General features: G+C 63.9%; 41 protein-coding genes (1 of these 41 running past the window's edge). 26 read left to right on the top strand and 15 right to left on the bottom strand.

The genetic code is table 11. The features are described from left to right. The 7 genes from ileS to BWR02_RS04280 form a co-directional block, all read left to right on the top strand. Positions 1-2,742, top strand: partial view of an isoleucine--tRNA ligase gene (ileS, locus tag BWR02_RS04310; RefSeq protein ID WP_139556530.1) — the 3' portion only. 81 nt of this gene lie to the left of the window's left edge; only the last 2,742 of its 2,823 coding nucleotides appear in the window; its start codon lies off the left edge, out of view; the stop codon is at positions 2,740-2,742. A 17-nt stretch (positions 2,743-2,759) separates the two neighbouring features. Then, the gene (gene lspA / locus BWR02_RS04305; RefSeq protein ID WP_139556529.1) at positions 2,760-3,224 is read left to right on the top strand and encodes a signal peptidase II; all 465 of its coding nucleotides are present in this window, start codon (positions 2,760-2,762) and stop codon (positions 3,222-3,224) included. A 451-nt stretch (positions 3,225-3,675) separates the two neighbouring features. Further along, complete coding sequence (locus tag BWR02_RS04300; RefSeq protein WP_139556528.1) at positions 3,676-5,937, top strand: cytochrome-c peroxidase; 2,262 nt, start codon at positions 3,676-3,678, stop codon at positions 5,935-5,937. 293 nt (positions 5,938-6,230) lie between these two features. After that, entirely contained in the window at positions 6,231-6,899 is a 669-nt protein-coding gene (locus BWR02_RS04295) for a hypothetical protein (RefSeq protein ID WP_139556527.1), read from the top strand. 149 nt (positions 6,900-7,048) lie between these two features. Beyond that, positions 7,049-8,713 (top strand): sulfotransferase, encoded by a 1,665-nt coding sequence (locus BWR02_RS21425; RefSeq protein ID WP_139556526.1) that lies wholly within the window; start codon positions 7,049-7,051, stop codon positions 8,711-8,713. A gap of 450 nt (positions 8,714-9,163) precedes the next feature. Beyond that, complete coding sequence (locus tag BWR02_RS21045) at positions 9,164-13,390, top strand: calcium-binding protein (protein ID WP_201276147.1); 4,227 nt, start codon at positions 9,164-9,166, stop codon at positions 13,388-13,390. A gap of 116 nt (positions 13,391-13,506) precedes the next feature. After that, positions 13,507-14,946, top strand: a complete 1,440-nt coding sequence (locus tag BWR02_RS04280; RefSeq protein ID WP_139556525.1) for a coniferyl aldehyde dehydrogenase — start codon at positions 13,507-13,509, stop codon at positions 14,944-14,946. A 194-nt stretch (positions 14,947-15,140) separates the two neighbouring features. Here the strand turns inward: BWR02_RS04280 and BWR02_RS04275 are convergent, their stop codons facing one another. Beyond that, the gene (locus BWR02_RS04275) at positions 15,141-15,431 is read right to left on the bottom strand and encodes a cupin domain-containing protein (protein ID WP_139556524.1); all 291 of its coding nucleotides are present in this window, start codon (positions 15,429-15,431) and stop codon (positions 15,141-15,143) included. A 267-nt stretch (positions 15,432-15,698) separates the two neighbouring features. Here BWR02_RS04275 and BWR02_RS04270 point away from each other — a divergent pair, with 267 nt between their 5' ends. Continuing rightward, complete coding sequence (locus BWR02_RS04270; RefSeq protein WP_139556523.1) at positions 15,699-16,283, top strand: YceI family protein; 585 nt, start codon at positions 15,699-15,701, stop codon at positions 16,281-16,283. Between the two features lie 198 nt (positions 16,284-16,481). On the opposite strand, the gene BWR02_RS04265 is transcribed toward BWR02_RS04270, so the two are convergent. The 4 genes from BWR02_RS04265 to BWR02_RS04250 all read right to left on the bottom strand — a co-directional run bounded on the left by BWR02_RS04265 (position 16,482) and on the right by BWR02_RS04250 (position 21,919). Beyond that, positions 16,482-18,731 carry an esterase-like activity of phytase family protein gene (locus BWR02_RS04265; RefSeq protein ID WP_139556522.1) on the bottom strand — a complete coding sequence of 750 codons (2,250 nt, stop codon included), beginning with the start codon at positions 18,729-18,731 and terminating at the stop codon, positions 16,482-16,484. Positions 18,732-19,015: 284 nt separating this feature from the next. Beyond that, positions 19,016-20,488, bottom strand: a complete 1,473-nt coding sequence (locus BWR02_RS04260; protein ID WP_139556521.1) for an esterase-like activity of phytase family protein — start codon at positions 20,486-20,488, stop codon at positions 19,016-19,018. A 149-nt stretch (positions 20,489-20,637) separates the two neighbouring features. Then, complete coding sequence (locus BWR02_RS04255) at positions 20,638-20,901, bottom strand: hypothetical protein (protein WP_201276146.1); 264 nt, start codon at positions 20,899-20,901, stop codon at positions 20,638-20,640. Positions 20,902-21,094: 193 nt separating this feature from the next. Next, positions 21,095-21,919, bottom strand: a complete 825-nt coding sequence (locus BWR02_RS04250; RefSeq protein WP_139556520.1) for a UDP-2,3-diacylglucosamine diphosphatase — start codon at positions 21,917-21,919, stop codon at positions 21,095-21,097. A gap of 293 nt (positions 21,920-22,212) precedes the next feature. Here BWR02_RS04250 and BWR02_RS04245 point away from each other — a divergent pair, with 293 nt between their 5' ends. The 3 genes from BWR02_RS04245 (at position 22,213) to BWR02_RS04235 (ending at position 31,140) form a co-directional block, all read left to right on the top strand. Continuing rightward, positions 22,213-29,598 (top strand): Rossmann-fold NAD(P)-binding domain-containing protein, encoded by a 7,386-nt coding sequence (locus tag BWR02_RS04245; RefSeq protein ID WP_139556519.1) that lies wholly within the window; start codon positions 22,213-22,215, stop codon positions 29,596-29,598. After that, a complete protein-coding gene (locus tag BWR02_RS04240; RefSeq protein ID WP_139556518.1) occupies positions 29,582-29,893 on the top strand; it encodes a type IV pilus biogenesis protein PilM in 312 nt (103 codons plus the stop codon). Before BWR02_RS04245 ends, BWR02_RS04240 begins: the two co-directional genes overlap by 17 nt. Before the next feature lie 71 nt (positions 29,894-29,964). Further along, positions 29,965-31,140, top strand: a complete 1,176-nt coding sequence (locus BWR02_RS04235) for a hypothetical protein (protein ID WP_139556517.1) — start codon at positions 29,965-29,967, stop codon at positions 31,138-31,140. A gap of 182 nt (positions 31,141-31,322) precedes the next feature. Here the strand turns inward: BWR02_RS04235 and pssA are convergent, their stop codons facing one another. Beyond that, on the bottom strand, positions 31,323-31,838 hold the full coding sequence (pssA, locus tag BWR02_RS04230) for a CDP-diacylglycerol--serine O-phosphatidyltransferase (RefSeq protein ID WP_236101918.1): 516 nt from the start codon (positions 31,836-31,838) through the stop codon (positions 31,323-31,325). A 1,177-nt stretch (positions 31,839-33,015) separates the two neighbouring features. On the opposite strand from pssA, the gene BWR02_RS04220 reads away from it, so the two are divergent. The 15 genes from BWR02_RS04220 (at position 33,016) to BWR02_RS04150 (ending at position 48,337) form a co-directional block, all read left to right on the top strand. Continuing rightward, complete coding sequence (locus BWR02_RS04220) at positions 33,016-33,237, top strand: DUF2934 domain-containing protein (protein WP_139556515.1); 222 nt, start codon at positions 33,016-33,018, stop codon at positions 33,235-33,237. Between the two features lie 183 nt (positions 33,238-33,420). Beyond that, entirely contained in the window at positions 33,421-34,449 is a 1,029-nt protein-coding gene (gene pstS / locus BWR02_RS04215; RefSeq protein WP_201276145.1) for a phosphate ABC transporter substrate-binding protein PstS, read from the top strand. Between the two features lie 87 nt (positions 34,450-34,536). Then, positions 34,537-35,508: a phosphate ABC transporter permease subunit PstC gene (gene pstC / locus BWR02_RS04210; RefSeq protein WP_139556514.1), complete on the top strand. Its 972-nt coding sequence runs from the start codon at positions 34,537-34,539 to the stop codon at positions 35,506-35,508. After that, a complete protein-coding gene (pstA, locus tag BWR02_RS04205; RefSeq protein WP_139556513.1) occupies positions 35,505-36,416 on the top strand; it encodes a phosphate ABC transporter permease PstA in 912 nt (303 codons plus the stop codon). Before pstC ends, pstA begins: the two co-directional genes overlap by 4 nt. Before the next feature lie 17 nt (positions 36,417-36,433). Then, entirely contained in the window at positions 36,434-37,255 is an 822-nt protein-coding gene (gene pstB, locus BWR02_RS04200; protein WP_139556512.1) for a phosphate ABC transporter ATP-binding protein PstB, read from the top strand. Positions 37,256-37,266: 11 nt separating this feature from the next. Continuing rightward, positions 37,267-38,334: a phosphate ABC transporter substrate-binding protein PstS gene (gene pstS, locus BWR02_RS04195; protein WP_139556511.1), complete on the top strand. Its 1,068-nt coding sequence runs from the start codon at positions 37,267-37,269 to the stop codon at positions 38,332-38,334. Between the two features lie 152 nt (positions 38,335-38,486). Next, positions 38,487-39,530: a cyclic nucleotide-binding domain-containing protein gene (locus BWR02_RS04190; protein WP_139556510.1), complete on the top strand. Its 1,044-nt coding sequence runs from the start codon at positions 38,487-38,489 to the stop codon at positions 39,528-39,530. Then, positions 39,497-40,324, top strand: coding sequence for a cyclic nucleotide-binding domain-containing protein (locus BWR02_RS04185; protein ID WP_236101916.1), 828 nt, complete (start codon positions 39,497-39,499; stop codon positions 40,322-40,324). The genes BWR02_RS04190 and BWR02_RS04185 overlap by 34 nt, the downstream gene beginning before the upstream one ends. A 28-nt stretch (positions 40,325-40,352) precedes the next feature. Next, positions 40,353-41,321, top strand: a complete 969-nt coding sequence (corA, locus tag BWR02_RS04180; RefSeq protein WP_139556508.1) for a magnesium/cobalt transporter CorA — start codon at positions 40,353-40,355, stop codon at positions 41,319-41,321. After that, complete coding sequence (locus BWR02_RS04175; protein WP_139556507.1) at positions 41,318-41,665, top strand: hypothetical protein; 348 nt, start codon at positions 41,318-41,320, stop codon at positions 41,663-41,665. The genes corA and BWR02_RS04175 overlap by 4 nt, the downstream gene beginning before the upstream one ends. A gap of 130 nt (positions 41,666-41,795) precedes the next feature. After that, positions 41,796-42,005 (top strand): hypothetical protein, encoded by a 210-nt coding sequence (locus BWR02_RS04170; protein ID WP_139556506.1) that lies wholly within the window; start codon positions 41,796-41,798, stop codon positions 42,003-42,005. A gap of 120 nt (positions 42,006-42,125) precedes the next feature. Beyond that, on the top strand, positions 42,126-43,586 hold the full coding sequence (pyk, locus tag BWR02_RS04165) for a pyruvate kinase (protein WP_139556505.1): 1,461 nt from the start codon (positions 42,126-42,128) through the stop codon (positions 43,584-43,586). A gap of 113 nt (positions 43,587-43,699) precedes the next feature. After that, a complete protein-coding gene (locus BWR02_RS04160) occupies positions 43,700-45,289 on the top strand; it encodes a glucose-6-phosphate isomerase (RefSeq protein ID WP_139556504.1) in 1,590 nt (529 codons plus the stop codon). Between the two features lie 11 nt (positions 45,290-45,300). Continuing rightward, entirely contained in the window at positions 45,301-47,460 is a 2,160-nt protein-coding gene (gene ppk1, locus BWR02_RS04155; protein ID WP_201276144.1) for a polyphosphate kinase 1, read from the top strand. Positions 47,461-47,581: 121 nt separating this feature from the next. Continuing rightward, on the top strand, positions 47,582-48,337 hold the full coding sequence (locus BWR02_RS04150; protein WP_201276143.1) for a hypothetical protein: 756 nt from the start codon (positions 47,582-47,584) through the stop codon (positions 48,335-48,337). 36 nt (positions 48,338-48,373) lie between these two features. Here BWR02_RS04150 and lplT read toward each other — a convergent pair whose 3' ends face one another. From lplT to BWR02_RS04105, 9 genes are all read right to left on the bottom strand, one after another. Next, entirely contained in the window at positions 48,374-49,603 is a 1,230-nt protein-coding gene (gene lplT, locus BWR02_RS04145) for a lysophospholipid transporter LplT (protein WP_139556502.1), read from the bottom strand. Between the two features lie 104 nt (positions 49,604-49,707). Further along, positions 49,708-50,247 carry a KdsC family phosphatase gene (locus BWR02_RS04140; protein ID WP_139556501.1) on the bottom strand — a complete coding sequence of 180 codons (540 nt, stop codon included), beginning with the start codon at positions 50,245-50,247 and terminating at the stop codon, positions 49,708-49,710. Then, positions 50,247-51,155: an N-acetylneuraminate synthase family protein gene (locus BWR02_RS04135; protein ID WP_139556500.1), complete on the bottom strand. Its 909-nt coding sequence runs from the start codon at positions 51,153-51,155 to the stop codon at positions 50,247-50,249. Before BWR02_RS04135 ends, BWR02_RS04140 begins: the two co-directional genes overlap by 1 nt. A gap of 38 nt (positions 51,156-51,193) precedes the next feature. Continuing rightward, positions 51,194-52,006: an SDR family oxidoreductase gene (locus tag BWR02_RS04130; RefSeq protein WP_139556499.1), complete on the bottom strand. Its 813-nt coding sequence runs from the start codon at positions 52,004-52,006 to the stop codon at positions 51,194-51,196. Next, a complete protein-coding gene (locus BWR02_RS04125) occupies positions 52,003-53,385 on the bottom strand; it encodes an aminotransferase class III-fold pyridoxal phosphate-dependent enzyme (protein WP_139556498.1) in 1,383 nt (460 codons plus the stop codon). Before BWR02_RS04125 ends, BWR02_RS04130 begins: the two co-directional genes overlap by 4 nt. A gap of 15 nt (positions 53,386-53,400) precedes the next feature. Next, positions 53,401-54,366: a transketolase family protein gene (locus tag BWR02_RS04120; protein ID WP_201276142.1), complete on the bottom strand. Its 966-nt coding sequence runs from the start codon at positions 54,364-54,366 to the stop codon at positions 53,401-53,403. Further along, complete coding sequence (locus BWR02_RS04115; RefSeq protein WP_139556496.1) at positions 54,356-55,252, bottom strand: transketolase; 897 nt, start codon at positions 55,250-55,252, stop codon at positions 54,356-54,358. The genes BWR02_RS04120 and BWR02_RS04115 overlap by 11 nt, the downstream gene beginning before the upstream one ends. A gap of 9 nt (positions 55,253-55,261) precedes the next feature. Further along, a complete protein-coding gene (locus tag BWR02_RS04110) occupies positions 55,262-56,074 on the bottom strand; it encodes a cytidylyltransferase domain-containing protein (protein WP_201276141.1) in 813 nt (270 codons plus the stop codon). Next, entirely contained in the window at positions 56,071-57,132 is a 1,062-nt protein-coding gene (locus tag BWR02_RS04105) for a glycosyltransferase family protein (RefSeq protein ID WP_201276140.1), read from the bottom strand. The genes BWR02_RS04110 and BWR02_RS04105 overlap by 4 nt, the downstream gene beginning before the upstream one ends. Between the last annotated feature and the right edge of the window lie 539 nt (positions 57,133-57,671).

Here is a 57,671-nt window from a genome sequence, read left to right as displayed (position 1 = left end):
CTGCAGTTCTGGTCCGACCTGGACCTGTACGCCGCGATTCGGCAGCAGTTCGAAGGGCGCCCGAAGTTCGTGCTGCACGATGGCCCGCCGTACGCAAACGGCGCGATTCATATCGGCCATGCCGTCAACAAGGTGCTCAAGGACATCATCGTCAAGAGCAAAACCCTGAGCGGCTTCGACGCGCCCTACGTCCCCGGCTGGGACTGCCATGGGCTCCCGATCGAACTGCAGGTCGAGAAGAAGATCGGCAAGGCCGGCGTCAAGGTCGAGCCGGCGGCATTCCGCGCCGCCTGCCGCGCCTACGCGGCCGAACAGGTCGACACCCAGCGCACCGACTTCATCCGTCTCGGCGTGTTCGGTGACTGGCAGCGCCCTTACCTGACGATGGACTTCACGTTCGAGGCCAACATCATCCGGGCACTGGGCAAGATCGCCGCACGCGGCCATCTGACCAAAGGCGCCAAGCCGGTCCACTGGTGCACCGACTGCGGTTCGGCGCTGGCCGAAGCCGAGGTCGAATATGAGAACAAGCGCTCCACGGCCATCGACGTCCGCTTTCAGGTGCTCGATCCGGCCGATTTCCTGGCCCGCTTCCACTCCGTCCCCGAGCACCATGGCGATGGCCCGCTGTCGGTGGTGATCTGGACCACGACCCCGTGGACACTGCCGGCCAATCGGGCGGTCGCGATGCATGCAGACTTCGACTACGTGCTGGTCCAGCGTGAGGACGTACCGGAGCGCCTCGTGCTGGCCGAAGCGCTGATGAAGGACACCATGGTGCGCTACGGTTGCGATGCCTACCGCGTCATCGGCTACTGCAAGGGGTCAGCCCTGGAAGGTACGGCGCTGCAGCATCCCTTCTATGCGCGCGAGGTGCCGATCATCCTCGGCGAGCACGTCACGCTGGAAGCGGGCACCGGCGCCGTCCACACCGCGCCCGGCCACGGCCAGGAAGACTTCGTCGTCGGCCAGCGCTACGGCCTGGAAGTCGACAATCCCGTCGGCAACGACGGCCGCTTCGTACCCGGCACCGAGTTCTTCGCCGGCGAACACGTGCTAAACGCCAACGACCACGTACTCGATATCCTGAAAGCGCGCGGCGCACTGGTCCGCGAGGAACGCATCGAGCACAGCTACCCGCACTGCTGGCGGCACAAGACGCCGGTGATCTTCCGGGCCACGCCGCAGTGGTTCATCGCAATGGACAAGCAGGGGCTGCGCGCGGACGCGCTCCGGGCGATCGGCGAGGTCGAATGGATCCCAGACTGGGGCCAGTCCCGGATCGAAGGGATGGTGGCGAACCGGCCGGACTGGTGCATCTCGCGCCAGCGAACCTGGGGCGTGCCCATCCCGTTGTTCGTGCACAAGCACACCGGCGAACTCCATCCCGACACACCGGCGCTGATCGAGCGCGTCGCGCAGCGCGTCGAGGCCGAAGGCATCGACGCCTGGTTCGCGCTCGACCCGGCCGACCTGATCGGCGGCGATGCGGCCGATTACGACAAGGTCAGGGACACGCTCGATGTCTGGTTCGACTCGGGCGTCACGCACTATTGCGTGCTGGAACAGCAGCCCGAACTCGGCTTCCCGGCCGACTTGTATCTGGAAGGCTCGGACCAGCACCGCGGCTGGTTCCAATCCTCGCTGGTGTCGTCGGTCGCGATCAGCGGTGCCGCGCCATTTCGCGCGGTGCTGACCCACGGCTTCACGGTCGACGCCGAGGGCAAGAAGATGTCGAAGTCGAAAGGCAACGTCGTCGCGCCCCAGAAGGTCGTCCAGAACCTGGGCGCCGACGTCCTGCGCCTGTGGGTCGCCGCCACGGACTACCGCGGAGAGATGAACGTCTCCGACGAAATCCTGAAGCGCACCTCCGACGTCTACCGGCGGCTGCGCAATACCGCGCGCTATCTGCTCTCGAACCTGAACGGCTTCGATCCGGCGCGCGACCTGCTGCCACCGGACCAGTTGCTGGCGCTGGACCGCTGGGCGATCGACCGGACGCTGCAACTGCAGGGCGAAATCATCGCGGCCTACGAGAGCTTCCAGTTCCACCTCGTGTACCAGAAGGCGCACACCTTCTGCTCGATCGACCTCGGCAGCTTCTACCTGGACGTGCTGAAGGACCGCCAGTACACCTGCCGGGCGGACAGTGTCGCGCGCCGTTCGGCGCAGACCGCGATGTTTCACATTGCCGAGGCGCTGACGCGCTGGGTCGCGCCGATCACGAGCTTCACGGCCGACGAGATCTGGCGGCATCTGCCCGGGGAGCGCGGCCCGTCGGTCTTCCTGGAAACCTGGTACGAAGGACTGTACCCGCTCGATCCGGACAGCGGCATGAATGCCGACTTCTGGGAGTTCGTGCTGCGGGTCCGCGAAGCGGTCAGCAAGGAGCTGGAAATTCTGCGCGTCCGCGGCGAAATCGGCTCGTCGCTCGATGCCGAGGTCGAATGTATCGTCGACGCACCGGGCTTCGAACGGCTCTCCCGTCTCGGCGACGAATTGCGCTTCCTGCTGCTGACATCCTACGCATCCGTCATCCCGGACTCGGCAACGGAATCGTCGCCCCGCCTGCCGACGGACATCCCAGGGCTGGAGTTGAACCTCAAGAAGTCCGAGCACCCGAAATGCGTGCGCTGCTGGCACCATCGCCATGACATCGGCACCCATCCGGATCACCCCGAGCTGTGCGGACGCTGCGTCGAGAACGTCGCCGGGCCCGGCGAGATCCGCCACTACGCCTGACGAGCCGAACCACCACGATGGCATACTGGCTTTGGCTGTCGCTGCTCGTGCTCGCGCTCGATCAGGCGACGAAGTGGATCGTCGACCACTCGATGCAGGTCTATCAGACCATCGAGCTACTCCCGTTTTTTCAACTGACCTACCTGCGCAATCAGGGTGCCGCATTCAGTTTCCTGAGCGATGCCGGGGGCTGGCAACGGTGGTTTTTCGTCGCGCTGTCGGTCACCTTCAGCTTGGGCATCGCCTACTGGTTGTTTCGCCTGCCACAGGGCCGGCGGTGGGAAGCGGCCGCCTGGTCGCTGGTGCTCGGCGGTGCCGTCGGCAACCTGATCGACCGCGTGATCTTCGGCTACGTGATCGACTTCCTGGACGTCTTCTATGGCCAATGGCACTGGCCCGCCTTCAATGTCGCCGACTCGGCCATCACGGTCGGTATCGCGATGCTACTGATCGATTCCTTCCGGTCCCCTTCGACCGAGTAAATCGGTTGCCAGGACGTGTCAGTGGCCGACCCTGACGCCACATGACCGTTTCCGAGCCCGCCCAACCCTGTCGCGTCGTCTCCACGACACTCTGCCGGCGTGCGTCGACGGCTCCGTCCACAGCCGCGCGCTAAACGCTTGGAGTTCGCCCGCACGGTGTGGCATTTGCCACACCGGGACCGTGCGCTGACAAACCTTGGCAGCACGACCATCATCCATGTGATTGTTTCATAGCGATATCAGAGTTTCCGCATACTTCTTGCTTAGCGCTGGCCGACACGCGGTTTGTGCGCCTACCCAGAGGTCCGCAGCGAGAAGATGGAACCCGGCAGGAACAAGCACCAGACCAGCGACGACGAAGGGAACGACTCGCAGGGAGTTTGCGGTTGCGACCGCGCTGACACTGACCCGCTCTGGGGAAAGTACAGCCGAACCGGATACGAGAATAGTGATGAAACGACAAGACAACATACTTGCGCAGCGCTCCAGCAAGCGCTCGGAAACGGCATCTCCGCTTCGGAAACGATCGGAAAACAAGATTTTGCGTCAGATGGCTTCGCTCATTGTGGCTTGCGCCTGGATTCCTTTCGCCAGCGCTCACACCGGCTCGATTCCACCTTCCCTGAAGGACTTGAGCGTACCGCCGGTGCCGGGTTTGCTGGACGGAAAGCGGCCCGTCGTGATCGACAAGGAAAAGGCGATCGTACTCGGGAAGGCGCTCTTCTGGGACATGGCTGTCGGCAGCGACGGCATCGCCTGTGCCAGCTGCCATTTTCACGCGGGGGCCGATGCCCGGACCAAGAACCAGTTCGGCCCGAGCCAGGCCTTTACACCGGCGAGCGCGGCCGCACGCAATGCCTTCGACCCGAATGATCCGCGCGGCCGCAACCTGTCGAACTATCAGTTGCACAGCAGCGATTTTCCGCTGCACGACCCAGCCAAGGGCGAACTGGATGCCGACACCGCCAGCCACAATGTCGTGGCATCATCCGGCACGTTCTCCGGCACCTTCGTCGCCGTCAAGCCGCGCGGCTCGGCGCGCGACGAGTGCACGCCCTTCACGGGCGAAAACCTCGATCGCACCTTCCGTGTAGGCGACATTCACACTCGCCGTGTCGAACCGCGCAACGCGCCCACCGTCATCAATGCGGTCCTGTTCGACCGTAATTTCTGGGATGGGCGAGCAAGCTATCACTTCAACGGCGCTTCGGTCTGGGGTCAGAACGATCCCAACGCCCACATCTGGGTCGCCGGCGACGCGGGGCTGCGGCGCGTCAAAATCGCCCTGCCCAACGCATCGATGGCTTCGCTGGCGACGGGCCCGGCCCTCAGTGAGCTGGAAATGTCGTGCAAAGGCCGCACCTGGCCGGACATCGGCAGGAAACTGCTGCGCCGGCAGCCGCTCGAAGCGCAGCGCGTCGCTCGAACGGACGGGGTGCTGGGTCCTTATCGCGACGCCAGCGGCAAGGGCCTCAACACCACCTATCGTGATCTGATCCAGCAGGCATTCGACGAACGCTACTGGGCGGTCGGCCGCAACAAGCGCCTGGGTACCCCCAGTTATTCCAGCGAAAGCTTCAACCAGGCCGAGGCCAACTTCGCATTCTTCTTCGGAATCGCCGTCCAGTTATATACGGAGACGCTGATCTCGGACGACACCCGCTTCGACCGCGCCAACATCCAGCTCGGTGCCCATGGCTTTTATGACCAGAATGGAATTCTGACCGCGACCGAGCTCAGGGGTCTGGATCTTTTCAACGAGGCGCATTGCATCTTCTGCCACAGCGGCCCGCTATTCAGTTCGGCGACGAATCGCATCACGCTGCGCAAGGACGGGACGTCAACGGTCCGCACGATGGTCAAGCGCCAATTCACCGGCGACTTCCGTTACCGAATGACCGACGAAGGCTTCTTGAACAACGGCGCGGTACCCTCGGCGCACGACCCCGGTCTGGCTGCCAACAACGCCTTCGGTCAGCCGCTGGCCTTCGCTCCCCTCTACCTGGAGCGCCTCGCGAATCCGAGCGCTCCGGAGGGCAGCGGAGAACCGCTGCCGGTGGTTCGCGCCTGCGAGATCGCGTTCAATACGGCCAACCTCTTCGGTTATTTCACCGAGCGGGTATTCGGCAAGGGCAGTCTGATCGCCGACCCGGCCGGCACCGATGGCTGCCCGACCAACGACTTCGGCGTCGACCTGTCATTCGTACCGAAACCGGATGTCGTCGCCGGCCTGATTGCCGATCCGGAGAACACCAAGCTCGCGCCTTCCGGCCACATGTTCAAGGTGCCTCAGCTGTACAACATCGAACTGACGGGGCCCTTCATGCACGACGGCGGCATGAGCACGCTCGACCAGGTCGTGGATCATTACATGCGAGGGGGAAATTTCCAGTACTTTCAGGGCAAGGGCAACCCGGAAATCGATCAGAACTTCATGTTCGCTTTGGGAGCCAACGAGGAAGACCGTCAGGCCATCATTGCCTTCCTGAAGACGCTGACCGACGAGCGGGTACGCTACGAGCGTGCGCCGTTCGACCATCCTCAGCTCATCGTGCCCCATGGCCACCCGGGCGACCAGAAGACAACCGAGGGCAGCGCTACCAACGCCTCGCTGGCCGAGGACCAACGGCTTGTGATCCCCGCGGTCGGCGCGGCAGGCATGGCCAGCCCGTTGAAAACCTTTCAGGAGATTCTGGAAGCCGTGCCGGAGTGATGGCGTAACGCCGGTTTCCGCCAAATGCCTCACCGGGTGTGGCAAATCCCACACCCGGTCCAAGTCTATTCCACACCGCGCCCAGTGTATAAGGCTTTCGTGATGGCCCTCTTTTTGCTTTAGCGTGATTATCGTGCGCGGTGAGTGAATCGCGCCGAAGCCCTGTCGCCAGCGGTATGTCGTTGCGGTGTCAAGCAGGATCGCCCGCCGAGTTATCGAAACTTGCTCCAGGGCAATCCGGTTCGCATGAGGGGCCAACCAATCAATCTCCACTCTTTAATGGAATGAAACGAATGAATAACCGCCTTCGCAAATCGATTGCTACCTTCCTGACCGGATCGGCGCTGGCCGTCGGCAGTGGCGCCGCCAGCGCACTCACGGTGACCGCCGATCTGGGTACCTTGGGCGCCGCCGGCCTGTTCAGGACCGACACCGTGCCGCAATACGCCTGGGACGGCTGGAACGGTATCGTTCCGAACCTGGGTTGGGTGCACAACTCCAAGTGGTACACCTTCAGAGTGTCGACACAAAGCAGCGTGCAGATCACGATGACCTCCAGCGATGCGGACATGAAGCCAGCATTCACGGTGTGGCAGACCACCGGGTCGTTCATCGGCAGCAACCATCTGTCGCATCAGTACAATCAGGTCAGCTTCGGTGGCGATAGCGCCTTCCTGCAGCCGCAGCCGCCGACCACTGACGGAACCAAGGCCTTCATGGGCTACGTCAATGCCGGGAACAATTTCACCAATGGCAACGGCAGTGCTGTTGGCGCCGGCACGGCGAACATGTCGCGCAGAGCGACCGGCTACGCCGCATTCGCCCGGACTCTCCCGGCGGGCCAGTATCTGCTCGCCGTCGGTGGCAGCTGCAACAATCAGACCTGCGGCACCCCTGGCGCGAAGAACTTCAAGTTGAATGTCCAGAGACTGCCACTGGCCAACAGCGGTATCTCGCCCTGACAGGAACCGCTCGCCTGCAGGGCCTTCGCAGCGCGGTCAGCGCGTTGACTGGCTGCGTTGGCCTGCATCGGGTCTAGGCGGCCCCTGTTCGGACCTTGAGGCTGCCGCCCTGCGTGGCGGCCTCCCCCGCCCTTCTCGTCTCACTACCGATGACTGACGCGACGGCCCGCCCCGGCCGCAATGACCCCTGTCCTTGCGGCAGCGGGAAGAAATTCAAGCACTGCTGTGCAACGGCGCCAGGGGCGACCGGCTTTGCCGCGCCTAGCGCCGATTTCCAGACACTCCTCACCAGTGCGCGGCGACGTGCCAGCGTCGGCGACTGGGACGCGGCCGAGACCCTGTTCCGGGAAGCGCTGAGCCTGCGCCCGAAGGATGCGTTCGCACTGGCTGAACTCGGCCAGTGCCTGTGCTGGATGCGTCGCAAGCGCGAAGGGCTCGACTTGCTCCGCAAGGCCGGCGAGCGACTGCTGACGACGACCAAGCGCCGCGACCCCGTCAACCCCCTGATCGATCTGGCAAGCCAGCTTCAGTTCTGGGGCGAAGCCGAGACGGCGGGACGGCTGGCTCAACTCGCCACCGTCCACGTACCCCGCAATGCCGCCGCACATCACACGCTCGCGCTGTCGCTGGATCGTATGCACCGCGACGAGGCTGCATACAACGCGGCGGCCAAGGCACACCAACTGGCCCCGGACGAGCCGAACTCGGCCATCCTGCTTGGTCAGCTCACTTCGCGGCGGGGCGATGCCGAAGCCGCGGATCGACTCTTCGAATCGGTGCTGACCAGCGCCCAGGATCCCGAAGTCCGATCACGCGCCTACCTCGAACGTGGGCGTGCGCTGGATCGGCTCGGTCGCTACGACGCTGCCTTTGAAGCCTTCGCCCAGGCGCGCCATCTTGAACAACTGAGTCCCCAGGCTCGAAAGATCGATCACTCGCTGGCCCTCGAACGACTGGCGGCCAACGTGGGTCGCTTCAGCCACGACTATCTCAAAGATTGCGGGGAACGGGTCATGGACGATGAGCTCCCCGCTCCAGTCTTTCTGGTGGGCTTCCTGCGTTCGGGCACGACGCTGACGGAACAGGTACTCGCGACTCACCCTGCCGTCGTCACCGGCGACGAAACGGACATTCTGTTCGAACTGAGCGAAGAACTGACGCGGATGGCCGGTCCGGGACATGACGTCGGCGGCAAGTTGGAGACTCTCGGTACCGAGGGAATCGGCCAGTTACGTCGCTTCTACTGGCGCCGCGTCGAGGAAGAACAGGGCGCCGACGCCTTGCAGCACACCTATGTCGACAAGAACGCGATGAACTGCATCGACGTGGGACTGATCAACGCCGTCTTTCCGGACGCCAAGGTGATCTTTGCGCTGCGCGACCCCCGGGACGTGCTGCTGAGTTGCTTCATGCAGTCTTTCGGCCTGTCTGCGGTCACGGTGCAACTCCTGTCATGGGAGAAGGCCGCGGAATTCTACTCGGCCGTCATGGGCTTCTGGCTCGCGATCCGCGAGCGTCTGACCATCCCCTATCTGGAGTTGCGCTACGAAGATGCGGTCGCGGACTTCGACGCTCAGTATCGACGCGTGTTCGAATTCCTCGGCCTGGAGTGGCGCGCCGAGGTCAGCCGCTTTCACGAGCGGGCGCGCGGCAAGTACATCGCAACGCCCAGCTTTGCCGATGTGACCAAGCCGGTCTACACCTCGGCCGTCGGACGCTGGCAGCACTACCGCGAGCACTTCGCAGCGATCGGCCCGAAGCTCGACCCGCTGATCGCAGCGCTCGGATACCGCCCGACGGCAGCCGATGGCTGAGTCGCGAAAGCCCTGAGCGCGCGCGTCTTCGACGCCACTCCTTTCCGGCTCCGCTAAGCCGGCAAGGCACCACGAACTGCTCGGACCGGATCGCCGCAGGGGGCGGTGCCCGTACTCCGAATCCATGTCGGGGCTTGGGATGACTCGCCAAGGGAACGGCAACGCGCCCCCCATCCGCAATTTTCCTCTTCCAGCCAAAACGAGATACTCGGGTTCCCGGGGACGCGGCACTTCGGCAGCACGGATGCCGCACTGACCGCTGCGTGTTCCGAGATTCAGCCTTTCACGGTTCTGCTCCCGGCGAGCCGTTCCCAATTCGGGTCTGAAGGCTTGCGCCCGATCCCGGGCGTGGGAAACGCACGGCAACGCGTCCAATGCAACTCGACGGCAGACACTGGACTTGCCGCACGAGTACGGCTAAAAGGTAAGCTCGCGGCCCGGAGTAAATCAATGTTCGTTATAAGGTTTTGTCTCGCCGGACTGCTGCTCGTCGCGGCGGGGATCAGCGGCCTTCCGTGGCTGGCAGACCGGGCGGAAGCGGCGACCGCTGCCTGCTCCGGGGGAAACCTGGCACCCGGCAGTGGTGAAGACCTGCTCGTCACCGGCCCCTGCTCGGTGCCCGCGGGCACCTACCGGTACGGCAACGTCAACGTGTACGGCGGTGGCAGCCTCACCTTTCAGGATGCCGCGATCGATTTCTGGACGAGCGGCCTACTGGTGGAAAACGGCAGCAGCCTGGTTGCCGGTTCGCCAACGGCGCCGATCGGCACTGCCGGCGGCACGCTGACGATCCACCTGTACGGCGCGGCCTCGGACGCGGCAACCCGGAGCCTGGTTTGCCAGTCGCCCGGCGGCACCTGCGGCGCTCCTGCCAGCACGTGGAGCTCCAATGGCGGCACGAAAGTCCCGCTGCCTGGCTTCCCGGACAACCAGCCGGTCGATTACTTCTATGCCTACGAGTCGCTGCCCTACGACGGCAGTGCGGCGGTGCCTGCCTATTTCGGCCATAAGGTGCTGGCCGCCTCTTACGGGGCGAGCGTCCAGCTGTTCGGTCGCAAGGGTGCCTGCTACGCGACCGCCTGCGGCGAGAGCGCGGACCCGGCCAACCCGACCGCGTCCAGTTCCGGGCTGAGCTGGGGCCGGCTCAGCGGTTCCCTGCAGCCCGGCAGCACCCGTCTCGTCATCGACCGACTGGTGGACTGGGCCGCCGGCGACCACATCGTCGTCACGACCACCGATTACCTGCCGGGCCACTCCGAGGAACTGATCATCGCCACCGCAGCCCCGGACACGGGTAGCGGAACGACGACCCTCACCTTCACCAACGCGGTCACCGGGCAGGGAGGCGTCCAGTATCCCCACAACGGCGAGGCCTACAGCCTCGCTGCCGTCCCGACGCGGCTCAATCTGGACATACAGCAGGCCGAGACGCGGGCAGCTGTCGGGCTGTTGTCGCGCAGCATCCGCATCGTCTCCGAGGGCGATGCGCTGAATCAGCCCTTTCCCGCGGAAACGGCAAGCCCGCCCTACGCCTATGGCGGACACACGATCGTGCGCCAGGGCGTTCAGTCCTTTCAGATCCAGGGCGTCGAATTCCGCCAGCTCGGGCAAGGCGGCCGCATCGCACACTACCCGGTGCACTTCCACATGGTGCGGGAAGCACCGCCGCAGACCTTCGTCAAGGACTGCTCGGTCAATGAATCCATGACGCGCTGGTACACCGTGCACGCCACCCAAAACGTCACGCTGGCGCGCAATGTCGGCTGGAAGTCCATCGGTCACGGCTACTACATCGAGGACGGAACCGAGACCGACAACCGCTTCTACGCAAACCTCGGCGTTTTCGCGCGTGCCGCCGTGGACAATGCGCAGAACCCGCGCCAGGTGCCCGGGATACTGGCCGGAGCGGGCGGGCCTGCGGGCAGCGACAGCGTTCCCTATCTGTCGGACTACAACCACCCCAGCGTGTTCTGGATCATGAACGGCTGGAACGACTTCCAGTACAACATGGCGGTCGGCGCCGGCACCTGCGGCACCTGCTACTGGCTGGTGCCCGGAGCGATCAGCGGGCCTTCGCGGAAACAGAAGTGGGAAGCCTATGCCTCGATGCAGGCTGGCCTTGGCCGAGCGGGAACGACCCCACTGAAAAGCTTTACCGGGAACTTCTGCTCGACGGCCATGATGTCCTTCAATACCGTCGGTAACACCAACTGCCCCGGCATCGCCGCCAGCGAGGACAGCGATCCGATCCAGCCCGTTACCAATCCCCTGGCGCCAGCGGTCCCGGCCGGCGACGCCGGCGATCCTACCGCCGGTGGCTACTACCCCATCGTCAGCCAGGGCGGTGGGCGGTTTGCCACGCGCTGCGACGGCGACACGACCGATTGCAGCCAGGTACCTATCTGCGCGGACGGCGCCGCCAGCGCGAACTGCATGGTCACGGTGCTGGATCACTACACCTCATCCTTCCATTGGACCGAGACCAACTTCGCCGCAATCTGGCTGCGTCCGCAGTGGTATCTGGCCATCGGTGGCGTCCTGTCGGACGTCCAGAATGGCGGCATGACCTTCGTGACCGGCGGCGACTACACGCACTCCTCGATCATCAGCGGCTACTGGGCCCTCGCGCGGAAGAACGTCTTCATCGGCCAGACGCAGCCCGACAACCCCTTCGCCTCCGCGGCCGGCCCGGTCAACGGCGCTAGCGGACTCCGCTGCGATTCCTCGTCGGGCAGCCACTGTCTGCTCAAGGACGAAGGGCTCCTGCTGCCGCTGAGCACCTTTGCCGTCAACCAGCGTTTGTTCAACATCTACGACGGGCCGTCCTATCAGGAGTCCAACGCCTACCTCGACATCAATACTGTCGACGTTGACGACTGCCAGCCGGGCAGTAGCGGAACCTGTTTCACGAGCCAGTCCATGTACGGCCGCGTGCAAGGCATGCCTTTCGACAGCGCGCGAGCCCAGTGTTACCTGCCCAACGCCGCCATCGGCTGGAAGCAGCCCAACGGCTTCTACTATCCGCCGGCCTTCCACTCCGACAACCTGTTCTTCGCCAACGTCGACATCCGGCACTTCGTCATCGAGCCGCTGTTCCGGCCAGACAGTTTCGTCACGGATCCCGTGGCAACGCAGGCGCAGTATTGCACCTGGAACAGCGCACTGTTCACCGGCTTCACCGACGTCGACCGGCAGACCGTGCTCAACGACGACGACGGCTCGCTGACCGGCCTCGTCAACACCGTGTCGGTCAACAAGGACCCATTCTTCGCGGCGCCGGTGGAAACACCGGAGTGCGCCTCCGAGGATACCGTCAAGACCAGCCCCTACGACTATGTGACCACCGTGGTCTACCCCGGCTGTGCGATGAACGGGACCTGCGGCCAATCCGGCGCCGAATGGGACGCGGCGTGCTCGACACCGCAATGCTTCGGCGTACCGCTCTACCGGCAGCTGCTCCGAGGGGACGAGACGACTGCGCCCGCCATTCGGATGATGGGCGCGGCCATTTACCAGCGGAGCAATCTGACGGTCAACAACGGCAACTACTACATCGACACCACGGTCGGCGCGACCGCGCAGCGGGCGTTCAACAGTCCCGAGACGATCAGCAATCTCAGCGTTTTCGGGGCGGGGCAGACCTATTACGTGTTCAACCTGTATGCGAAGCCGAGCACCGCACAGACCTACCAGATCTACGTCGGATCCGGGTTCGATCCGGCCACCGACCTGTCATTGGTACGGGCCAATATCGCCACGGCCCCCCTGAGTTTCACACCCGGCCCCTGGCCGCAAACGTGGAGCCAAAGCTACGATCCGGCCACCGGCATACTCACGGTGACCCTGAACCTCGCGAGCTTCCAGGCACAGTTCGATGCGGGCCGTGCGGCAAGCTGTCAGCCACAGAGCTTCTGCTCCTGGAACGGCGCCAGCAGCGCCTGTGAGTGCTCGGCACAGCTGCAACAGGACGATCCGGCGCTCTATGCCCAGTGCATGGGGAACTCCGCGGCCGGCGACAAGCCGGTCTGTAGTTGGGCGGTAAGGGATCTGGACTGTCCGGCAGGCGGCTGTTTTGGCTTCTCCTTCAAGCTGCCGGCTGGGTTCCAGACCGATCCGTCCCCCAATCCACGTCCAGCGGCGACCGCCTTTCCGTCCGATACGACCTGGAACATGCCATGGACACCCGCCGCACCGAACCTTGCCGGATCCTGCTTCAACCCGGCGCTGGCACCGGTATCGTTCAGCGATCTGGGCGGCGCTCCGGGTATGACGCGCAAGATCCTGCTCGGCACGCCCGGCAACGATGTGCTGAATGGAACACCGGGGGACGACATCATCAAGGGCTACGACGGCAACGACACCCTTACGGGGTTCGGCGGTCACGACTGGATCTCGGGCGGCAAGGGCCATGACACGATTCTCGGCGGACCCGGCAACGACACGCTCAACGGCGGCGATGGGGATGACACGGTGCGCGCCGGCGATGGGCACGACGTGATCCACGCCGGGTCCGGCAATGACCGCCTCTTCGGGGAAAAAGGAGACGACGTGATCCATGGTCAAAAGGGCGATGACCAACTCGACGGGGGCAGCGGTAACGACCATTTGCACGGCGGCGTCGACACCGACCGGTGCCTGAACGGAGAGCGCCATGGCGAGTGCGAGAGCCGGCGCTAAGCCGATGTCCACAACGTCCGTCAGCGGTCTTCGCACTCCCGAATGTCATTTGGTATCGTCGCTCGCCACGCGGGCCGGAATCGCCCGTCATCCAACCGTGTTCTGAGGACACCGACATGTCGAACCAGACCCCCGCCGATCTTTCCCGAGACACCACGCTTGAGCAACTCACCGAGCTGTTCGCCCGCCAACGGCAGGCCTACACGGCCGACCCCATGCCCTCGCTGCAGGAACGACTGGCTCAACTGAAGACGCTGAAGGCGCTGCTATTGGACCACCGGGAAGCGATTACACAGGCCCTCGACTCGGACTTCACGGCCAGGGCCGCCAGCGAGACGCTGGTCGCCGAGATCATGCCCTGCGTCGAGCACATCGGCTATGTGTGCAAGCGGCTCCGTCGCTGGATGCGGCCGAGTCGCCGGCACGTCGGGCTCCAATTCCAGCCCGCGCGGGCCAAGGTCGTGTACCAGCCCCTGGGTGTAGTCGGCATCATGGTGCCCTTCAACTATCCCCTGAACCTCGGCATCGCACCCCTGATCGCCGCCCTCGCCGCCGGCAACCGGGTGATGCTCAAGATGTCCGAAATCACACCGCACGTCGGCGCGTTGCTCCGCGATGTCCTCCGCAAAGGCTTTGACGAGGACCGGGTGGCCGTGGTCACCGGCGACGTTGAGATCGCACGGGCCTTTTCCGCGCTGCCGTTCGACCATCTGTTGTTCACCGGGTCCATCCCGGTCGGCAAGCACGTGATGCGGGCCGCGGCGGACAACCTCACCCCGGTGACACTGGAACTGGGTGGCAAGTCGCCGGCGATCATCGCAGACGATATCCCGCTAGACGACATCATGGACCGGCTGGTGTTCGCCAAGGCGCTCAACGCGGGCCAGACCTGCGTGGCGCCGGATTACGTTCTGGTGCCGCGCGCCAAGCTTCGACCCTTCCTGGACGGGTTCAAGGCAACGTTCAACCGGATGTATCCCAAAGTGAGCGGTAATCCGGATTACACCAGCGTCATCAATCGGCACAGCTACGAGAGGCTGCAGGCCTGGCTGAAGGATGCCGAAGCGAAAGGGGCACAAATCGAAAGGGTCACCGAAGAAGCCCTCGATGATGGCACCCATCGCATGGCGCCCTGTCTCGTCACGGAGGTCACGGACTCGATGAAGATCATGCAGGAAGAACTGTTCGGTCCGATTCTGCCCGTCCTTCCCTATGATTCCGTGGACGATGCCCTCGCCTTCGTCAATGCGCGGCCGCGGCCCCTGGCTTTGTACCTTTTCACCTACGACAAGACCTTGCAGGAGCGGGTCACGCTGCGGACCCATTCCGGATCGATGGCCATCAACGAGGCTTTGCTGCAGGTAGGCATCGATGATCTGCCTTTCGGTGGCATCGGACCCTCCGGCATGGGCCAATACCATGGCCCCGAGGGGTTTCAGACCTTCTCCAAGGCCAAGTCGGTCTTTACCAAAGGGCGGCTGAACTCCATGAAGCTGCTGTATCCCCCTTACGGCAAGACCTTGCAGAAGTGGATATTGAATTGGCTGCTCCGCTGATCCCTCACCAGCCACGCTGACATCCCGCTACGGCCGGCGCCACCGCGCGCCCTGACGGTTTGGAAGCAGCCCCACACCCTCCATTCGTCCTGCACGGCACGCCGGCAGACCAGCGGCAGCAGCCGCCCCGCGAGCGGCGTCGGAAGAAAAAAGGGCATCCGAAGATGCCCATTTTCGTGACTGTCGGGTCGTGGTCAGACGCCGTCGGGATACGCGTAGCTGTAATGCTTGCGCAGCGGCTTAACCACTTGCCACTGGCTGTCCAGTCCCGCATGGAACGATACGAGATCGCCCGGAACGATCCGCACCGGCTCCCCATCGGCAGGCGTCACGATGATCTCGCCTTCCAGCACGTAGGCCGTTTCCGTTTCGTCGAAGTCGATCGGAAACTCGGAAACTTCCTTTTCCCAGATTTCCCATTCGGCGACGCCCAGTTCTTTCAGGCGATCTTCGCTCGGATTGTGTTCGATCGTTATCTTGCTCATCGGATTCATTAATAGTCGAAACGTAAAACCACGAAAGTGTAGCATTGCTGGCAAGGCCGGAGCCATGTCGGGCCTGCGCCCGTCACCGCTGCCACGCGGTTTACTTGACCAGCGGCCCCGGAACCGGCCGCCGATCCGGCAAGCGCCAGTTCCTGCAACGCCCGACCACCGACGGGACCTGTCCGCAAGGACACGGTTGAAAATGAATCCGGCGACAACTTTCTGTTTAAGCTTTCCCAACCGCAAACCAACGCTACGGAGTTCTGCATGCGTCACGCCGTCATCATGCTTTTGGCAACCGTTTCAGCCCGCGGCGTAGTCGCCGCCGAGTCGTACACCATCGACCCCAATCACACGCTACCCGTATTTGAGGTAAACCATCTGGGCTTCACGACGCAGCGAGGCCGTTTCGACAAGACGGCCGGAAAGATCCAGCTGGACAGGGAAAAGAAGACCGGCGCGGTCGACTGGACCATCGAAGCCGACTCGATCAATATGGGTCAAACCAAGTGGAACGATCATATGAAGTCGGCTGACTTTTTCAATGTCGCCCAGTTTCCGACGATCACCTTCCATTCCGAAAAGCTGTCCTTCACGGGGGACACGCCCGTTTCCGCCGACGGCACACTGACCCTGCTGGGGATCACACAACCCCTTCGGGTGACCATCCACCGCTTTACCTGCGGCCAGAACCCCATGAATCAAAAGCCGCTGTGCGCGGCCGACATCGAAGCCAGCCTGAAGCGGTCGGATTTCGGCATGACCAAATACCTGCCCGCGGTCGGGGACGAGATCAAGGTCTTTGTGCCGGTGGAAGCGTACCGGGATTGCAACGGCGTGCAGGCTTGCTGAAGCGCAACCGACGCCAAGCCTGCGACCCACATGGGTGATACGAAACCGACGGAGCGCCGTCGGATGGCAAGACGGCAAGCGCCCGGACGCTGACGACGCGTTGCATGGGATGGAGCCCCGGCCGATTGCCCGGCGCACGGTCTGCCACTCAAGGGCGTCTCGCCCCCATGACAGGGGCGAGACGCAACCGGCCGAACTTCAATGCAGGACCGGTCCGAGACGCAGCAGACGCGTTTCTCCAGACGCGTCGTCCACGCCGTCGTTGTCGGTCACGGCATAGGCCTTGCCGTCAGCCGCCACCGCCAGGCCCTCGAGCTTGTCCAGCACCCAACCCCGGTACGAGGCCAACTGGGGCAGCAGATCCAGTGCCGGATGTTTGCTAACCAAGGGGAATACACCGCCCTGAGGCTGCGGCGTCAAACCGGCAATGGAAAACTCGAAGACCTTCTTGATGCGGGCATCGGGACCGCCCTGATTGTCGCGCTCGATCACGGCAAAGCGCTCGCCACCCAGCGACACGAGCTCCGACAAGCCGACCCACCCGCCGGCCGGCGACTCGACCGCCTCCAGGGGATAGTAGAAGAACCGCCACTCGTTGGTGGCCAGGCGGTATTCCCCAATCCGGACCTGTCCTGCGGGATCACCCGTCCACTCCCGCTGGAACGCGACGTAGACCTGCGCGTCGGCACCGCACCGCGTGACCGCGACACCTTCGTAACCGTTCGACTTCTGCAGCGCGTTGACCTCGGCGGGCAGCGCGATTTCACGCAGAACCGTACCGTCACCGTCGGCCTCGATCAGCAGATTCGGCTTCGCCGCGGTGCCGTCCCCTTCGGAAACCAGCCAGAACTTTCCGTCGGAGCAGGTCGCAATCCCTTCGAGATCGTAATCCACCGTCGCGCCTGCCTTCTTCAGAACGATCTCGTTCGCGATGACCGCGGGCTTCACGCCGACGTGCAGTTTGTAGATTCGCGACTCGCGGTAATACGAATCGGGGACGGCGTAAAGCCATTCTTTCCACGTGGGATGCGGTGCGAGGCTCGACAGCGCGCCCCAGGCGATCGGCGCCTTGCCTGCCAGCGGTCCGGTCTTCTGCGGGGCGGAGACGACCGATGGGTAGTTGGACACCTTGTCCTTCAACGCGAAAATGTTGATCTGGGCCCGCCACTCCTCGTCGTTCTCGGTCGAGGCGACGAACAGATTGCGTTGCGGTATCGCCAGCAGGCCTTCCGGTGAGATACCGGTCGGCAACAGTTGCTTGAAGATCGGCTTGTCGCCGCCCAGCTCGTACACCGCGACGAAGCTGCCGCGCTCGGCGCCGACGAAAAGCAAGCGCTGCGCACCAAACACGGCAGAGGTAATACCCTCCGGCTCGGAGCCCTTGGCGTCGGCGCGGGCCTCGGGGAAGTGCCCGTGGCGTATGGCCATGTAGTCGAAGTTTCGGCCGCTTTCGAAGTTCACCCGGCCTTGACTCTCGAAGATCGAGAAGCCGCGGCTGCCGCCAAACAAATCGCCCTCGTTGGCCGTTGCCAGATGGTCGGTCCCGAGCCAGGTGACGGCATCGGGTTCGCGGGGGATCCGGGTCAGTGTCGTGTCGAACTCGATCAGACTGTTTTCGACGCTGTCGATGTTGCGAAGCGTGACCGAGCCGGCCGCGAAATGCCGCGTGACGACGCCTTTTTCGAGATCGACCAGCGCGATGTGATTGTTCTCCTGCAGTGTCACGGCTGCGATGTTGGCGGCATTGATGGACACGAACTCGGGCTCAGGATCTTCGGGGGCATAGGCAGCCAGTCCCGTGAGTTCGACCTTGCGCAGAGCCCAGGCCGACGGCGCGCCTTCCAGATCGACGATGGCCAGATAGCCGGGCGGTGATTGCGGCAAACCGCCTTCAACACCGCCAACGGTGACGTCCTCATCCCGCTCATTCTCGATTGCAATGGCGGCGTAGCGCCCATCGGGGCTGACCGCGACCGAATCGGGCTGACCATGCAGGTCGATAGTCGCGGACGGAGCGCAAGCGGCCAGATTGGCAACACACGCGGCGATGTCATAAACGGCCAGATGACCGGACGGATGCGTGAAGCTTTCCGACGTGTTCACGGCGACCAGGGCATAGCGGCCGGCGACCGCGACCGACGTCGGTTCGCCACCGACCCCGACCACGCCCAGTCCCTTCGGCGTGGAGGGCTTGGCGATATCGACGAATCCGATGACTTTCTGCGGACTGTCGGTATAGACCAGGGTCTTACCATCCCGGCTGACCGCAGTGATCTCCGCGACGGTTTCTTCGACCGCGCTGCGGTCACACGAGGTGTTCTCGCAGACATTGAACGTGGCAATACGCTCGAACTGGGGTGCCTCGGGCACCGGGGTCGCGTGTGCACCGGCAGCCGTGAGCACCGAGCAGAGCGCCGCAGCGGCGGGTCGCTGTATTTTCAAATTCATGGATTGCTCTTGATTGGGTTGAGACGGGAACGCCGGGACGACAATGTGCAGATTTTCGCGGGCATTGCCTCGGCAACCTGGAACGGATGGCCTGACAGACCGGCGTCATTGTCGGGAGCAGTTGTTGCAGCAGCATGACGGCGCCGCCGCTGCGCGCGTGACGCCGCATCTCACCGCCCATGCACTCCGGCCTCCCTCCGCCTCCCCAATCGAGCGTTCCAGCCATTGCAGCTGCAGCTTGGCGGGCAGCACGCCGCTGCGCTGCCGCCCGGGTCTTCCGGCGCTCAGTCCATCGCGCGGAAGGGGCGCGCGAAGCGAAGCAGCCACAGATGCTGCCGCGACTCGATTTCCGGCAAGCTCACGATGGCGACCGCCCGCGCGCCGGCCGGGCACCGATCGCCGAAGATCGCTGTCCCGTCCCCTGCCGCCTGACAGCGTTCGACCTTGCCGGCAACCAGCCGTGTGCCAGCGGCATCGAACAGGGCGGACTGAATGCCGTAGTCGTTGTCATTGGTGAGCGCCAAGGTGCGCTCGTCCACCATGGCCAATCCCTCGGCTTTCTCCACGTCCCACCCCAGGGCTCGCAGATCGACGAGCAGGCGCTTGCGAAGCGGGGTGATCGTACGCCAGTCGGCCGCGCCGACCGGATGCCCGCTGATGGCCGACCGTTCCAGATCGCCGCCGGAATTTGCATGGATGTCGCTGGCACCCGCCGTGTCGACCAGAAAGAGGCGATTGGCGAAATGCCCGTCGGCCTTCCTGCCCTCCTCGATGACGACGAATCGCCCCCCGCCGAGTGCAGCGATATCGCCCAGCTTGGCATTTCCGCTCTGACCATCCTGGTAGTCGCTGCCCGCGACAGGGTAAGCGAACTCGCGCAGCCGCCGTGTTACCGGGTGCAACTCGACCCAGCGGATGAAGGGCGCTGCGTCCTTGACCTTGACGTTCTTCCCATGAACGGCGACGGCGCCGTCATCGATCGGGCTCTGCAGGGCCCCGACCAGCGTGCCGGCCTCCGCGTCGTAGCTCAGCGCTTCCATGCCGCGGTTGACCCTTCGGCGCGCAAAAATGGACGGCAACCCGTTACCGGGCGTGAAACGGGCCAAGATCCGCCCGGACGCCGGGTCGAGTTGCAGCACTGCGGGGCCGTACTCCTCCGACACCCAGAGCCTGCCGTTGCCGCAAGCGACGGACTCGGGGTCGATCCCGCGCGGATCGGGATCGATCGCGCGCAGCGTCTCCGACAGAGCCACTTCCTCCGAACCGTTTGCCGTCCCGGGCGCGCCCGGCAGCCCGGAGGTTCCATGAATCGGCGTCAAATTCTCAAGCGAGGCGATCCCGTTCGCCAGCGAGACGACGCCGAAGGCGGGAGTGAATTGGGGGACCGGAAAAAGCTTCGCTTCCTTCCCGCCGACCTCGGGCCCATCGCCATTGGGTCCGCGGTCGCCCAGCACCCAGAACTCCCGGCCCTGGCGACCTTCTCCCTTCAGGCAGATGCCGCTGCCCATCGAACGCGGGAATCCGTTCGGGAACGCCTGGCGCGTGATCGCAGTCGCGCCGGCGTAAGAAACGAACTGATCGGTCCGGAGCGCGATCTCACCGTGGAGCACATCCACCCCTCTGCCGAAGGCATCGGTGCCCGCATGACGAAACTCGGATGCCAATCCATCGCCAGCGAACCATAGGCCGGTCAGGGTGATCGCGAGCCATGCCATCGGCGGCATACGGTGGAGCGGGCCATCGCCGCGTGTGTTCATGACCAACCTCTGAAATCTAGTGGCAAAGACCTACAGGCCTTCCGGATGCTGAAACGCAAGCGTGCCGCGGACCGGCCTCGGTCCCGAACCCACGCGGCCTGCAACACGGCGCGGTCGCCCGAATCGCAAAGAGCGGCGTTCGGACGCGCTCAGGCGAGCAGGCTCGAGTCCTTTTTCCCGCGATTGCCGTGAAGGATCCGTTCTAATCGTTCGGGATCGCGCTTGGCCAGGTCGACATACTCGTCCAACAGGGCCGACCAATTGGAACCGCCATGGATACGGAACTTGTCCAGTGCGACCAGCAGCAGCTTTGCGGCGGCACGCAGTTCGCGATCCTCCGCGCCCCCATAGTGCGCGACCAGTTCATGAAATACCGCTTCTGCTCTTTCCAGGGGGGTCATGTTGGATGCCATGTCTTGGATCCTGTTGAAACCAGCGAGCGCGACTCAGACGATGCGATAGTCGCCCGTCGACGTACCGATCCAACGGCGCGCATTATCGATCGGTTGGGCCGGATCGCGAGCCGGTGCCACCCGATGCGGAGCGCGGCGTGGCCGACCATGTCGCCGCAACGCGGCGCTGTTTCGCCTGGAAGCGAAGCCATGGTCAGACCCGCAGGTCATCGGTGGTCAGGTTGCCACCCACTGACCGCGGGACCTCCGGTTCTTCACCGGAACCGTTGACCTCCCGCACCATATCCCCGTGCCAGACGACCAGTTCCAGGCGGCCGTCGAGGTGTTCGACGATCGCGCTGCAACTGTCGACCCAGTCACCGCAATTGGCATAGGTCAGTCCGTCGATCTGCTTGATCTCCGCCCAATGGATGTGACCGCAGATGACGCCATCGAAGCCCCGCTCGCGGACATGGTGCAGGACCGAGTCTTCGAAGTCGAAGATGAAGTTCACGGCGGTCTTGACCTTACGCTTCGCGTAGCCGGCCAGCGACCAGTAGCCGGGACGGCCCAGGGTCCGGCGTAGCCAGGACAGCCCCATATTCACACTGACCAGGACGTTGTACGAGACGTCGCCAAGGATCGCGACCCAGCGATGGTAGCGTGTGACCTGATCGAACTCGTCACCATGAATCAGCAGGAAGCGCTTGCCGTCGGCCGTTATGTGCACGTACTCATACTCCAGCCGGACGTCACCGAAGGCCATACCCACGTATTCCCGCAAGGCCTCGTCGTGGTTGCCGGGAACGAAAATGATCTGATTGCCGTGGCGACCTCGGCGCAGCACCTTCTGCACGAAGGTGTTCTGCGCTCTCGACCAGTGAATCTCACCGCGACTCATGGCCCAGAAATCGACGATGTCGCCGATCAGATAGAGATGTTCGGAGGGATGCTCGCGCAGGAAATCCACCAGGCGGTCAGCCTGGCAGGCACGTATACCCAGGTGCACATCGGAGATGAAGATGGATCGAACCTGCATAGCCCTCGCACCCACAGTCTTGTTGTTTTTGCCGCCGACACCGCGTGTCACTGCAGACCCCGGCCTTCCCTCCGTTCCTCACTGTCCTTAGCCGCCGGGCGGGAAGGATCGGCGGACTTCGGAGTGCCGGTCGCTCGCCCCCGATGAACCGCCTGCTGCCAGGCTCGGTCGGTCATACAAGCGACACATGCCGACGTTACCGTACCAACGTTTCAACTTGGGGTAGGCCCGGCCGAACCTCGCGCTCTTCTCAACAGCCCGCACCTACTCAACAGAGCTTTGTCCTCGACACGATGGAACGCTGCATTTTTCCACTGCGCCTCGCTGCGCCGGACGGAGCACAGGTCGTGCCGGTCGGCCGGCGTGGACCGGCCAGTGCACGCGCGGAGGGCTGCTGGCATTTCCGGAATCCCGGCTGTGGGTCCGACGCATGGAGCTTACCCGCGGCGACCGACGCGGCGGTAACCCGGTCAGCGGTCATGTGGGACCGCGCCTTCTCGCACATGCGGCACCACTTCTGGGAGCACCCCGCGTTCTCCGGTATCCGGGACGCACTCACCGGTCGTGCCGTCGCGGTTCGTTTTGTCGAGAACAGCGAGGCACTGGTAGCGGTCGATCTTTCCGACGGGTTTGTCGAACTGACGATCGACACACTCTGCCCTGCCGCCTCAGGATCCGAAAACGGACCCGCAGCGCTCGAACTCAGCCTGTCGCAGGACGGGCTGGAACTCCTGCTTGGCCTGGGGCTGGTATTCGTGTTGCTCAGGCAGGTGGGTGCTCCCCCGCGCCGCGGCCTCGAATGTGTCGCCGAATTGTTCCTGGAATTGCCTCCCGACCAGCGACGCCTGATTTCGCGCGCGCTTACACTCCGGGAAATCGATCCGGGCGCTCTTTTCTCGTCGTTTCTGGCTCGCATTGAGTCGGCGTCCTCACCCGAAGACCGGAAACTTGCAATCGCCTGGCTACTCGGACAGGACCGGGTCGATCTCCCCTACGATCGCGCCACGGTCAGCCGGATATTGAACAGCGATGGCGACGCGGACCGGAAGCGCGCACTGCTCTATGCCCAATTGCGGGCCTATGACACCGCCCTGGAACAGCGCAACATCGAGCGCATCGCCGCGGAAGTCCGGGAGGCCGGTGAATTCCTGGTCTTTGGGCGCATGAGCCGCGCCTTTCTGAACCAGGGTCTGTTACTCGCCGATGCCGTCCTGCTGAAACCGGACCCGACTTGGCCTGGACTCGCGGAGCAGGTAGACAGGCTGTCCGCCGGGGACCGAGAGACCGCGAATGCCGGCGAATGCCTGCGTCTGCTGCTGACGACCGACCGGGAAGTCCCCCTGACCCAGTTCGAAGGGGCGCTCGAACGTTTCGAAGAAGCAACGCTCGAAGCCCTGCACCGGATTTTGCTGGAATCGCTGCAGCCGGCACGCGCGCGGGTCGAGAACCATGCCGAATACGCCGACGGTCCGCGACCGCCGTTGACGCCTCACACCGCGTTCGAGTCGGCGCGAACGCGCCTGAAACTCGCCGATCGCATCAGGGAAAGCTCGCTGCAGGCAGACAGTCGGGCCGCCGCCTACGTCGTGATCAGCCAGCGCCCATCCTCCACGGGATCGCACCTCCTCGTCAAACTCAACGAATTCGAGGACCCGTACGCCGGCAAACCCGACAATCTGCGCAAGCTGTTTCGGCTGGCCGGAGATCGGCTCTATGCCAGTCCGGATTACCGCTGGCTCGAAGTTGCGGATCATTGGATCGAGGCCATACCCTTGTTCATCAGGGAAGAAGTGAGCAATGTGGAGGGCCGCGAGACGACGCGCACCGTGGTTGATATCGCTGGAATGGAAACCGCGTTCCGCGAGGAAATGGCAGACCGATGGGCCTGCAACCTCCAGCGTGTGCTCGTCAGCGAGTGGCTCGCATTGGCCCGGGAAACCCTGGCAGACGCCGGCGAGACGCTGGACGATGCCACCATCCGGTCCCGCCTTACTGGCCTGGGGACCGACCCGCGTGAAATCGCGGCGCTCGGCGTGCTGTTCGAGGAGTGCTATCGGCGCGACGTGGAGGCTATCCAGCGATGCATCGAACAGGAGGATCGGGATCCGTACGAAGCCGCGCGGCTGATTCTGTCAAAGGCTGATCTCGTGACCGAGGCGCGCTATCGCTGCGCCGAGAAGGGGTCTTGGCTGACGGCGGTCGACGCTACGCTCCGCGAGAGTGGTTGGCACGGCGACTTCGCGCGGGCAGTGGCTGCCCTGGTTCCCGAAGCGCTGGCACCACGCCGGCCGCTGCCGGCACTGCACGTACTTACTACCCAATCGGCAGGCATGACCGAGGGCTACATCGAGACGTGGCTCGAAGAGTCGATGGCGCTCTACAACATGGTAGAGCACCTGGGTCTTCAAGGCGCCGTGGAAGCTCGTAGGCAGTTCCAGGCCGATCGGATCATCGCTCTCTGTCGTAAGGTGGTCTGCGAAATGGGGTACGCGGCCGAAGCCGACGAACTCATGGCCAACGACGAGATGTCCGAAGCGGAGGCCTCGTATCGCGTGGTGCGCCGCAAACCGTTGCTCGGTGACGAAGTGGCTCGTCTCGGAACATTGCTGGAAATGCTGGAAACCCCGGAGGCCGCGACACCGCCCGACCATGTCGATGATCCGGAGTTGGTCCGGTCTATTCTGATCCAGGAGGCAGCCGAACTGCGCGCTGTAGCCCTGGCGCGGTTGACCCATCACAAAGGCTTGGGTTCTTCCGCTCCTGAAGACCTCGGCAGCGGACGGGAGGCCAGGCAATGCGCGGTGGCCGAAGACGAAGCGCTCAGCCGCGACCTTGATGCCTTCATTCGACTTGAGGCTCGCCGCCGCGCCCTGGCGAGGCTCGATGCGGCGCACCCCGACCTGCAGCTCGCGGATCGCTGCCGCAGCTTCCTGCGCCGGTGGAAAGATCTGGAGAAGACCACCGCGCGCCGGACGGTCATGTCGGCTCAGGGCCTAGGCCACTTGACGGTCAGCCCGCTCCACTCCTTTCGCGCGACCGGTGGTCGCAAGCGCTATCACCTCCTGTATACACCCAGCCGGGTGGATCTCGGCGCCCGCGAGCGCGAATCGGTCGAGAGCTGGTCGCAATGGGTAGGCGGCGCCGACCGTGCGGCGGCCCGTGTCGGACGGCAGTTCTACCAACTCATCAACAAAAACGTTCAAGTGTTCGAGAGTCTTGCAGAGCCCGAGGTGCTGAAAACCGGGGAAAACGCATCAATGGTCGCCCACTACGCGTTCTCCAACGCCTTGTCCATGATGATGGCGGTGACGAGAAAGGGCGACATCGAGGTCATGGCGGATCAGATGAACCGCCGGCGGGATCGCCGTGTCCATCCGGCCGGCGAAGGCTACGGCGGTTACTGCGTACCCAAGGACGGGCTGTTTCTGGAATTCGTGCTGAGTCTTGCGCGAGAGGAAAAACTTGCACAGATCGGCCTCCCGGCAGCCGACCATCAGTCGGTGCTGAAGCTCGCGCGCGAGCTGCTGGATCGGCGTGGAGACTTCTTGTCGCCGCTGGATTGGGAAGCTCTGGGCTCGGAACGGATGCAGCAAGCGGCTGTCAGCGAGCCCGACTTCTCCTCGGTAGCGTATCAGGCAACCCGTATTGCAACGATCATCGACAAGCTCGGAGTCCCTGAGCTACGCGACCCTGCACGCGTCGCGGCCACGCTGGCCGCTCGGTGGAGCCTGCACAAGATGGTCACCGGCGGCGAGCAGATCAACCGCTTCATGCCATTCTTCAAGGTTTGGCTGATCCGACAGGCCCTGTCTGAAGCTGCGGTCCGCACGCCGGGCGGCACCCGGGATATCGAATCCTCAACCGTGGTGCTCACTGGCGAATACAAGCCCGACACCCAGGATGGCCGCTTTTCGGCGGGGATGCGCAAGTTTGAAATCCTCTCGGGAACCGGAGGTCATCTGCTGTCGGCGCTCGATGCCGAGGGGCAGGATCTTGCCGCGCTGCTCGTCTTCGGGTATCGCCGGCTGGAAGCCAGCGGTCGGCACGCACGCATCCTCGAGTGGCTTGATGTAACCCCTGCCGATCGGGCCACCGCGACCCGACTGGATGAACTGTTTCCGAGCGTCAACCCGCCGGCCGAGATCCGTGTCGTTGCGCCCACCGGTCTGTCGACGCTGGACCTGATGAACTACACCGGGGACAGCGCCCTGATCGACGCGGCAGACCATGCCCGCACCGAGCTGCTCGCCGCTGGTTTCGGCAGCGCGGAAATCGCGGCCAATCTGGCGACCCATGGGCCAAGGCTCTTCGCCTGGGCCAGCCGGCAGGGGATCGCCCCGGAGCTGAGGGAAGCCCTTCAAATGCGTCTGGGCGGAGCCCTACACGCACTCGCCCTGGCCGATCTGGGGCCAGAGACCGACTACCCTAGCGCCTTACGCGGGGCTGACGTGCTGGACGCCGGCATCCCGCACCGGGCACTGCTGGACCTTCTGGCCGATCCGGGTCATCTGTGCGATCTCATGCTGGATGGCAACCCGCGGAGTGCGCTGGCCATCGTCGACGGTACCTCCGGCGCGCGGCCGCGCGCGATGAACCAGCTCGACGTGATGCTCTGGTTCGCGGCCGGTGACAGAAGGGGCCGCGAACCGGTTTACGTTGCCATCGGACTGGGCGCCGACACGATCGAAGGATGGCGCGCGGCGATGCGCCGCCGCCGGCGCCTTGCCGAAGAACTCCGCTCGGCCCTGACCGGCACCAGCCGCATCCCGGCGCTGAAAGTCTACGAAACCATCGTCCGGGACCTTCAGGACGATGCAACCGCTTCCGTTCAATTGGGCGAGGCGGAACGGCTGGCGCGCAGCGGGCGCCTGCGTGAACGGGACACGGTGTGTGCCCAGGCACTGGCCCGGATTGTGGGCGGCCTCCCGCTCGATGCGCTGGATTTCAACGGCTTTCTGGCCTTGGGCGGGCTTTTCCTGCTGGTCGGGGACGAACCTGACGCCATCGCTGCCTGCCGATCAGCGCTGGCCCCGGCACTGCCGGGTGACGGTGGGTCTCTCGGCATGTCCTGGCAGGTGTTGCTGCCCCGAGTCGCCCGTCAACAGACGACGCCGGCGCGGGAACACCGCGGCGTCGAAAGCTCGAACAAGGCGATGGAGGAGGGTTCCGCTGTTGCGCTGGCAACGAGGCGCCAGCTCAGCGAGCGACTGGCCATAGCTCGTGGACTCAAGGAACGCAAAACCGCATTTCGCGCAGTGGCGGTCGGTGGCAATTTCAGCGAAGCCTACGACCGCGCCATGTCCGAAATCGGCCCGGGTGACAAGCCTGTCGGCGAGGGCCCGTTCGGACGCTTCATCGCGTGGACCCGACAGGCCTTGTTCAATCTCGCACAGGAACTGGATGACGAAGCGTTGCGGGCCGCATTCATCAACCGGGTCGGCACCCTTTGCGATGGCGGCCGGATCGACGCTGTCCTCTGGCAATCCATCGCCGGCGGCTACGAAGACATCGGAGACTTCGGACGACTGGCGCAGCAGGTGACCTGCCGCTGTCGGCAGGCAAAAGGGAGCCCGGAGCAACACCACCGGGAACTGATGCGAGTCGCCCGGGGAGCCGAGCTGTTCCAGATACTGCTGGCAATCGACAGCATCCAGGCGGCGGTCGAGGCACTGCCTGACGGCGGCGACCCGGCGCCCTTATGGCGCGCGTTGGCAGAGTTCTTCGCGAAAACCGTCAACGACCATCACTACGAGTATCGTCCCTGGCTTTACAGCCGTGGCATCGGTTTCGCAAGCCTGAGCGGGAACGCGCTATACCAATGGGCCGTAGAGCGACACGCCTGGCTGCATCGGTACCTGCGCGCGATCGCGCTGCGCCATACCGAGTTGCGGGAGCTACCGGAAAGCGAACAGGATGCCCTGCTGGGCAACGCACTGGATGGAAAAGTGGTCGAATCGATCGGCGCAGAGGCCGATGATCCAGACGAAAGGATCTGGCGAAACTATGGTCAGTTGCGCGAACTGGCGTTCATCCGCAATGACGGCTTCCCGCTCCCCCAGGTCTTCACGGAGTTCGACCCCGAACTGATCCACGCCCGCTCGCGCGTCAATCATATCGTCGCCGCGCCGGTCGGCCGAACGCACTTCTCGCGCATGCTGGCAGAGGGGCCCACGCTGAATCGCGAGTTCGAGGCGAACGGGCGCTTCGGAGCCAACCTGATCATCAGCCGCACGCTCACGCTGTCGCCCGACGAGCGGTCCGGACGGACGCTCGTGCAGGTCTGCAGCGGTCATTTGTACGTTGACGCCGAAACCTTTCGGCAAGCCTGCGCACGTTATCGGCCCGGAGCGACGGTCCCGGACATCCACCCGAAAGGGATTCGTCTCGCGGTGCGGTTCAGCCGGCCGGTGCTGGCGAGCCTGGTCTATCCGTTCCATGGCGACCCGATCTACACCTCCGGCACTCTGGAAGATGCCGGCCTGCCCTATACGGTGCAGTCGCTGTTTCACACCTGGACGACCTATGACAAGGCCAAATACCCCGAGATCTTCCGTGGCTCCGGGGTCGAACTGCCGGCGGAAATCGACTGGCTGGCCGCCTGGACCGCGGAACGCGATGAAGCCACCGCCAAGGCCTGCATTCGGGAAGGCCTTTCGGGCACCGGCTATGCCGGGCTCGCCGCCTTTGCCGCCGTGCACTCGTCGGTGATCGTCAAGGATGCCGCGGAGTCGGGCGGACGGGGAATGCGGATCTTTCAGTTGCGAACTCCCGGCACCGGGCTGGACGCCGCCCAGATGGCTGCCGCAGTGGACTTCGTCTACCAGTTGTCTCGGTCACACAACGTCACCATTCAGGAACTGATTCACGGGTCACCGGAGTTCTGGGCGACGGAGGAATTCATGGAGGAATTCGTCCGTAGACAGATCGTCGACTGGGGCCGCCCGATCGAGCGGCGACGCGAACCTTGCACCCCGATCTACGGCTCGATCCGCGTCATCGTGTCGACCGATCGTCCCACGACGTCGGACCCGGAGGTGAAATGGCACCTGTCTCACTGGATCGCGCTGTTGAGCCAGCAACCCATCACCAACATCGGTCGGGGCGGCAGCCTGGAACAACTCGGTCCCGAGTTCATACGAGCCTGCCATCGCGACACACTGCTACGGCGACTGTCCGATGCCGCGCGTCGAGCAGCCGAAGCATTGTCGAACTGTGAGGAACACCTGGGAGCGACCTACGAGCGGGAGAGCGGGAGAACGGTGGGAACCGACCTGACGGGCGTGTCCTACGGCCGGCCTCGCTATCTCATGCTCGATTTTCTCGTCGTGCCGGTTTTCGCCGGAAACCCTGAGCGGGTCGAAGTCCGGGCGACTCACGATTGCTCGGGGCACCGGACCGGCTCCGAGTTCCTGTTGATACGCGGCAAGGAACGCTGGACCGACGAACCGCTGGATTGGCGCGTCGTTTTGATCGAGCCGAACGTCGGTGTCGGTCTCTGGGACCGCGTGGCGCTGCGCGAGGAAGCGCGCGAGAAGGAACGCGCGCGGGCTGCACACCGCGAGCCGGACTGGACCCGGGTCGGTGAGCAAGCGCGGATCGTGCTGCGGGATCTGCACTCAGCCGGTGAAGAATATCTACAGACGATGATTACCAGAAGTCTCCATGACCGATTACGCTGAGAGGCCTGAGCGTCCTGTCGCGGCGCTCTGGCGCGCGTGTGGCTTGCTGGAAGCCGCCGACGCAGTCCCATTGCAGGCCACCGAAGCCTTCAACCTCCTGACTTATCGCGCTCGGCTTGAGGTCCGCCACGAGCGGTGCGGGATCTCGGCCGCAGGCGCCAACGCACCCGGCCAAATCTCGCCCGTGTACGGCCACGATCCCGACCCCGAGTGGCGGCATCAAACAGCCGGCGAGGCCGGGCCGGAAGCGGCGGCCATGCTGCGACTGCTGTCATTCGGACAGAAGGTCCGGTAAATCCTGCCCCGCGAGCCGGAACAACTCGCGGAGAACCGGTGGTCGCGACAAGGTACCCGTTTACCAAGCCGATGACTCCGTCCCCGGCCGCGCTAATCCGGCACGCGGTCATCCACTCGGCCGCGTGCGGGCTGGTCCAAGAGTTTTATCCACTGGCGGTGGACGCCTATGTAAGGGACATCGACCGCCACGGCGCGCAGCGCTTCCAGGTCCTCGGTGCGCATGTCGACTGGGTGGAACGCAACGGGTCCATTAACCGGGCCGTGACCCTCGACCCGGAGCGCGATCGGCTCGTCGAGCGTGCCCTGGATCCGCCGGTGCAGCCGCATAGCGTTCAGTTCCTTCCGCTCGGCCGCCGGGAACAGGAGCTGCACCGCGCCCTCTCGAGCTGCTTCCGTTGTCCGCAGGTAAACCCCGGCGCTGCTGCCGCACTGGCGGACGACAAAGCCGCGACGCTGGCCGGCTGGGCCAAGCTGGGACTCAGGGTCCCGAGCACGCGCCGCATCGACCCCGGTCATGCCGCAACCGCGTGGAACTTCATGGCGGCCTTTGGCGACAGCGTGGTGAAGCCGAACGATGCCACCGAGGGTCTCGGAGTGACCCTCCTCTCGGCCGCCTCGACCCATGTCAGCACGCTGTCACGGGCGTTGGACTGCGCCTGGCGCTTCGGAGTTACCGCGCTCATACAGCAGCGCCGCGACGGGTTGCTGTACCGCGCTCCCGATACCGGCAGGGTGCATAGCTTGGCGTTGCGTCTGAATGTGGCATTCGATGGACGACGACATCGCGTGACCTCGGGTTTCGCGCAGGTCGGCGCAGATGCTGCGCAGCCGGCTTCCTGCGGACGGGGCGGTCGCATCGTGACACTGGCAGAGGCCCTCGCCAATCTGATCCCCCGGCATGCGCCGCCTTGCGCAGTGGCCGGCCTGGATGAATCGCTGTGGGCCGAAATCACCGATCAGGCCGAGCGAGCCGCCGGCCTGTTCGAGACTCTTCTATTGGTTGGCCTGGATGTAATCCTGGATGTAAGTCCCTCGGGCCGAGCCCTCGCGGTCTTTGTCGAAGCCAACCCTCGACCGGCCGGTTTGTGCCATGCCCGGCTGCTGTCGGGCCTACCCACCAAGAGCGATCTTCCGGGCGTGGGACTGCAGCTATGGGACGTCCTGGAAGCCGGGTGCTCCGCTCCACGCTCGGACGGCATACACGGCGACTGCCGGGCCCCGGCCGGCGCGACACCCGGAGCTTGATCCGCAAGGGTTTCGTACAGCGGGGCGCACGGGCTCCCTTAGTGTTCTGGCCAAGCTCTCGATGGGCAGGCAAGTCGGGGCGTCGGCCGGGCGAGCTCGGCATGATCGACTTCGGGCGACATCCCTCGAGAACACCGCGCCACGTTCGCCCGGGAGCGTCCAGGCGATCCCCCGCAAGCCACTCAGAACAGGCGCTTGACGTCCAGGCTCGATACCATCAGCAGTCCTTGTACGACAAATACCGCGGGCCAGATCTCGAGGGTTTCGGGCACGGCCGTGGCGATGACTGTCAGCGCAGGAAAGACGAAGCCATTGACTGTGATGGGCACGCCTTCGAATCCGCTGCTGTCGGAAATGTTGTAGCGCGCAAGCCGGAGCATGCCGCAGGTAACGAAGGCGACGAGGATGCTCGTTTCAGCCCAGTGCCAGCCTGTCCGGGCAAAGTACATGCAGGCCGGGGCGACGCCAAAGGACACGAGATCCGCGAGTGAGTCGAGTTGCTTGCCGAACTCGGACTTCTGCTTCATCCATTCGGCGACCTTGCCGTCAAAGGTATCCAGAATGAGGGCGACGAACACCAGGCCCGCGGCCCACAGCGGATTCCCGTCCGCGCTGACGAAGATCGCCAGCATTCCGCACGTCAAGTTCCCGATCGTGAACAAGTCCGCAACCTTGACAAGGTGCGCCATGCTAGCCATGCGGTTCGTTTTTCCTATCGTCGGAGTGCGAAAAAAGGGTGACGGACAGGCCTCGCCTCGACTGGCGCAGCCGCGCACGCGCCACATCCAGACGCATGACAACGCTGGGAAACCCATCCTTCGCACTCAGCACGTGGCGAGTACGCATCGGCACGGTACTCACTGCTTGTGACACGCTTGTGAATCACTTGTCCGCGGAGAAGGCCTTGTCTGAAGCCGTCCCTCGCGAACACTTGGGGAAGGCTCGGTCCAGCAAGTGTTTCAGCGCGAACGAGTCCGACGGCGGTTCCGGGCTCCCTGCAAAGGGGAACCACAGGCGATCGGCCCGGGCATGGGAGCCATGCCCGGGTGAGTCCACCAACTGGGTGGACCGAAACCTGCGGAAACCAACCTCACCCGGAGGGATAACGTCGTTCAAGGTCACGCGCATAGCGGTCAATCGTCCGAAGAGATCCCGCAAACAGCCGCGGCGCGTGGCGCTCCAGGCGAGCTGCCAAGGGTGCGCCCGCGCGCGGCCACAGTATGAGTATCCCGAAGATCCAGAACGGGGGAACGCCGGGCACACCCAACTCGCTGACAAGCCCCGCAACCAGGAGGAACCAGCCGACATCTCGGGGCAAAGCCGCCATGGTCTCGAAAGTCGCATCGGCGACCTCTTGCCCATCCGTCGGCCTATCACCTTCGCTTGATGAAGGTTTCGCCGATCCGTCACGCCGTTGCGCTGCAGGACGCTTGTCGAGATCGCGCATGTTGTAACGGCGGCCACCTGGCATCATCCCGCGATGCTAGCACGCCACTATTACAGTATCTGCCGCTTCGAAACAGGGGACCGCCATAAGCCGGTGAGTGCGTGTCCTGGCAGCCAGACCCGAAGCAGCTGCCCCTGAGGACAGCTCGGACGCAAGCTCTCGCCAACTGCTGTCGCGCGGGCGGCGGCGCGCGCACCACAGGCAATGCCCGAAGTCCAGGATCTGAACCCACACCTTCTACCGTGGTGCGAGGGTTCGGAACACTCCCTCCGACGGGCACGACGTAGCCCGGTTCCGCACCGTCACACGCATGACTCAATGGCACGAAATACTATCCGCAAAGCGCCACCCCGCAATCGCAATGCGCAAAAGCGGGTCCATGTGGCTCCCGGCGGTTTCGATTTTCCTGATCCGCGAGGGTCGCAACCATGTCGACGTTACATACCCTGGCACGGAAGGCAAGACCCATTTCCGTGGAAGAGCGCCAGCGGATGATTGCAGTCGCGGCCTACTACCTGTCCGAACAACGCCGCGCGTCCGGGGACCGGCACGATCCGTTGGACGACTGGCTGACCGCCGAGCGGCAGATCGACGCCTCGCTCGGCGGCTGGCTGATCGGAGAATCGACGCCGTCCTTCTTCGACTCATGACCGGCTGCGGACACACCCTGGGCCGTCAGGATCGCGGATCCCGCCGGGAGAGGAGAGCCCCTGCACGGCCTGGCTGCCGATGCGCGCTCCCTGTTTTTTCTTGACGGTCACGAAAGCGTCATCTTTGAGACTTACCGTGAAGACGATGTGTTGGCTTTACCAATCGAAGAGGAGTGGTTTGACGTGAGCATCCGTCCGTTTCTGGCTTGCGCCCTTGCGATAACGATGGCTTCGGCCAATACCGCCTCGGCGGAGGAGAAATTCCGCCTGACCGGGTCCGGCGCGAGTTTCCCGTTCCCGCTCTACTCCGCCTGGTTCAAGAGCTTCAGCAAGGCCCACAAGCACGTCAACATCGACTATCAGGCCAAAGGTAGCGGCGCCGGCGTGCAGGATTTCCTGAACAAGACGGTCGACTTTGCGGCCAGTGACTCGGCGATGAAGCCGGAGGACATGGCCAAGGTACCGGGCGGAGTGCAGTTGTTGCCGATGACCGCCGGTGAAATCGTGCTCGCGTACAACCTGCCCGGCAACCCGAAGGAATTGAAACTGCCGCGTGACGTGTACCCGGCGATCTTCCTCGGCAAGATCACGAACTGGAACGATCCCAAGCTGGCGGCAGCCAATCCCGGCGTCAAGCTGCCCGACCTGCCGATCACCGTGGTCCGCCGTGCCGACAGCAGCGGCACGACCTATGTGTTCACGAGTCATCTGAGCGCTGTAAGCGCCGAGTGGAAGGCCGGCCCGGGAGCCGGTAATACGGTCAACTGGCCTGGTAGCGACAAGATCGTCGCAGCACCGAAGAACGACGGCGTGACCGCAACCATCAAGCAGACCCCGGGGGCGATCGGCTATATCGAATACGGCTTCGCGATGGGCGCCAAGGTGCCCATGGCCAGCTTGCAGAACAAGTCCGGTACCTTCGTGAAGCCGGGTACTTCCGGCGGCGAAGCGACGCTGGCCAGTGCCACGTTCCCGGACAATCTGATTGCCTGGGTGCTCGACCCCGAAGCCGCGGCGGCCTATCCGATCGCCACGTTCACCTGGATGATCTTTTACAAGGACAACGGCAATCCCAAGAAGGCCGAAGTGCTGCGCGAGATGGTCGAATACTCCTTGGCCGAGGGACAGAAGGTCAGCGGCAAGATGGGTTACATCCCGCTGCCGGAAAACGTCGTGCAGTTGGTCCGCGCTGCCGCCAAGAATATCCAGTAGTTCCCTCCGGATGGGTTTTGGGGGCGGCGCCGCGGCCAGGAAGGCACCCGTCGTTCCCACTTGTTCATTCTCCTCGACAGAACGCTCATGAACATGTTCGAACAGGCGCGCTCCGCCGACTCGGTTTCCGGGCCACCCTCCAAAGGCGACTACTTCTTCGATCGGGCCTTTCAGTGGCTCGCCAAGGCCTTTGCCTGGGCCATACTGGCCGTCGTCGCCGCGCTGCTGCTCGAAGTCGGCAGCAAAGCCATCCCGGCAATCAAGGACTATCACATCGGCTTCCTGACCTCGACGACCTGGGACGCCAACAAGGATCAGTTCGGCATCCTGCCCGAGATCTGGGGCACGCTGTACAGCTCGTTTCTCGCGCTGATCATCGCCGGCTTCTTCGGCGTGATGATGGCGATCTTCCTGACCCAGGATTTCCTGCCGCCGCGGCTCGCGGCAATCTTCCGGATCATCGTCGAGTTGCTTGCCGCGATCCCGAGCGTCGTGTACGGCCTTTGGGGCATTTTCGTCGTTATCCCGGCGATCCGCCCGCTGGCCAACTGGCTCAACGAAACCTTCGGCATGATCCCCTTTTTCAGTACCAGCCTCAGTGGACCCGGCATGCTGCCGGCGGCGCTGGTGCTGGCGATCATGGTGCTGCCGACGATTGCGGCAGTGTCGCAGGATGCGCTGCGCCTGGTTCCTTACCGGATCAAGGAGGCCGCTTATGGTCTCGGTGCGACGCGCTGGGAAGCAATCCTGAGGGTCATGCTGCCCACCGCGTCTACCGGCATTTTCGGCGCCCTGGTGCTGGGCTTCGGACGAGCGCTGGGCGAAACCATGGCACTGGCGATGCTGGTCGGCAATTCGAACCAGATCAGCCTGTCGCTGTTTTCGCCGGCCAATACCCTGGCCGCGCTGCTCGCGCTGAACTTCCCGGAAGCGGGTGAGACCGAGGTCAAGGTACTGATGTACGCGGCCCTGGTGCTGATGCTGATCACCCTGGCGGTCAACGTGGCCGGCACCGCCATCATGACGATGACCAACAAGCAGGCGGGAGGCGGCCGATGAGTACGAACAATCCGTTCGATTCCGGCGCCGGCGACTGGCAGCCACCTGATCTGGGTCGTTCCCTGACCGAAGGGCGCGCGCTGCGCAGCACGCTGCTCAGCGGTCTGGCCTGGGCCTGCGCCCTGCTCGCCAGCGTGCCGCTGCTCTCGGTCTTGTACATGCTGATCGTGCGCGGCGGCAGCCGCCTGAGCCTGGAGCTGTTCACTGAACTGCCTCCGGCCGGCTTCGAGGAAGGTGGCGGCTTCGGCAACGCCATCGTCGGCACTTTCGTGACCGTCGGCATCGGTGCGTTGATCAGCATTCCATTCGGGATTCTGGCAGCGGTGTTCCTCGCTGAACTGGGCCCGGACAGCAAGCTCGCCTCCTGGGCGCGCTTCTGCGCGAAGACCCTGACCGGTTTGCCGTCGATTCTGGCGGGTGTGTTCGCCTACGCGCTGGTCGTGCTGACCACCGGCACCTACTCCGCGCCGGCCGGCGGTGTCGCACTGGCACTGCTAATGCTGCCGACGGTCGTGCTGACCGCCGAGGAAGCCATGAAGATGGTCACGCAGAAGATGAAGGATGCCGCCTACGGAATGGGTTGCACGCGGACTCAGGTGATCATGAAAGTCGTTCTGCCGACCGCGCTGCCCGGGATCCTGACCGGCGTGATGCTGGCGATTGCGCGCGCCGCCGGCGAAACGGCCCCGCTGCTGTTCACGGCCCTGTTCAGCAATTTCTGGCTCCTGGAAGAGGGTGAGATGCACCTGATGGCGCCGATCGCGTCGCTGTCGGTGCTGATCTACAACTTTTCCGGCATGCCCTTCGACAACCAGATCGAACTGGCCTGGGCGGCCTCGCTGGTCCTGGTGATGTTCGTCCTGATCTTCAATATCGTGAGCCGCGTGTTCGGCCAGAGCAAAGCTTAGGCAAAAGAGGTTTCCATATGAGCGCCGTATTGGCTAACGCCCTGAACCCCATGGGTTCGCCCGCTGCCGGAGTCGTCATCGATTGCCGGCTGGACAAGATTTTCTACGGGGATTTCCTCGCCGTTCGGGACAGCCACGTACCGATCCAGAAGGGCCAGATCACCGGCTTCATCGGGCCCTCCGGCTGCGGCAAGAGCACCGTGCTGCGCAGCCTGAACCGGATGAACGACCTGGTTCGCGGCTTTCGCTTCGACGGGCACGTGCACTTTCACGGCCAGGACGTCTACGGCGCCAATGTCGACCCGGTCGTCGTTCGGCGCTACATCGGCATGGTATTCCAGCAGCCGAACCCATTCGCGATGAGCATCTACGACAATGTCGCGTTCGGCCTGAAGCTCAACCGCTTCAAAGGCGACATGGACGAACGCGTCGAAAAGGCGCTGCGCAAGGCCGCCATCTGGGACGAAGTCAAGGACAAGCTCAAGAACAGTGGCCTGTCGCTGTCCGGCGGCCAGCAACAGCGGCTGTGCATCGCCCGCGCGATCGCCACCGAGCCGTCGGTAGTCCTGATGGACGAGCCCTGCTCGGCACTGGACCCGATCGCCACGCGCAAGATCGAGGAATTGATGCTCGAACTGAAGACGAAGTACACGATCGCCCTGGTCACGCACAACATGCAGCAGGCGACGCGTGTGGCCGACAAGACGGCCTTCTTCTCCGTGGACATCTCGAAAGGCGGGCGCACCGGCTATCTCGTTGAACTCGGCGACACCCGGCAGATCTTCGAGGACCCCCGGGAAGAGCTGACCAAGCAATACATCAGCGGCGAATTCAGCTAGGGAGCGCCGTCATGAAACTCCTCGTCTCCGCAGCCAGCCTGCGGGTTTCCGCCGCATGTTGCGTCAGCGCGCTGCTGTTCTGGACGGCCGCGGTCTCCGCGGACATCGGTAGCAGTGGCCAAATGCTGCTGTTGCAGGGCGCCGGGGCCACCTTCCCCGCCCCGTTGTACAAACGCTGGATCAAGGTCTATTCCGACGAGCGCCCGCAGGTCCAGATCAAGTACGATGCGATCGGGAGCGGCGAGGGCATCCAGCGGTTCCTGGCGCACGCGGTGGATTTTGGCGCCAGCGACGCGGCCCTCAACGACGAGCAACTGGCGGCGGCGGGCGAGGGTGTCAAGATGATTCCCGCGACGGCAGGCTTGATTGCGCTGGCCTACAATCTCCCCGGCATCACCGAACCGCTGAAGTTGAAGCGCGATGTCTACGTCGACATGCTGCTCGGCAGGATAAAGCGCTGGGACGACCCTCGCATCGCGGCCAGCAACCCGGGACTGACCTTGCCGAAACGCGATATCGTGCGGGTCGTGCGCCGGGACAGCAGCGGCACGACTTACGCGTTCACCAACCACCTGAGCGCGATCAGCAACGACTGGCGTGACCGGGGACCTGGCGTCGGCAAGATCGTCGACTGGCCCGGCAATGCGATGGCGGCGCCGGGCAATGAAGGCGTCTCGGCCCGCATCAGGCTCAGCGTCGGCGCGATCGGCTATGTCGAATATGGCCAGGCCCGCCGACTGGGCCTCGCCATGGCGCTGCTCGAGAATGCTGCCGGACAGTTCGTGGCGCCGGCCGAAACCAGCGGACAGGCCGCGCTGAAGAACAATCTGAGCGCGATGCCGGCCAACCTGCGGCTGTTCCTGCCCGATCCCAAGGGCGAGGAGGCTTACCCGATCGTCACGCTGAGCTGGTTGTTGTTGTATCCGCGCTACGACGGCGCCGGTCGTGCCGACGCGGTGAAGGACTTCGTGACCTGGGGCCTCACCGAGGGCCAGACCCATAGCCGCGAACTCGGCTTTCTGCCGCTGCCGGACGAACTCCTGCGTCTTTCCCGCTCCGCAGTCGCATCGATTCATTAGCTCGCCGGGCCGCCTCGTCGGTCGCGCCAGCCAGGGTCCGACTGACCGGTGCAGCGTCGGGGCTCCGCTCGCGCCGCCTGGCGCACCGGGCCTCGCGCCGGGTGCGTGAGCGTCGTCGCCCGAATCCCCCGCGCCGCACACTCGGTCGTGTGATGTTCGATAACCCACTGGTTTCCGCCCCGCTGTTTGGCGCCCTGGCGGCCGCCTCGCTCCCCTTGGGCGCGATGGTCGCGCAGGTCTGGCGACCGGACCCGCGCACCCTCGCCTTTTTCATGGCATTCGGCGGTGGAGCGCTGTTCGCCGCCCTCGCGATCGAATTGCTCGCGCCGGCGTTGTCCGAAGGTCACGTCGGAATCTTCAGCGCCGGCGCCCTGGCCGGCGGTTGCCTGTTCAAGGGACTGGATCATCTGCTCAATCGACGCGGCGGTTACCTGCGCAAACCGGCCACCGCGGCCCGCTACTGGAAAAGTCGGGGCGAGGAGCGCTTGCGCGCGACCCTGACGAACCTCAGGCGGCTGGAGATCGCCGCCGACCTTCCCGACGAGAGTCTCGATCAATTGCTGGACATCATGGTCGTGCGTGACTACCCCGCGGGCATGCACATCTATCGCGCCAGCGATCCGGCCGGCAATCTGTACCTGATCGAGCGGGGCGAAATCGAGCTACTCGATCCCACCCAAGGCTATCGACCGTTCGAGCGCCTCGGCGTGCATGACGTCTTCGGCCGGATGAGCTTTCTGACCGGAATGCCGCGAGCCACCGAGGCCATCGCGGTGACCGAGGTTCGGCTTCTGGTCCTGCCGCGCGAAGGCTACCTGGAACTCATCGAATCCTCGCCACAAATGCGGCGGAACCTGCGTGAGCGGTTGGTAGCGCGGAGACGCGGCGTTACCTGGCCGAGCGCTATGACTTGTCGGAAGACCAGATCGCGGCCTGGCTGGCAGACGCTGCTGAGCATCTGGAGCGGTTTGGCCGCTATGACCCGCCGGTATCGCCCCCGCGCCGGATCGCCGATGCCGAGGCCACGCTGCGCGGCGTCCGCCGGGTCCGGGTCTTTGACGGTCTGCCCGACGCTTCGGTGGCCGCAATTGCCCGACTGCTGGTGCCACGCGAGGCGGCGGCCGGGTTTACCTTCTTTCGTGCCGGACAGCCCGCGGACCGGATGTACATCCTCAGCCGCGGGTCGGTCGCGCTGATCGACCCGCACGATGCGTCCGGACACTCGATGCGCGTCGTCGGGGGCGAGGCCTTCGGGGCCGATGCCTTCGTCACCAATGGCACGCATACCATGACCGCGATGGCGCTGGAGGAATCCGAGTTCTATGCGTTGCGGCGGAAGGATTTCGAGGTGTTGCTGGAGCGCGATGCCGACCTCCGGCTGGCGCTGGCCCGCGTGTTGGGCGACGAACGGACGCGGACCTATCTGACGACACGCCAGCGACTGGAAAGCGATCGCGCGGTGCGCTGGATGGAACGCGCCGTCAAGGGCGTGGAAAAGGAAGCCCTTTATACGTCCCTGACCGAGCTGAAGCGCGACGCGGCCAGCCATCAGAATGTGGCGATGGCGATCTTCCTCGGCCTGCTGTTGGATGGCATCCCCGAGTCGCTGGTGATCGGTGCCAGCATTCTGCACGAGTCGACGATCGGCTTTTCGCTGATCGGCGGAGTCTTCGTGTCCAACTTTCCCGAGGCCCTGTCCAGCGCGGTGGGCATGCGCGAGCAGGGCATGGCCACCGCCAAGGTCATCGGCATGTGGGGCGGCATGGTGCTGATCGCCGCCACATCGGCGTTCCTGGGCGCCGTGGCGCTGGGCGAGGCCAGCCCGGGCTCGTTTTCGTTCATCGAGGGCATCGCTGCCGGGGCGATGTTGACCGTGGTGGCCGAAACCTTGCTGCCGGAGGCATTTCACAAGGGCGGTGGCATCGTCGGAATTTCCACGCTGATGGGATTTCTCGTCGCCACCCTGCTGGGTGCGGTGTCGGTGGAATGAAGGATCTGCCCGTCGAAGCTTGCCGCCGATGATCACGGCACTTTGTCTCAACACCGTCGACAAAACCCTGGATGAAGTATCCATCCGCGACATCAGCGAGTTGCGCGAGGACCCCGGACAGGTCGTCTGGGTCGATGTCGAAGATCCCACCGGTCGCGACTTCCTCGACCTGGCCGAGGAATTTTCCTTTCATCCACTCTCGCTGCAGGACTGCCGCAGCGGGCACCAGCGGCCCAAGATCGAAGAGTATCCCGGTTATTACCTGATCGTCGTGTATGAAGCGGAGCTGGCGGGTCCCGACGATCGGCTCGAACTCCGCGAACTGAGCCTGTTCCTCGGCGCGAACTACCTGGTGACGGTACACAGCCGCCCCATTCGGGCTGTCGCCAACGTGCGGCGGCAATGGACGACCTGGATCGATCGCGCCGAGCACGGTGCCGGCCTGCCGGCCTATCTGCTGTTCGACGCCATCGTCGACGATTACATGCCGCTGCTCGATCTCCTGACCGAGCGGACCGATGAACTGGTCGATGCCATCTTCGTCGACCTCCAGCCCGAGGTCATGCGCGAGATATTTCTGATCAAGCGGAAACTTCTGTACCTGCGTCGGGGCGTGCTGCCGCTGCGCGACGTATTCAACCTTTTGCTCCGCCGCGAGCAGCCGCTGTTTGCGCGGGAAACTCACGTCTATTTTCAGGATGTCTTCCACAACATCCTGCGCGTTGCGGATATGGCCGACAACTTGCGCGACCTTCTCGCATCGGCCATGGACGCGTACCTGTCGGTATCGGGCAGCCGCATGAATACCGTCATGAAACGACTGACTTCGATCTCGACGATCCTGATGTCGACGACGTTGATTGCCGGCATCTACGGCATGAATTTCGAGCACATGCCGGAGTTGAACTGGCGCTATGGTTACGTCTACGCCCTGCTGTCCATGATCGGAGTCGGCCTGGCCATCTATGGCTACCTGCGTAGGATCAAGTGGCTGTGAAGAAGACGCAGCGGAACACCAAGCTCGAAGAGAGCTTGCGCAAGAAGCAGAAAAGGGAGCGGCTCGCGTCCGCCCTCGCGCCGCAGGAAGAGTTGTCCGCACCACCGCTCCTGGCGGACACCGCAACGCTCGAACAAGATTTCGACCTGGACGCGGCGGACGAGGAATATGTCGACGGATCGGTGATCCTCGACGGCGAGCATATGGATCTTCCCAGCCAAATCATGCACGTAGAGGGCGGTCGCCGGGAAACCTGGATGAATCCCGTGCTCATGGTCGTGGTGACGATCGCCCTGGGCTTCACGGCCCTTGTGGCCTACCTGATCTCGATCGAGCCCGACTGAACACCGGTGTCATGCGCCTGACAACTGGCCTGTGTTTAATCTGTGCCGAGCCACGCAGCGGTACGCCGCAAAGCGCAGGCGCTTCCCTATCTTGACTCACCCCCTAGCGGGGATTGCCGAGGACTTAGCGATGAGCCATTTGTCGAAGAAGGACCGTCTGAAGATCATGGAAATGGTGGCCGAGATCGCCTCGGAGGCGGCGAAGAACCCCAATGTGGTCTGGATGATCGAGTTTCAGGAAGAACTGGTCTGCACCCTCTACCACACGATGGTTGCATTGATCGAACACGACGAGGACGAGTTCCCGGAAGACGATGACGACGACGATGAGGAAGGCTAACGCTGGGACTGTCGCAAAGCGCGCCGTCGCTCGCCTGCGTCCCGCGTTAGATCGGCACAACACTGACCGCCCCTTGTCTCCCTGAGAAACCCGACAAGTCGTTTTGGAAGTCCACCCGCAATGCCCCTGAGCCCGGACGTTCTGCTGCATCATCGAACCAAGATCGTCGCTACCATCGGTCCCGCCAGCAGTGCACCCGAGGTTCTTCGCAACATGATCCTCGCCGGCATGAACGTGGCCCGGCTGAATTTCTCCCATGGTACCTACGACGACCACGCACGGATGATAGCGATGCTCCGGTCCGTTGCGGCGGACATGGACATCCCGATGACGCTGTTGCAGGACCTGCAGGGTCCCAAGGTACGCGTCGCCCAACTGCCGCAGGGGGAAATGGAGCTGCGGGACGGACAGACTGTCGCCTTGGTGCCTGCCGCCGAGTTCGACGGCGAGCCCGGGACGATCCCGATCGACTACGAACTGCTCGCCGAGGACGCGGCCGTCGGCGAACCGGTGCTGCTGGACGACGGCCTTCTGGAACTTAAGGTCTGGAACGTCCACGGCAAGCATGTGGAGTGCGAGGTCATCGAGGGTGGGATTCTCAAAAGCCGCAAGGGGGTGAACTTCCCTGGGCTGGAGCTGCAGTTGCCGGCCATGACGGCAAAGGATGAGAAGGATCTGGACTTCGGCCTGTCGCAAGGGGTCGACTGGATCTCGCTGAGTTTCGTCCGCAAGGCCGAGGACGTCGTCGCGCTGAAGGAACTCCTGGCGCGCAAAGGCTATCCCGGCACCCCCGTGATCGCCAAGATCGAAAAGCCGCAGGCGATCGACAAGCTCGAGGCCATCGTCGGGGTCAGCGACGGCATCATGGTGGCCCGTGGCGACCTGGGCGTCGAGATGAGCCCCGAGCGCGTGCCGATGCTGCAGAAGCGCATCATCCGCATGTGTAACCTCCGGAGTATTCCGGCCATCACCGCCACGCAGATGCTGGACAGCATGATCCGGAACCCCCGGCCCACGCGCGCCGAAGCCAGCGACGTCGCCAATGCGATCGTCGACGGGACCGATGCCGTGATGCTCTCGGGCGAATCCGCCGTGGGCGAATACCCGGTCAAGGCCGTCGAGATGCTCGCCAAGATCGCCCGGGTGGTCGAGAAGGAAATCGAATTCCCCGCCCTGCCCCCCTCTGACGGTGACGAAACCCATGCGCTCAGCGAAGCGCTGAACGCGATCGACAAGACGATGAAGCTCCGCCTGATCGTCGCCTTCACGAGCAGCGGCTACACCGCGCTGCTGGCGTCCAAGGAACGGCCCTCGGTGCCCGTCGTGGCCTTGACGCCGAACCGGGGCATCTATCACCGGCTGAACCTGATCTGGGGTGTGATCCCGATCCTGATCGATCACCAGGTCGAGACGTTCGAGGACCTGGTGCGCCAGGCCGAAGTGAATCTGCTCGAACGGTCCATGGCCGGAGCGGGCGACAAGATCCTGATCATGGGCGGAATTCCTACACGGCACGCGAAAGGCACGAATTTCCTGAAAATCCATACGATTGGCGCGACCAATCACAGCGGAGCGGGTTGATCCGGACCTATGCAGCGAACACATGGCGCGCACCCGGAGGTCACCGTGGCGCCCCATCGCGAATCGGCATCACGCGCAAGCCGTCCTCAACGATCCCCCAAGGAGACCATCCTATGAACCCGAATGCTCTGTGGCAGCGCTATCAGGACTGGCTCTATTTCCACGAAGGCCTCGGCATCTATGTCGACGTGAGCCGCATCGGGTTCGACGAAACCTTGCTGGAACAACTGGCACCCAGGTTTGCGGACGCGTTCGAACGCATGGCCGCGCTGGAAGACGGCGCCATCGCCAACCCGGACGAGAACCGGCGGGTCGGACACTACTGGCTGCGCGATCCCGATCGCGCGCCAGACAAGGCCACCCGCGAGGAGATCGTCACGACGCTCGCCGACATCGAGAACTTCGTCGCCGCCGTCGATGCCGGCGCTATCCGCCCCCCGGAGGCCGATCGTTTCACCGACATCCTCTCAGTGGGGATCGGCGGCTCGGCGCTCGGGCCGCAGTTCGTCTCCGAAGCCCTCGCCCCATGCCATGCGGCGCGCGCGATTCATTTCATCGACAACACCGATCCGGCCGGCTTCGACCGTGTCCTGGGACGCCTGGACAACCGGCTCGCCAGCACGCTGGTGATCATCACCAGCAAATCCGGTGGCACTCCGGAGACGCATAACGCACTGATCGAGGTGAAGCAGGCCTTCGCCGAGAAGGGTCTCGATTTCGCCCGACACGCGGTCGGCATCACACTTCGCGGCAGCGCCATGGACAAACTGGAAGATGCCGAAGGCTGGCTGCGGGAGTTCCCGATGTTCGACTGGGTTGGCGGACGGACCTCCGAGATGTCGGCGGTGGGCCTGTTGGCGGCGGCGCTCCAGGGCATCGATATTCGCGCCATGCTGGCCGGCGCGCGCGAAATGGACGCGGCGACCCGTGTTCCGGACATGCGGCGGAACCCGGCAGCCCTGCTCGCGCTGAGCTGGTATCACGCGGGTAATGGTAAGGGCGAAAAGGACATGGTCATCCTGCCTTACAAGGACAGCCTGATGCTGTTCAGCCGGTATCTCCAGCAACTGGTGATGGAGTCGCTGGGCAAGGAACGGGACCTCGACGGTGCCGTCGTGCACCAGGGTCTGGCGGTCTACGGCAACAAGGGATCGACCGATCAGCATGCCTACGTGCAGCAACTGCGCGAAGGGATACCGAACTTCTTCGCGACCTTCATCGAGGTCCTCGAAGACCGCTCCGGTCACTCGGTCGAAGTCCGGCCCGGCGCGACATCGGGTGATTTCCTGACCGGGTTTCTGCTGGGTACCCGCCAGGCGCTGTACGAGAACGGGCGCGAATCGATCACCTTGACGATTCCCCGGGTCGATGCGTGCCGGGTCGGGGCGCTGATCGCGCTCTACGAGCGGGCCGTTGGGCTCTACGCGTTCCTGATCAATATCAATGCGTACCATCAGCCGGGCGTCGAGGCCGGCAAGAAGGCGGCGGCGGCGATTCTGGACCTGCAAGGCCGGATTCGGTCCGCCCTCACGGCGGCGAACGGGCCGATGGGGCTGGATGCGCTGGCCGAGGCCGCCGGTGCCGCGGCCGAGGTGGAAACGGTGTACCAAATCGTCCGCCACCTCGCCGCGAACGGGCGCGGCGTCAACCTCGCAGGCCATCCGGCGCAGCCCTCGACGCTTTCCGTGTCGCTCTCCCGATAAAACTGACTGCCATGATCCCCGCCATGCATGATCTCAGCACCACACCGATCGATCTGCACGATCCGAAGCTCTACCTCAATCGCGAATTGAGTTGGCTCGATTTCAACGACCGCGTGCTGCACGAGGCCGTCGATCCGCGTACCCCGCTGCTGGAACGGCTCAAGTTCGTCGCGATCTTCAGCTCGAACCTCGACGAGTATTTCATGGTGCGCGTCTCCGGCGTGCTGGAACAGATCGCCGCCGGCGTCAACGCCACGGGGCCCGACGGCATGACACCCACGGCCCTGATGGACGCGCTGCGGACGCACCTTGCGGCAAGCGTCGCCGCGCAACACGGGCTGTTCCAGCACACCCTGCGTCCGGCGCTGGCGGGGGCAGGCGTAATGCTGCTGGACTATGACACGCTGGACGCAGCCCAGTTACGTCATCTGCAAACCTATTTCGAGCAGCACGTGTTTCCCGTGCTGACGCCACTGAGCGTGGATGCCGCTCATCCCTTTCCGATAATGTCGAATTTGAGCCTTAATCTCGCGGTCATCGTCGAGGATCCGGTCAGCTCGGTCCAGAAGCTCGCTCGCGTGAAGGTGCCGGACACCCTGCCCCGCTTCGTGACCCTGCCGGAGCCGCTGCGGCCGACCGGGACTGTACCTACGCTCTGGGCCGGGGTCACATTGGAGCAGTTGATCGCCAACAATCTGCAGTTGCTGTTTCCGGGCATGCGCCTCGTGGCCAATCATTTGTTCCGGATCACCAGGGATGCGGACTTTCCGGTCAAGGAAGACGAGGCCGAGGATTTGCTGATCGCGATAGAACAGGAAATCAGCAAACGCCGGATCGATGGCTTCGTCTGCCGGCTCGAGATCGAGCGCACGATGCCCAAAAGCCTGCGCGAGAAACTGATGGCCGACCTGGAAATCAGCGACCGGGACATCTACGAGATCGACGGTCTGCTCCATCTGAAGGATCTGTTTTTCTTCATGTCCATGCCCCTGCCCGAGATGAAGGATCCGCCTTGGTCAGGGGTCATCCCGCCACGGCTGCGTTACGATCCGACCGAGGAACCGGGGGGTGAGGAGTCCGGTCCGCAACCGGGGGCGTTGTTTGCCGAGATTCGCAAGGGCGACTTGCTCGTCCATCATCCCTACGAATCGTTTGCCGCATCGGTCCAGGCCTTCATCCAGCAGGCCGCGAACGATCCGCTGGTGCTGGCGATCAAGATGACGCTGTACCGCACCTCGGGCGATTCGCCGATCGTCGCCGCGTTGATCGCGGCGGCAGCGCAGCGCAAGCAGGTCGTCGTGCTGGTCGAGATCAAGGCGCGGTTCGACGAGGAGAACAACATCATCTGGGCGAAGAAGCTCGAAGAGGCCGGGGTGCACGTCGTGTACGGCGTCATGGGCCTGAAGACCCATACCAAGACCGTCCTGGTCGTGCGCGAGGAAGGCGCGGCGATTCGTCGCTATGTGCACATCGGGACCGGGAACTACAACCCGAAAACCGCGACGCTCTATACCGACCTCGGCCTACTGAGCTGCCGGGAAGAACTCGGCCAGGATCTGACCGACCTGTTCAATTACCTGACTGGCTATTCGCGCCAGGAACACTACCGCAAACTGCTGGTGGCTCCGTTGACACTGCGCAGCGGCATGGAGGCGCTGATCCGGCGCGAGATGGAGCAGGCCCGCGGCGGCGGTGAGGGCCGGATCGTCGCGAAGATGAATTCGCTGGTCGACGAGCAGATGATCCGCCTGCTCTACGAAGCCTCGCAGGCCGGCGTGCAGATCGATCTGATCATCCGCGGAATCTGCTGTCTGCGGCCGGGAATCCCGGGCATCAGCGAGAACATCCGCGTCATCAGCATCATCGGACGCTATCTCGAACACGCTCGGATCTTCCGTTTCCACAACGCGGGCCAGGATGAGTTCTATATCGGGAGCGCGGACTGGATGACGCGAAATCTCGATCGCCGCGTCGAAGCCGTAACGCCCATCGAGGACCCGGCGCTGAGCACGGAACTTCGGGAACTGCTGCAGATCATGCTGGACGACAACCGCCAGGCCTGGGATCTCGGCGCTGATGGCCGTTACGTCCAGCGGCGCCCGGCGGAAGGCGATGCGGAACGTCCCACCCAGGCGCTAACGATGCAGCGCACCTTGGCGCGGGCGCAATGACTCCATAGCTGGACAGACTGTATCGCGTGCCGGAGGATTCGATACCATCGCAGGATTACGCCACTTTCGAACGGTGGTATCCCCGCCAGCAGGACGCATGGTGGCATGAACACGAATGGCAATGGCCGCACACCCCAAGCGCATGCTCCGCAAAGCGCCGCATATGCGGTTTTATCGTGGCTTCGATCTGTCGGCAATCGCGCGCTCCTTGCGGCAGACTCAGGCACGTTTCAACGAGATCAACCGGCGCCTGTGCGTCCCTCGCGATGACCTCGATAGCGAGGTCGTCGACAACCTGCTGGAAGCTTATGCCTACGTCGATGGGCTGATACAACGTGGCGTCGACTTGTTCGCACCGGGGCGATCGAACTGCCTGCTCGAAATCAATCGCCTGGTTCTGGTCGGATCGAGTAGCGTCCGGCGGCAGCGTTACGCGTCGCATCTCGATGCCACTGAACGCCGCTTCTACGAAGAACGCGAAGGCGGCATCCGTGACCTCGTCGAATGGGTCCAGGACCATTCTCGCGATGAGGTTTGGGCCCGCGCGGCCGGGGTCTACATCCGAATTCTGAGCAAGCCGCAGTTGTTCCTCGAAGGTAATCATCGCAGCGGCGCGCTGGTCATGAGCTACGTGCTCGGCCGTGAAGACCTGCCACCCTTCGTGCTCACCCCGGACAATGCCCCGACCTACTTCGATCCATCCTCCCTAATTACGAACACCAGCAAGACGAGCCTCGCCATGCTGTTCCGGATGCCGTCGGTCCGTAGGCGCTTTGCCGGCTTTCTTGAGGCGCAGTCGAGACCCGATTTCCTGTTACCGCCCGCGGCAACGCAAGGTGACGAACCATTCAGGCAGGGTCCCGGGCCGAAAGCCTAGAGGTGTCGCACTAGACCTAGCGGAACGAGCGCACGCTCAGCCGTCCTGGTCGTGACCGTGCACCTTCGTCAGCCATCCCATCGCACCCGCGACCGTCAGGCCGAAGGCCACGACAATCAGGTTCACAGGCCAGCCGGCCCGGATCATCAGACTGTAAGCCCCGAGCATCATCAGGATGCTGAGGTTTTCGTTGAAGTTTTGCACCGCGATCGAATGTCCTGCGCCCATCAGCAGATGCCCGCGATGTTGCAGCAGCGCATTCATCGGCACCACGAAGTAGCCGCCCAGAGCGCCGATCAACGCGAGCAGCGGGATCGCGACCCGCCAGTCGGTAACCAGCGCCATGATCGCCACCGTGAAGCCCATCGCAACACCGACCCGAAGCACCCGGACGGCATGGTCCAAGGGTACGGAACGACCGGCTATTGCCGCTCCGATGCCGATTCCCACCGCGACCACTGCCGTCAGTTGCGTGGCTTGCTCCAGATTGAAGCCCAGCGCCTCCGCAGCCCACAGCAGTATGATCAGTCGCAGCGTCGAACCGGCCCCCCAGAAAAGCGTGGTCACCGCCAGCGACACCTGGCCGAGCGGGTCGCGCCAGAGCTTCAGGAACGACTGCGCGAAGTCCCGCACGATGAAACCCAAGGTGCGTTGCGGGAGGGCGTGATCGATAGGCACCTTGGGGATGTACAGGTTGAACAGCGCGGCCACCAGATAAATCACCAGCACGACGGCGATCGCGAACTCGGGCGCGGTGTCGATGCCGGTCGCAAAGGGCTGGCCTTGCAGCGCGGACACGATCCGTTCCTGAACGGTATCGCCGATCAGCAGCCCACCGAGGATGGCCCCCAGTATGATGGCTGCCACCGTCAGGCCCTCCATCCAGCCGTTCGCCCAGACCAGCCTTTCGGGCGGCAGGCATTCGGTCAGGATCCCGTACTTGGCCGGGGAATACATGGCGGCGCCGATACCCACGAAGCCGTAGGCCAGCAGCGGGGGCAGCCCGACCAGCATGGCTCCGCACCCGACGATCTTGACGGTGTTGCTGATCAGCATCACGCGGCCTTTCGGCAGCGCGTCGGCAAACGGCCCCACGAACGGTGCCAACGCGATGAATGACACCACGAAGCCCTCCTGCAGGGCAGGAATCTGCCAGGAGGGCATGTCGAGCGATCTCAGCAGCGCGATCGCCGCAAACAGCAAGGCATTGTCACCCAGCGCGGAAAAGAACTGCGCAGCCAGGACCGTATAGAACCTGTCGGACATGGGCACCGGCCTGTTTCGTGAAAAAACGGCCGAGCGCCAATTCCCTTTAGGCACCCGGCAAAAATTCGCATTCCTTGCGAACGGATTGAACAGCTGACCCAGCGTCAGCTTTCGGAAGAGGGGAGCGGTGAGGGTTTGGCGCCGACGGCGGTGAGCAGCATTTCCGCGAACTCCCGGAACGCACCCTCGCCGCCTCGATGCGTCAACACCACATCGGCGCGCGCCTTGATCTCGTCGACGGCATCCCGCGGACAGGCCGTTACCCCGGCCAGTTCGAAGGCGGGGAGGTCATTCACGTCGTCCCCCAGATAGGCGATTTCAGCGCCGGAGAGATCGCGTCGGGCGAGGATGGACCGGACCACGGCCCCCTTGTCCTTGGCGCCCAGATGACACTCCACGATGCCCAGCTTTTCGGCCCTGCGCACTACCGATTCGGAGCTTTCGCCCGTCACGATGGCGCTCTCGACACCGGCCAGAAGGCGCAAGCGCTCTACGCCCATGCCGTCGCGAATATTGAAACGCTTGAATTTCTCGCCGAGTTCCGAGTAGTACACGCTGCCATCCGTCAACACGCCGTCGCAGTCGGTCAGCACCAGTTTCACGCGGCACAGCCGCTCGCGCAGCAGATCGTCGCCGGCACTCATCACGACACCGCCGAACAGACCCGGCGCAGCTTGCGGCGCGAGCCGAGTTCGCTGTCATAGACCCGTTTGATGCCATCGCCGAGCGAACGCTCGATATCGCGAACGTCACGGATCAGCCGTTCCAGACCGATGAGTTCCACCGAGGCCGCCTGGTCTGTGCCCCACATCGCGCGATCCAGCGTGACATGGCGCTCCAGGAAGCTGGCGCCCATCGCCACCGCGGCCATCGACGGCGCCAGGCCGGTTTCGTGTCCCGAATAGCCGATCGGGACGCCGGGATAGCTGCGGCGCAAGGTATCGATCATCCGGAGATTGAGCTCCTCCACCCGGCACGGATAAGTCGATGTCGAATGCGCGATCATCAGAGTCGGGCGCCCTCGTTCGTCGTGCGTCCCCAGTGCTTCGACCGCAGCGATGATTTCCTCCATGGTCGACATGCCGGTCGAGATCATGACCGGTCTCCCCGTCGAGCGGGCTTTGCGCAGCAACGGCAGGTCGGTCAGCGATGCGCTGGCCATCTTGTAGAACGGCGGCGCGAACTGTTCCATGAAATCGATGGAAGGCTCATCCCAGCAGGAAGCCGTCCAGTCGATATCCAGGGACCGGCAGTACGCATCGATCTCGGCGTATTGCTCCGCGTTGAACTCGACCAGACGGCGATATTCGATGTAGCGGATGCGGCCCCAGGGCGTGTCGCGTTCCTGGTTCCACTGATCCTTGGGCACGCACAGTTCGGGGGTGCGCTTCTGGAACTTGACCGCGTCGGCACCGGCTTCCTTTGCGCCCCTGATCAACTGCTTCGCCAGATCCATCGACCCGTTGTGGTTGATGCCGATCTCGGCGATCACGTAGACGGGGCATCCTTCACCGATTCCTCTGTTCCCTATATTGATCATCTTCTCGCTCATCTGTGTCCTCTTCTAAGGGTGGCGACGGGTTGTTGCGATTACCAAATGGTGAATCCGCCATCGACGACGAGATTCGCGCCGGTGACGTAGGACGAAGCATCGGAGGCCAGGAACAGCAATGCCCCCATGAAATCGGATGGCGACGCCATCCGGTTCAGCGGCGTACGGCGGGCGTACTCGTCGACGAAGAAGGTGTCCTGTTGGTTCAAAACGCCCCCTGGAGAGAGCGCATTGACGCGCACTCCCGCGGCACCCCAGTACGCGGCCAGGAAGCGCGTCAGTGCGAGCACCGCGCCCTTGGTCACTGGGTAAACCGGCGACTTATAGAACTGCTGCCGTCCTTCCGGATCGCGGTACAGCGACTGATCGGGCGCGACCAGGCCGTAGGTCGATCCAATATTGATGATGCTGCCCTGCCCGGCCCTCGCCATGCTCGCGCCGATGATCTGGCAGCACAGGAACGTCCCGGTCACGTTGACGTCCAGGGACCGTTGCCACAGCGCGAGGGGATAGTTCTCGAACCTGGAAAGCTCCAGCGCAGCGGCCGGATCCTCGAACTTGTCGTTGATCGCCGCATTGTTGACGAGCACATCCACGCGGCCCGTGGGCTCGCGCGCGCCCTCCGCCAGCCGCCGCAGCGACATCGGGTCGGTGATGTCGGCCGCGATGGCCAGAGCACTGCCCCCAACATCGCGCGCCACCGCGTCGCAAGTGGCCTGGTCGATGTCCGTCACGATCACCGTGGCACCGGCTTCGGCCAGCGCCCGGCAGTGCTGACGCCCGAGCAGACCTGCCGCGCCGGTGACGATCGCGGTGCGCCCGTTCAGCCCAAAGCGTTCTGCGGCACTCACGCCACGTTCCGATTCAGCGGACCAGAAGCAAGCAGGGCTTCGTCGTCTTTCCGACGCGGCTTGCTGTGGAATTGACTCGTCTTGCGAAACACCGGCTGTAGCGGCGCACCGCGCAACTCGGCGTCGACCCGCCCCGTCGCGACGGCCGCCTCGAGCACGGCGAACGCTTCCCCGAATGCGGCGATCGTATAATCGATGTCGGCGTCGCTATGGCTGAAACACAGATTGTGGATGCCCGACCACAGGATGCCGCGGCGAATCAGTTCCTGCTGCACCAAGGTCTTGAGCTTCAGCGGATCCCCGGCCTTCGGCGAAAAAGTCATCAGGGTGCGGAACGGGTAGCCGGTCACCGAGACGGTCTCCAGCCCGCGCTCGCGGATGAGACCGTTCAGACCGTCCAGCAGGCGCTGGCCGGACTGCGCCAGACGCGCCGTCACGTCATTCTTTCGCATGAAATCGATGCAGGCGACCGATGCCGCCAACGATAGGGCTTCCCCGCCGAAGGTCGTGTAGAAGAACACCTCCTTTTCGAGCAGGGCCATCACATCGCCGCGCCCCGTGATCGCGGAGATGGGCATGCCATTCGCCATCGCTTTCGAAAACAGGCTCAGGTCGGAGCGCACGCCGAGGAATTCCTGGGCACCGCCGACCGCGCAACGGAATCCGGTCCACATCTCGTCGAAGATCAGCAACACGCCGAGCCGGTCGCACACCTCGCGCAGGCCGGACAGAAAATGGCCGTTCTCGCGCTCGAACACGAACGGCTCCAGAATCACGCAGGCGACGTCCTCGTCCACCGCGTCGATCACGGATTGCAGGTCGTTGTAGTTGACCGTGTGGGTAAGCGCCTTGACGGCCTCGGGGACGCCGGCGCAGCGGTCGGTGACGCCGATGTACCAGTCGTGCCAGCCGTGATAGCCGCAGCACAGGATGCGCTCGCGCCCCGTGAAGGCTCGGGCCAGGCGAACCGCGGCGCTGGTGACATCGCACCCGGTCTTCGAGAAGCGCACGGCCTCGGTGTTCGGAATGCAGTCCCGCAGCAATTCGGCCAACTCGACTTCCAGCGGGTGCATCAGTGAAAACGTAATGCCGTCCTCGAGCTGCGCGCGGATTGCGGCATCCACTGCCGGGTGGCAGTAACCCAGGACGATCGGGCCGATGCCCATGTTGTAGTCCAGGTATTCGTTGCCATCGACGTCCCAGACCCGGGCGCCCTTTCCCTTGATCAGGTACTTGGGAGCGACCCCGTCGGAGAACTGGGTCGGCCCCTTGGCCAGCGTCTGGGTTCCCGCCGGGATCAGGCCGCGGGCGCGCTCCCACAGCGTGTTCGATTCGGCGATATCGGGCAGATCGGGATTGAACTCGACGCGGTTGGCCATGGTGTGACGCAGGAATCAGAGTTGGGAAAGACGACGCAGGACTCGATCGGCGATGGACTCTGCCGTGAATCCCTCGTAAGCCAGCACATCCGGCAGCAGGGCCGGTTTGAACCACCGTTCGTCGAGCGCGAGCGGCAGGACCGGAACGGCGAGGCCGGCGGTGATCAGCGCCTCGGCCAGAATGGAAAACAGGCCGCCGGTCAGGAAATGGTCTTCCACCGTGACCAGCAGGGCAGAGCGGCGCGCCGCGGTCAGGATCGCCCCCCGGTCGATCGGCTTCAGTGTGCGCAGATTGACCAGTCCGACCGACAGGCCGTGAGTTCTCAGCATGCTGGCGGCACGGAAACATTCGCCGAACAGCAGGCCATAGGTCAGCAGCGTGACATCAGTCCCCTCGGAAAAGACTTCCGCTCGTCCGATCTCGAACGGCGCGTGATGGGTCGTCGCGGCAGGTCCCGCGTGGTAGCGCAGATACCAGGGCGCGGGGTCGGACAGGACGGCGTCCAGACCGAGAAGCAGGTCTTGCTCATCTGCCGGGCACCAGACCTTCATGCCGGGGATGCCCCGCATCAAGGCGACATCCTCGATCGCCTGGTGGGTGGGACCGTTGGCTTCCGACAGAAAACCCGGGAAACCGCCGACCAGCTTGACGGGCAGGCCCGCGATGCCGACATCGGTGCGGATGAATTCGAAGGCCCGCATCGTCAGGAAGGTCGCGAGCGCATGGACGATCGGCACACGCCCTCGCAGCGCCAGCCCCGCCGCCGCGCCGACCAGCGTCTGCTCGCAGATACCGACATCGATGAAACGCGGTCCGGCGACCGTGGGCAGGCCGCGAATCGCGGCGCGGTTCTCGGCGGTCATCACGATGAGACGATCGTCCCGGGCCAGCAGCGTCGTCAGTCCCGCTTCATAGCTGGGAAAGGGGGCTACGGCGCCAGTCGACGGCCCCTGCCCTGAAACGGCGTCGTCAACGTACAAGGAGCACCTCGCTGGTAATCTCGGCGGAACGCGTGCCATCGAGTTCCCCGAGCAACTGGGTCACCTCGTCGGCCGAGAAGTTGCAGAACCACCGGTCGGCACGCGCTTCGATGCTCGGCAGACCCTTGCCGCGGACGGTATCGGCGATGACGACGGTTGGCCGGCCACAGCCGACCGGCACCGTGTCGAAGCACTCCGCGAGGGCCGAGAAGTCATGACCATCCACCCGGCGGGCGTGCCACCCGAAGGTCGCGAACTTGTCGGTCAGCGGCTCGAGCGGCAGGAGTTCCTCGGTCGCGACATTCGCCTGAAACCCGTTGCGATCGACCACGGCAACCAGATTCTCGAGCCCCTTGGCCGCTGCGACCAGTACGCTCTCCCAGATCGAGCCTTCGTTGAGTTCGCCGTCGCCCAGCACGACCACCACGCGCCCCGTACCTCCTCTCAACCGGATATCCAGCGCAATCCCCAGGCCGACACTGAGCAAATGGCCCAATGAACCGGAATGGAACTCAACGCCCGGGATGCGGCGGTTGGGATGCCAGTAGATGTCGTCGTCGACTTTCAGGTGGCGCTGCAGCCGGGAAGGATCGAGCCAGCCGAGTTCGGCCAACAGCCCGTACAGCGCCGGCACATCGTGACCCTTGGACAGGAGCAGATAGTCGCGATCCGGATCATCGAGCCGCTGTTGGTCGACCTTCAGCCAGTGCGTGTACAAATAGGCGAGCAAATCGACACAGGACAGGGAAGCGCCGATGAAGCATCCGCCATCGGTGGCGAGTCGGACGACACGCCGCCTTACGCGGTGTGCGAGCGCCTTGAGGTCACCGTGCGCAGCGGCATGATCGGAACCGACCGAGGCAAGCCGGTATTCGTTGACGGTCATCGCGCGTCCTCAGAGGATTCGGGTTTGCCGCTGATCGACGGTCTTCAACTGGTCCAGATGATGGCGGTACCAGTTCACCCCGCAGTAACGGGCATTGAGCACCGCGATATCCGGTCTTCGGTCCAGCAGCGCCACGATCTCCGACGGGCCGAACAGCGGATTCACCGGATAGAGTTCGTCGAACACGGCGCTGACCAGCCGGTAGTCTTCGGGATAGTCGACGGTCCAACGATGCGACATCGAGCGATCGGGCATCGCGCGCCCCTGCGCGTCCTGCCACACGAGATTCGCCAACCGAAAGCGCTCGGGCCGCTCCCAGATAAACGGCGTCGTGTGCTCCCGTTCCATCGGAAGCTCCGCCTCGTGCCACGCCGCTTGCAACGCCTCGAAGCCCATGACCTCGACATCGTTACCGTCGGGATACGTGGCGGGGTGGAGATTGCTCGCGTAGTCGCAGTCGCGCTGCGCGAAGCGCGCGAGCACGCGATCGACGATGACCGGGTCGATCAGCGGACAATCCGAAGGGATCTTCGCGACCGCGCCGCCACCGAATGCCTGGGCCGCCCGGTAGTGGCGGTCCAGCAAATCGGTCGGATGACCGCGATAGACGGCGATCCCATGGCGGAAGCACAAGCGCTCGATCGGGTCGTCCTCGGCGTCGGTCGTCGTGGCGACCACGATGCAATGCGGCGTGCGGACCCGCTGCAGGCGCTCCAGCATCCGCAACAGCATCGGCTGCCCGCCCAGTTCCATCAGAACCTTGCCGGGAAGGCGGGTGGACGCCATCCGCGCCTGCACGACGATCAATACCGGATCGTTCACGGCGCGGCCTTGCGTAGCTTGGCCTTTCTCCGCGCCCGAACGGCACGGATGCCCGCCGGCGAAACCGGCCAGCGACGCTTCATCCCGGCGTGCGCCGCCGGTGCTTCGTCGCGCTCGAGCAGGGCCAGACATTCCTGTGCGATCCGGGCACTGGAGGTTCCCCCGTTCTGCCACGGCAGCAATCGGGTCAGCAACTCGGGACTCAGGTCCGAGTGAATTTCCTTGCCCAAAGCCGCGGCGACATAGACCACGGACGAGTAGCGGGTGACCAGTGCCTGGCAGTTGGCGATCATGTGGTCCGTCATCCCCTCGCTGAAGTGGCTCGCCTCCGGGGCGTAGCGCTCCACTTCCCGGGCGGCCCGCACCGGGTTCTCGTTGGGATGAAACTTGAAGATCAGCTGGCGGCCATCCGCGATACGGCGCGCGTGTTCGATGAACTTGCGGCGGTTCTCGTACTTGAACGTCTCCCGCATATCCGAGGTCGCGACCAGCACGTAGTCACGGTGCGGGAAATCGTTGTCCCGATAGGCCTCGCAATGGTCAAAGTTCGGTATGCCGGTGACACGAATCTTTTCCCGACGGGCGCCCTTCGACACGAAAAGGTCCCGGTAACCCTCCGACGCGACGCAAAAAATGTCGTAAAGGTCGGACAATCCGGTCGTCGAAGTCTGGGCCATCCACCGCGGCAGTCCCAATCGCCGAACCAGGTGATACATGACGTTTTCGGGATCGGTCATGCCTTCCTGAACCAGCACCAGACGCGTGCCGCGCACCCGTCTGGGAACGATCAGGTCACTGCAGGTGACGACCAGATCGTATGGGCCGTTGAAGCCCTCGTGGTCCAGCGGCACGCCCTTTTCCTTCAGGAACTCGAGGGTGCGCCGCTGAAACCGCCCACCCAGCACCGTGAAATCCAGCGCACCGGTCCTCTGGACCCAGCGACCCGGTCCGTCACAGAAATAGGGGGTGAAGAAGCTGTCCAGTTGCGGGAGATGCCGAGCGATCTCGTACATCATCTTGGTCTGATTCAGCGATCCGCAGATGAACAACGCCTTCATAGATCCTCTGTCGCTCCAAACTCGTCGCGGCACTATGCCTGCCGGATGCGACAGTGCTGTGAAGATCCGGCGTCACTTTGATGGCAGCGCGGTGACCGGCGCTCGCAAAAGAACGACCTGACGCGCGGCGTTTGGACGCAGGAGCATCGATGACCTGGGGGTGCAGCCGCCCTGGCTGCCTGATGAGCCCTCAACCGGGGCGCGGCATGAATCGGCTCGACGCGGGCGCTGCCCCGCATCGGAAACGTTGATTACGTGATCGGAAAGTAACCGTTCACGCCCCCTCGCGGGAGCGGTACGGGAGGCCGAGACACGGGTAGAGTCCAGCGACGTGGTGTAAATCGAGGGTCAGAGATGGGAGGCCATCGCGAACTCCGGTAAGGTTGAAAGTGCGAAAGACAACCTGAACGTGGAGACGACGATGGCCGACGACAGCATGGCATTTCTGGAGAGTTTGGGACAACTGGGTGGCGAGGATTTTTTGCGGTCCCTGGCGGAGCGGGTGTTGGCACAGCTGATGGAGTGTGAGGTGTCGAACC

It is taken from the genome of Methylotetracoccus oryzae, assembly GCF_006175985.1.
In the GTDB taxonomy this organism is placed as follows: Bacteria; Pseudomonadota; Gammaproteobacteria; order Methylococcales; family Methylococcaceae; genus Methylotetracoccus; species Methylotetracoccus oryzae.
Note: the sequence above shows the minus strand (reverse complement) of the source record. Positions and strands in the feature narration are given on the sequence as shown.

Excerpts from the sequence above, each read along its gene's own strand:
- pstC (WP_139556514.1), top strand. The coding sequence starts at position 34,537 with ATGAACATGTTCGAACAGGCGCGCTCCGCCGACTCGGTTTCCGGGCCA.
- BWR02_RS04240 (WP_139556518.1), top strand. The coding sequence starts at position 29,582 with ATGACCGATTACGCTGAGAGGCCTGAGCGTCCTGTCGCGGCGCTCTGG.
- BWR02_RS21045 (WP_201276147.1), top strand. The coding sequence starts at position 9,164 with ATGTTCGTTATAAGGTTTTGTCTCGCCGGACTGCTGCTCGTCGCGGCG.
- pstB (WP_139556512.1), top strand. The coding sequence starts at position 36,434 with ATGAGCGCCGTATTGGCTAACGCCCTGAACCCCATGGGTTCGCCCGCT.
- BWR02_RS04115 (WP_139556496.1), bottom strand. The coding sequence starts at position 55,252 with ATGACCGTCAACGAATACCGGCTTGCCTCGGTCGGTTCCGATCATGCC.
- BWR02_RS04235 (WP_139556517.1), top strand. The coding sequence starts at position 29,965 with ATGACTCCGTCCCCGGCCGCGCTAATCCGGCACGCGGTCATCCACTCG.
- corA (WP_139556508.1), top strand. The coding sequence starts at position 40,353 with ATGATCACGGCACTTTGTCTCAACACCGTCGACAAAACCCTGGATGAA.
- BWR02_RS04260 (WP_139556521.1), bottom strand. The coding sequence starts at position 20,488 with ATGAACACACGCGGCGATGGCCCGCTCCACCGTATGCCGCCGATGGCA.
- lplT (WP_139556502.1), bottom strand. The coding sequence starts at position 49,603 with ATGTCCGACAGGTTCTATACGGTCCTGGCTGCGCAGTTCTTTTCCGCG.
- BWR02_RS04220 (WP_139556515.1), top strand. The coding sequence starts at position 33,016 with ATGTCGACGTTACATACCCTGGCACGGAAGGCAAGACCCATTTCCGTG.
- BWR02_RS04245 (WP_139556519.1), top strand. The coding sequence starts at position 22,213 with ATGGAACGCTGCATTTTTCCACTGCGCCTCGCTGCGCCGGACGGAGCA.
- BWR02_RS04125 (WP_139556498.1), bottom strand. The coding sequence starts at position 53,385 with ATGGCCAACCGCGTCGAGTTCAATCCCGATCTGCCCGATATCGCCGAA.
- lspA (WP_139556529.1), top strand. The coding sequence starts at position 2,760 with ATGGCATACTGGCTTTGGCTGTCGCTGCTCGTGCTCGCGCTCGATCAG.
- pyk (WP_139556505.1), top strand. The coding sequence starts at position 42,126 with ATGCCCCTGAGCCCGGACGTTCTGCTGCATCATCGAACCAAGATCGTC.
- pssA (WP_236101918.1), bottom strand. The coding sequence starts at position 31,838 with ATGGCTAGCATGGCGCACCTTGTCAAGGTTGCGGACTTGTTCACGATC.
- BWR02_RS21425 (WP_139556526.1), top strand. The coding sequence starts at position 7,049 with ATGACTGACGCGACGGCCCGCCCCGGCCGCAATGACCCCTGTCCTTGC.
- BWR02_RS04105 (WP_201276140.1), bottom strand. The coding sequence starts at position 57,132 with ATGAAGGCGTTGTTCATCTGCGGATCGCTGAATCAGACCAAGATGATG.
- BWR02_RS04265 (WP_139556522.1), bottom strand. The coding sequence starts at position 18,731 with ATGAATTTGAAAATACAGCGACCCGCCGCTGCGGCGCTCTGCTCGGTG.
- BWR02_RS04250 (WP_139556520.1), bottom strand. The coding sequence starts at position 21,919 with ATGCAGGTTCGATCCATCTTCATCTCCGATGTGCACCTGGGTATACGT.
- BWR02_RS04160 (WP_139556504.1), top strand. The coding sequence starts at position 43,700 with ATGAACCCGAATGCTCTGTGGCAGCGCTATCAGGACTGGCTCTATTTC.
- BWR02_RS04190 (WP_139556510.1), top strand. The coding sequence starts at position 38,487 with ATGTTCGATAACCCACTGGTTTCCGCCCCGCTGTTTGGCGCCCTGGCG.
- BWR02_RS04140 (WP_139556501.1), bottom strand. The coding sequence starts at position 50,247 with ATGAGTGCCGGCGACGATCTGCTGCGCGAGCGGCTGTGCCGCGTGAAA.
- BWR02_RS04300 (WP_139556528.1), top strand. The coding sequence starts at position 3,676 with ATGAAACGACAAGACAACATACTTGCGCAGCGCTCCAGCAAGCGCTCG.
- BWR02_RS04135 (WP_139556500.1), bottom strand. The coding sequence starts at position 51,155 with ATGAGCGAGAAGATGATCAATATAGGGAACAGAGGAATCGGTGAAGGA.
- BWR02_RS04295 (WP_139556527.1), top strand. The coding sequence starts at position 6,231 with ATGAATAACCGCCTTCGCAAATCGATTGCTACCTTCCTGACCGGATCG.
- ppk1 (WP_201276144.1), top strand. The coding sequence starts at position 45,301 with ATGATCCCCGCCATGCATGATCTCAGCACCACACCGATCGATCTGCAC.
- BWR02_RS04280 (WP_139556525.1), top strand. The coding sequence starts at position 13,507 with ATGTCGAACCAGACCCCCGCCGATCTTTCCCGAGACACCACGCTTGAG.
- BWR02_RS04150 (WP_201276143.1), top strand. The coding sequence starts at position 47,582 with ATGGCCGCACACCCCAAGCGCATGCTCCGCAAAGCGCCGCATATGCGG.
- BWR02_RS04270 (WP_139556523.1), top strand. The coding sequence starts at position 15,699 with ATGCGTCACGCCGTCATCATGCTTTTGGCAACCGTTTCAGCCCGCGGC.
- pstA (WP_139556513.1), top strand. The coding sequence starts at position 35,505 with ATGAGTACGAACAATCCGTTCGATTCCGGCGCCGGCGACTGGCAGCCA.
- BWR02_RS04170 (WP_139556506.1), top strand. The coding sequence starts at position 41,796 with ATGAGCCATTTGTCGAAGAAGGACCGTCTGAAGATCATGGAAATGGTG.
- BWR02_RS04255 (WP_201276146.1), bottom strand. The coding sequence starts at position 20,901 with ATGGCATCCAACATGACCCCCCTGGAAAGAGCAGAAGCGGTATTTCAT.
- pstS (WP_139556511.1), top strand. The coding sequence starts at position 37,267 with ATGAAACTCCTCGTCTCCGCAGCCAGCCTGCGGGTTTCCGCCGCATGT.
- BWR02_RS04275 (WP_139556524.1), bottom strand. The coding sequence starts at position 15,431 with ATGAGCAAGATAACGATCGAACACAATCCGAGCGAAGATCGCCTGAAA.
- BWR02_RS04185 (WP_236101916.1), top strand. The coding sequence starts at position 39,497 with ATGTACATCCTCAGCCGCGGGTCGGTCGCGCTGATCGACCCGCACGAT.